This is a genomic window from Methylobacterium planeticum, from assembly GCF_008806345.1.
Taxonomy (GTDB): domain Bacteria; phylum Pseudomonadota; class Alphaproteobacteria; order Rhizobiales; family Beijerinckiaceae; genus Methylobacterium; species Methylobacterium planeticum.
Map to the genome: position 1 here is coordinate 1 of NZ_VZZJ01000014.1, position 56,421 is coordinate 56,421.

The 56,421-nt window shown below is 69.7% G+C and carries 49 protein-coding genes and 2 pseudogenes; 22 read left to right on the forward strand and 29 right to left on the reverse strand.

The window, feature by feature from the left end:
* Positions 1-469: 469 nt before the first annotated feature.
* The 5 genes from oxc to F6X51_RS16195 form a co-directional block, all read right to left on the reverse strand.
* Positions 470-2,233, reverse strand: coding sequence for an oxalyl-CoA decarboxylase (gene oxc / locus F6X51_RS16175; protein WP_150964716.1), 1,764 nt, complete (start codon positions 2,231-2,233; stop codon positions 470-472).
* A 367-nt stretch (positions 2,234-2,600) separates the two neighbouring features.
* Complete coding sequence (gene oxlT / locus F6X51_RS16180; RefSeq protein WP_407658575.1) at positions 2,601-3,917, reverse strand: oxalate/formate MFS antiporter; 1,317 nt, start codon at positions 3,915-3,917, stop codon at positions 2,601-2,603.
* 571 nt (positions 3,918-4,488) lie between these two features.
* Positions 4,489-5,175 carry an alpha/beta hydrolase gene (locus F6X51_RS16185; protein WP_150964717.1) on the reverse strand — a complete coding sequence of 229 codons (687 nt, stop codon included), beginning with the start codon at positions 5,173-5,175 and terminating at the stop codon, positions 4,489-4,491.
* A gap of 88 nt (positions 5,176-5,263) precedes the next feature.
* The gene (locus F6X51_RS16190; RefSeq protein WP_150964718.1) at positions 5,264-5,638 is read right to left on the reverse strand and encodes a Cif family virulence factor; all 375 of its coding nucleotides are present in this window, start codon (positions 5,636-5,638) and stop codon (positions 5,264-5,266) included.
* 71 nt (positions 5,639-5,709) lie between these two features.
* Entirely contained in the window at positions 5,710-6,153 is a 444-nt protein-coding gene (locus F6X51_RS16195; RefSeq protein WP_150964719.1) for an OsmC family protein, read from the reverse strand.
* Between the two features lie 480 nt (positions 6,154-6,633).
* Between F6X51_RS16195 and F6X51_RS16200 the strand changes: the two genes are divergently transcribed.
* Positions 6,634-7,083 (forward strand): PAS domain-containing protein, encoded by a 450-nt coding sequence (locus F6X51_RS16200; protein WP_150964720.1) that lies wholly within the window; start codon positions 6,634-6,636, stop codon positions 7,081-7,083.
* A gap of 134 nt (positions 7,084-7,217) precedes the next feature.
* Positions 7,218-8,468 carry a formyl-CoA transferase gene (gene frc / locus F6X51_RS16205; RefSeq protein WP_150964721.1) on the forward strand — a complete coding sequence of 417 codons (1,251 nt, stop codon included), beginning with the start codon at positions 7,218-7,220 and terminating at the stop codon, positions 8,466-8,468.
* A 126-nt stretch (positions 8,469-8,594) separates the two neighbouring features.
* Here the strand turns inward: frc and F6X51_RS16210 are convergent.
* The 6 genes and pseudogenes from F6X51_RS16210 to F6X51_RS16235 all read right to left on the reverse strand — a co-directional run.
* Positions 8,595-9,155 (reverse strand): annotated as a pseudogene (locus F6X51_RS16210) (TonB-dependent siderophore receptor); the annotation flags it as partial.
* A gap of 4 nt (positions 9,156-9,159) precedes the next feature.
* The gene (locus tag F6X51_RS28980; RefSeq protein WP_191970142.1) at positions 9,160-10,359 is read right to left on the reverse strand and encodes a glycosyltransferase family 61 protein; all 1,200 of its coding nucleotides are present in this window, start codon (positions 10,357-10,359) and stop codon (positions 9,160-9,162) included.
* Positions 10,360-10,705: 346 nt separating this feature from the next.
* A complete protein-coding gene (locus F6X51_RS16220) occupies positions 10,706-12,034 on the reverse strand; it encodes a leucine-rich repeat-containing protein kinase family protein (RefSeq protein ID WP_150964723.1) in 1,329 nt (442 codons plus the stop codon).
* A gap of 140 nt (positions 12,035-12,174) precedes the next feature.
* Positions 12,175-13,413, reverse strand: coding sequence for an extracellular catalytic domain type 1 short-chain-length polyhydroxyalkanoate depolymerase (locus F6X51_RS16225; RefSeq protein WP_150964817.1), 1,239 nt, complete (start codon positions 13,411-13,413; stop codon positions 12,175-12,177).
* Positions 13,414-13,508: 95 nt separating this feature from the next.
* On the reverse strand, positions 13,509-13,928 hold the full coding sequence (locus tag F6X51_RS16230; RefSeq protein WP_150964724.1) for a CopG family transcriptional regulator: 420 nt from the start codon (positions 13,926-13,928) through the stop codon (positions 13,509-13,511).
* Positions 13,929-14,035: 107 nt separating this feature from the next.
* Positions 14,036-14,899, reverse strand: a complete 864-nt coding sequence (locus tag F6X51_RS16235) for a transglutaminase family protein (protein ID WP_150964725.1) — start codon at positions 14,897-14,899, stop codon at positions 14,036-14,038.
* 416 nt (positions 14,900-15,315) lie between these two features.
* Between F6X51_RS16235 and F6X51_RS16240 the strand changes: the two genes are divergently transcribed.
* Positions 15,316-15,675, forward strand: coding sequence for a hypothetical protein (locus tag F6X51_RS16240; RefSeq protein WP_150964726.1), 360 nt, complete (start codon positions 15,316-15,318; stop codon positions 15,673-15,675).
* A 65-nt stretch (positions 15,676-15,740) separates the two neighbouring features.
* Here F6X51_RS16240 and F6X51_RS16245 read toward each other — a convergent pair whose 3' ends face one another.
* On the reverse strand, positions 15,741-15,983 hold the full coding sequence (locus tag F6X51_RS16245) for a hypothetical protein (RefSeq protein WP_150964727.1): 243 nt from the start codon (positions 15,981-15,983) through the stop codon (positions 15,741-15,743).
* Positions 15,984-16,347: 364 nt separating this feature from the next.
* On the opposite strand from F6X51_RS16245, the gene F6X51_RS16250 reads away from it, so the two are divergent.
* Positions 16,348-16,527, forward strand: a complete 180-nt coding sequence (locus tag F6X51_RS16250) for a hypothetical protein (RefSeq protein WP_150964728.1) — start codon at positions 16,348-16,350, stop codon at positions 16,525-16,527.
* A 251-nt stretch (positions 16,528-16,778) separates the two neighbouring features.
* The gene (locus F6X51_RS29050) at positions 16,779-17,033 is read left to right on the forward strand and encodes a DUF6894 family protein (protein ID WP_407658576.1); all 255 of its coding nucleotides are present in this window, start codon (positions 16,779-16,781) and stop codon (positions 17,031-17,033) included.
* 143 nt (positions 17,034-17,176) lie between these two features.
* Here F6X51_RS29050 and F6X51_RS29175 read toward each other — a convergent pair.
* The 4 genes and pseudogenes from F6X51_RS29175 to F6X51_RS16265 form a co-directional block, all read right to left on the reverse strand.
* Positions 17,177-17,278 (reverse strand): annotated as a pseudogene (locus F6X51_RS29175) (CsbD family protein); the annotation flags it as partial.
* Between the two features lie 75 nt (positions 17,279-17,353).
* Positions 17,354-17,506, reverse strand: a complete 153-nt coding sequence (locus F6X51_RS16255; protein WP_150964729.1) for a CsbD family protein — start codon at positions 17,504-17,506, stop codon at positions 17,354-17,356.
* A gap of 95 nt (positions 17,507-17,601) precedes the next feature.
* Positions 17,602-19,062, reverse strand: a complete 1,461-nt coding sequence (locus tag F6X51_RS16260; protein WP_150964730.1) for a helix-turn-helix transcriptional regulator — start codon at positions 19,060-19,062, stop codon at positions 17,602-17,604.
* Between the two features lie 203 nt (positions 19,063-19,265).
* Positions 19,266-19,736: a YidB family protein gene (locus F6X51_RS16265; protein ID WP_150964731.1), complete on the reverse strand. Its 471-nt coding sequence runs from the start codon at positions 19,734-19,736 to the stop codon at positions 19,266-19,268.
* A 287-nt stretch (positions 19,737-20,023) separates the two neighbouring features.
* Between F6X51_RS16265 and F6X51_RS16270 the strand changes: the two genes are divergently transcribed.
* The 4 genes from F6X51_RS16270 (at position 20,024) to putA (ending at position 27,490) form a co-directional block, all read left to right on the forward strand.
* The gene (locus F6X51_RS16270; RefSeq protein WP_150964732.1) at positions 20,024-21,316 is read left to right on the forward strand and encodes an ArgE/DapE family deacylase; all 1,293 of its coding nucleotides are present in this window, start codon (positions 20,024-20,026) and stop codon (positions 21,314-21,316) included.
* Positions 21,317-21,378: 62 nt separating this feature from the next.
* On the forward strand, positions 21,379-22,737 hold the full coding sequence (locus F6X51_RS16275; protein ID WP_150964733.1) for an MFS transporter: 1,359 nt from the start codon (positions 21,379-21,381) through the stop codon (positions 22,735-22,737).
* Positions 22,738-22,752: 15 nt separating this feature from the next.
* Positions 22,753-23,556: an IclR family transcriptional regulator gene (locus F6X51_RS16280; RefSeq protein WP_150964734.1), complete on the forward strand. Its 804-nt coding sequence runs from the start codon at positions 22,753-22,755 to the stop codon at positions 23,554-23,556.
* A gap of 241 nt (positions 23,557-23,797) precedes the next feature.
* Complete coding sequence (gene putA, locus F6X51_RS16285; protein ID WP_210250314.1) at positions 23,798-27,490, forward strand: trifunctional transcriptional regulator/proline dehydrogenase/L-glutamate gamma-semialdehyde dehydrogenase; 3,693 nt, start codon at positions 23,798-23,800, stop codon at positions 27,488-27,490.
* 40 nt (positions 27,491-27,530) lie between these two features.
* On the opposite strand, the gene F6X51_RS16290 is transcribed toward putA, so the two are convergent.
* Entirely contained in the window at positions 27,531-27,761 is a 231-nt protein-coding gene (locus F6X51_RS16290) for a hypothetical protein (protein ID WP_150964736.1), read from the reverse strand.
* Between the two features lie 267 nt (positions 27,762-28,028).
* On the opposite strand from F6X51_RS16290, the gene F6X51_RS16295 reads away from it, so the two are divergent.
* Positions 28,029-28,439, forward strand: coding sequence for a hypothetical protein (locus F6X51_RS16295; RefSeq protein ID WP_150964737.1), 411 nt, complete (start codon positions 28,029-28,031; stop codon positions 28,437-28,439).
* A 24-nt stretch (positions 28,440-28,463) separates the two neighbouring features.
* Here F6X51_RS16295 and F6X51_RS16300 read toward each other — a convergent pair whose 3' ends face one another.
* Positions 28,464-29,318 carry a GNAT family N-acetyltransferase gene (locus tag F6X51_RS16300; protein WP_210250315.1) on the reverse strand — a complete coding sequence of 285 codons (855 nt, stop codon included), beginning with the start codon at positions 29,316-29,318 and terminating at the stop codon, positions 28,464-28,466.
* A gap of 252 nt (positions 29,319-29,570) precedes the next feature.
* Positions 29,571-29,852: a hypothetical protein gene (locus tag F6X51_RS16305; protein ID WP_150964738.1), complete on the reverse strand. Its 282-nt coding sequence runs from the start codon at positions 29,850-29,852 to the stop codon at positions 29,571-29,573.
* Positions 29,853-29,874: 22 nt separating this feature from the next.
* Here F6X51_RS16305 and F6X51_RS29055 point away from each other — a divergent pair, with 22 nt between their 5' ends.
* Entirely contained in the window at positions 29,875-30,210 is a 336-nt protein-coding gene (locus F6X51_RS29055) for a DUF1127 domain-containing protein (protein ID WP_407658582.1), read from the forward strand.
* A gap of 4 nt (positions 30,211-30,214) precedes the next feature.
* On the opposite strand, the gene F6X51_RS16315 is transcribed toward F6X51_RS29055, so the two are convergent.
* On the reverse strand, positions 30,215-31,960 hold the full coding sequence (locus F6X51_RS16315; protein ID WP_150964740.1) for an adenylate/guanylate cyclase domain-containing protein: 1,746 nt from the start codon (positions 31,958-31,960) through the stop codon (positions 30,215-30,217).
* 277 nt (positions 31,961-32,237) lie between these two features.
* On the opposite strand from F6X51_RS16315, the gene F6X51_RS16320 reads away from it, so the two are divergent.
* The gene (locus F6X51_RS16320; RefSeq protein ID WP_150964741.1) at positions 32,238-33,827 is read left to right on the forward strand and encodes an alkaline phosphatase D family protein; all 1,590 of its coding nucleotides are present in this window, start codon (positions 32,238-32,240) and stop codon (positions 33,825-33,827) included.
* Between the two features lie 288 nt (positions 33,828-34,115).
* Entirely contained in the window at positions 34,116-35,057 is a 942-nt protein-coding gene (gene ppk2 / locus F6X51_RS16325) for a polyphosphate kinase 2 (RefSeq protein ID WP_246696840.1), read from the forward strand.
* A gap of 356 nt (positions 35,058-35,413) precedes the next feature.
* Here the strand turns inward: ppk2 and F6X51_RS16330 are convergent, their stop codons facing one another.
* A complete protein-coding gene (locus tag F6X51_RS16330; RefSeq protein ID WP_150964742.1) occupies positions 35,414-35,743 on the reverse strand; it encodes a hypothetical protein in 330 nt (109 codons plus the stop codon).
* Positions 35,744-35,996: 253 nt separating this feature from the next.
* Between F6X51_RS16330 and F6X51_RS16335 the strand changes: the two genes are divergently transcribed.
* The gene (locus F6X51_RS16335; protein WP_150964743.1) at positions 35,997-36,446 is read left to right on the forward strand and encodes a MarR family winged helix-turn-helix transcriptional regulator; all 450 of its coding nucleotides are present in this window, start codon (positions 35,997-35,999) and stop codon (positions 36,444-36,446) included.
* 78 nt (positions 36,447-36,524) lie between these two features.
* On the opposite strand, the gene msrA is transcribed toward F6X51_RS16335, so the two are convergent.
* The 4 genes from msrA to F6X51_RS16355 form a co-directional block, all read right to left on the reverse strand.
* Positions 36,525-37,040 carry a peptide-methionine (S)-S-oxide reductase MsrA gene (gene msrA / locus F6X51_RS16340; protein ID WP_150964744.1) on the reverse strand — a complete coding sequence of 172 codons (516 nt, stop codon included), beginning with the start codon at positions 37,038-37,040 and terminating at the stop codon, positions 36,525-36,527.
* A 173-nt stretch (positions 37,041-37,213) separates the two neighbouring features.
* Positions 37,214-37,762, reverse strand: a complete 549-nt coding sequence (locus F6X51_RS16345; RefSeq protein ID WP_150964745.1) for a TetR/AcrR family transcriptional regulator — start codon at positions 37,760-37,762, stop codon at positions 37,214-37,216.
* A gap of 93 nt (positions 37,763-37,855) precedes the next feature.
* Positions 37,856-40,960 (reverse strand): efflux RND transporter permease subunit, encoded by a 3,105-nt coding sequence (locus F6X51_RS16350; RefSeq protein ID WP_150964746.1) that lies wholly within the window; start codon positions 40,958-40,960, stop codon positions 37,856-37,858.
* The gene (locus tag F6X51_RS16355) at positions 40,957-42,057 is read right to left on the reverse strand and encodes an efflux RND transporter periplasmic adaptor subunit (RefSeq protein WP_150964747.1); all 1,101 of its coding nucleotides are present in this window, start codon (positions 42,055-42,057) and stop codon (positions 40,957-40,959) included. The genes F6X51_RS16350 and F6X51_RS16355 overlap by 4 nt, the downstream gene beginning before the upstream one ends.
* Before the next feature lie 395 nt (positions 42,058-42,452).
* Here F6X51_RS16355 and F6X51_RS16360 point away from each other — a divergent pair, with 395 nt between their 5' ends.
* The gene (locus tag F6X51_RS16360) at positions 42,453-44,774 is read left to right on the forward strand and encodes a TonB-dependent siderophore receptor (RefSeq protein WP_150964748.1); all 2,322 of its coding nucleotides are present in this window, start codon (positions 42,453-42,455) and stop codon (positions 44,772-44,774) included.
* 82 nt (positions 44,775-44,856) lie between these two features.
* Positions 44,857-46,452 (forward strand): PepSY-associated TM helix domain-containing protein, encoded by a 1,596-nt coding sequence (locus F6X51_RS16365; protein WP_150964749.1) that lies wholly within the window; start codon positions 44,857-44,859, stop codon positions 46,450-46,452.
* An 8-nt stretch (positions 46,453-46,460) separates the two neighbouring features.
* Here the strand turns inward: F6X51_RS16365 and F6X51_RS16370 are convergent, their stop codons facing one another.
* On the reverse strand, positions 46,461-47,642 hold the full coding sequence (locus F6X51_RS16370; RefSeq protein WP_150964750.1) for an adenylate/guanylate cyclase domain-containing protein: 1,182 nt from the start codon (positions 47,640-47,642) through the stop codon (positions 46,461-46,463).
* Positions 47,643-47,682: 40 nt separating this feature from the next.
* Positions 47,683-48,105, reverse strand: coding sequence for a winged helix-turn-helix transcriptional regulator (locus F6X51_RS16375; protein WP_150964751.1), 423 nt, complete (start codon positions 48,103-48,105; stop codon positions 47,683-47,685).
* Between the two features lie 102 nt (positions 48,106-48,207).
* On the opposite strand from F6X51_RS16375, the gene F6X51_RS16380 reads away from it, so the two are divergent.
* Both F6X51_RS16380 and F6X51_RS16385 read left to right on the forward strand, forming a co-directional pair.
* Positions 48,208-48,960, forward strand: coding sequence for an SDR family oxidoreductase (locus F6X51_RS16380; protein ID WP_150964752.1), 753 nt, complete (start codon positions 48,208-48,210; stop codon positions 48,958-48,960).
* Positions 48,961-49,216: 256 nt separating this feature from the next.
* Complete coding sequence (locus F6X51_RS16385; RefSeq protein WP_150964753.1) at positions 49,217-49,984, forward strand: alpha/beta fold hydrolase; 768 nt, start codon at positions 49,217-49,219, stop codon at positions 49,982-49,984.
* A gap of 173 nt (positions 49,985-50,157) precedes the next feature.
* On the opposite strand, the gene F6X51_RS27970 is transcribed toward F6X51_RS16385, so the two are convergent.
* On the reverse strand, positions 50,158-50,304 hold the full coding sequence (locus F6X51_RS27970; RefSeq protein ID WP_191970144.1) for a hypothetical protein: 147 nt from the start codon (positions 50,302-50,304) through the stop codon (positions 50,158-50,160).
* A gap of 252 nt (positions 50,305-50,556) precedes the next feature.
* A complete protein-coding gene (locus F6X51_RS16390; RefSeq protein WP_150964754.1) occupies positions 50,557-51,579 on the reverse strand; it encodes an aldo/keto reductase in 1,023 nt (340 codons plus the stop codon).
* A 404-nt stretch (positions 51,580-51,983) separates the two neighbouring features.
* On the opposite strand from F6X51_RS16390, the gene F6X51_RS16395 reads away from it, so the two are divergent.
* The 4 genes from F6X51_RS16395 (at position 51,984) to F6X51_RS16410 (ending at position 56,123) form a co-directional block, all read left to right on the forward strand.
* The gene (locus tag F6X51_RS16395) at positions 51,984-53,009 is read left to right on the forward strand and encodes a 2-keto-3-deoxygluconate permease (RefSeq protein ID WP_150964755.1); all 1,026 of its coding nucleotides are present in this window, start codon (positions 51,984-51,986) and stop codon (positions 53,007-53,009) included.
* 1 nt (position 53,010) lies between these two features.
* On the forward strand, positions 53,011-54,279 hold the full coding sequence (locus F6X51_RS16400) for a four-carbon acid sugar kinase family protein (RefSeq protein ID WP_150964756.1): 1,269 nt from the start codon (positions 53,011-53,013) through the stop codon (positions 54,277-54,279).
* A complete protein-coding gene (gene pdxA / locus F6X51_RS16405; RefSeq protein ID WP_150964757.1) occupies positions 54,276-55,277 on the forward strand; it encodes a 4-hydroxythreonine-4-phosphate dehydrogenase PdxA in 1,002 nt (333 codons plus the stop codon). Before F6X51_RS16400 ends, pdxA begins: the two co-directional genes overlap by 4 nt.
* A gap of 87 nt (positions 55,278-55,364) precedes the next feature.
* A complete protein-coding gene (locus tag F6X51_RS16410; protein WP_150964758.1) occupies positions 55,365-56,123 on the forward strand; it encodes a DeoR/GlpR family DNA-binding transcription regulator in 759 nt (252 codons plus the stop codon).
* Positions 56,124-56,421 lie beyond the last annotated feature (298 nt).

Below are 56,421 nucleotides of genomic sequence, written 5' to 3' on the forward strand. Positions count from 1 at the left end.
CCCCGCGACACCGGAAGCCCAAACTCCCGCAACACCGCCTTCGCCTGATATTCGTGTATGTTCATGGCACTCCCTTCCCTGGCGTTTCGTCCCCTGGCCGTCCCCGGCACCGGAGCCGCGAAAGTGTGCTCGGAGACGCTTTCGCTGGCGTTCGTCTCGTTCAAGCCGGCCGAGCGAGAGACCCGCGCGACCCGCAGCCTATAGCGGGCGCGGGCGCCGCAGTCTCTCGCCGATGCTCAGGTGTATATAAGTTTAAAATCCTATCGTCGGGCATGACGCGATGCGGCCCTCCAACGCCCGCAGAGGTCCGCCTGAAGCGTCGCGGAATCCGGTGCGCCTGCCCGCGATACGGAAACGCTGCCGGGCCCGGGGGCTCGGCAGCACGGTGACTTGAGGCTCGACTCGGAGGATCGGCGACGCTCGAGCCTTGCTCAGGCGGCCGCCGGATCCCCGATGCCGCCGAAGCGGATCACTTCTTGCGGATGGTGCTCTGCGGGTTGAGGCTGCCGATGTTGCCGCTCTCGCTGCCGGCTTCCGGGTCGATCACCGCATTGATGAGGGTGGGCCGGCCGGAATCCATCGCCGCGTTCACGGCGCGGCTCAGCTCGTCCGGGGTGGTGACGTGGACGCCGACCCCCCCGAAGGCCTCCATCATCTTGTCGTAGCGCGAGTCCTTCACGAAGACGGTCGGGGCGACGTCCTCGTGGCCCGTGGGGTTCACGTCGGTCCCCCGATAGATGCCGTTGTTGTTGAAGACCACGATGCAGACCGGCAGGTTGTAGCGGCAGATCGTCTCCACCTCCATGCCGGAGAACCCGAAGGCGCTGTCGCCCTCGACCGCGAGTACCGGCTTGCCGGTCTCGACGGCGGCGGCGACGGCGAAGCCCATGCCGATGCCCATGATGCCCCAGGTCCCGACGTCCAGGCGCTTGCGCGGCTGGTACATGTCGATGATGCCGCGGGCGAGATCGAGGGTGTTGGCGCCCTCGTTGACGAGGATCGCGTCGGGCCGCTCCTTGATGACCGTCCGCAGCGCGCCGAGGGCGCCGTGAAAGTTCATGGGCGAGGCGTTGTTCATCAGCTTCGGCGCCATCTTGGCGAGGTTGGCTTCCTTGCGCGCCTTGATGGTGTTGATCCAGTCGGCCGGCGGGGTCGGCCACTTGCCGTCCATGCCGTCGAGGAGGGCCGTGACGCAGGAGCCGATATCGCCGACGAGGGGGGCGACGATCTCGACGTTCGAGTCCATCTCCTTCGGCTCGATGTCGATCTGGATGAACTTCTTCGATCCCGGCTCACCCCAGGTCTTGCCCTTGCCGTGCGACAGGAGCCAGTTGAGGCGGGCGCCGACGAGGAGCACGACGTCGGCATCCTTCAGCACCAGCGAGCGCGCGGCGCCGGCCGATTGCGGGTGGGTGTCGGGGAGCAGGCCCTTGGCCATGCTCATCGGCACGTAGGGGATGCCGGACTTCTCGACGAGAGCGCGGACCGCGTCGTCGGCCTGCGCGTAGGCCGCGCCCTTGCCGAGGATGATCAGGGGGCGCTTGGCGCTCTTCAGCACCTCGAGGGCGCGCTGGACGGCAGCGGGGGCCGGCAGCTGCGCGGGCGCGGGGTCGATGACCTTGACGAGCGACTTGGCGCCCGCCTGCGCGTCCATGACCTGCGAGAACAGCTTGGCGGGAAGATCGAGATAGACGCCGCCCGGACGGCCCGAGACAGCGGCGCGGATCGCGCGCGCGACGCCGATGCCGATATCGGCGGCGTGCAGAACCCGGAAGGCGGCCTTGCAGAGGGGCTTGGCGATGGCGAGCTGGTCCATCTCCTCGTAATCGCCCTGTTGAAGGTCGACGATCTCGCGCTCGGACGAGCCCGAGATCAGGATCATCGGGAAGCAGTTCGTCGTGGCGTTCGCGAGGGCCGTCAGGCCGTTGAGGAAGCCGGGGGCCGACACGGTCAGGCAGATGCCGGGCTTCTTCGTCAGGAATCCCGCGATGGCGGCGGCGTTGCCGGCATGCTGCTCGTGGCGGAAGGAGATGACGCGCATGCCCTGCGCCTGCGCGAGACGACCGAGATCCGTGATCGGGATGCCGGGAACGCCGTAGATCGTGTTGATGTCGTTGAGCTTGAGCGCGTCGATGACGAGGTGGAAGCCGTCCGTCAGCTCCTGCTGGCTGTCGGCCTCGGCCGTGTTCACGTCGCCCGTGTGCGTATCGATGATCTGTGCGAGTGCGGACATTCTGCTTCCTCCCGAAGGTTTTGATTGTACGGCTCAGCGGCCCGTTCAAACGGCTCAACTCGGTGTCGCGCCCGCCGATGATGCGGCCGACCGAGGTGACGCTGCCGTCCGGACTCTGCGTGAGGACGTCCTCTGCGGGCGTTCCTCGAACGATGTCGCGGGCCTCGAAGCCAACTCGCGAACACCACTCGAAACTGGCATGCCAAATACCAGATGTCAAACTGGATTCGCGGCCACGCTCTTCACGAACTGCCGATTTCGCGAGGTCGGTCGCCGCCGATCCTACACCCGGTGGCCCATAGAAAAAGGGGCACGGACCTGAAGTCCGTGCCCCCTCTCCGGATTGTCACTCGTATCGAGGTGTGCGTCAGGCGACCGCGATGCGCGACGCCGGCGCTCCGGTCACTTCGGCCTGGCTGTTGGCCACGACGCGCTTGCGCCAGGGCTTCAGCACCGCGATGGCGAGGATCGACGCCAGGATGTTGGCGCCGGCGGCCGCGAGGAACACGCCGTTCCAGTTGCCCGAGCTCTGCTGCAGGTAGTTGGCGAAGGGCACGAGGAGCGCCGCAGTCCCCTTGGCCGTGTAGAGCAGGCCGGCATTCGTCGCGGCGAACTTGGAGCCGAACGTGTCCGTGCAGGTCGAGGGGAAGAGGGAGTAGATCTCGCCCCATGCGAAGAACACGAAGCCCGACAGAAGCACGAACCACAGCGGGTCATGGCCCCAGAGGTACAGCATGTAGATGCCGAAGCCTTCCATGGCGAAGGCGATGAACATCGTGTTCTCACGGCCGATCTTGTCCGAGACCCAGCCGAAGAAGGGCCGCGTCAGACCGTTGAGCACCCGATCGATGGTCGCCGCGAAGGTGATGGCGATCATGGTGACGCCCAGGATGGTCACCGGCACCTTGTCGACCCCGATATCGGCCGCGATCGGCTTCAGGTTCGCGGTGATCATCAGGCCGCCGGCGCCGACGATGACGAACATGAAGTACATCAGCCAGAAGATCGGCTGCCGGGCGACCTCGCCAGGGGTGTAGTTGCGCCGGGTCTGGATGATGTTGGCGTTGGCGACCACCTCCGGGACCTGCCCCTTCTTGGGCGAGGCGAGGAAGAAGGCCAGCAGGGCGACGATCAGGCCCTGGCCGATGCCGAAGTACAGGAAGGCGGCCTGGAAGCCCGCATCGGCGATGGCCCACTGGATCGGCGCGACCGTGAGGGCCGAACCGGCGCCGAAGCCCGCGGCCGTGATGCCGGCGGCGAGACCGCGCTTGTCCGGGAACCACTTGAGGGCGCTGCCCACGCAGGTGCCGTAAACGGCGCCGGCGCCGAGACCCGCGACCACCTGGCCGAGATAGAACATGTTCAGCGTGGTGGCGTAGGCGTTGATCACCCACCCGATGCCGCAGAGCACGCCGCCGAAGAGAACCACGACCTTCGGGCCGTACTTGTCGACGAACCAGCCTTCGACCGGCACGAGCCAGGTCTCGAAGAGCACGAACAGCGTGAAGGCCCACTGGATCGCGGCGCGATCGAAGCCGAATTTCTTTTGAATCTCAGGGACGAAGAACGTCCAGCCGTATTGCAGGTTGGCGATCATCACCATGCAGATGACGCCGATGACCAATTGCATCCATCGATAACCATCGCTCACCGGTTTGGTGGGCGTCACGTCCGTCGTACCCATCGGTTTCCTCCAAGTGCCCTCTACCGGAGCATCGCTGTGGTTCAGAAGAGTAGAAGCTTATCTGAGGGTGGAGGCGGCGAAGTATGTCTCGCGCCCCGTCAGTGATTCGCCAAGGCCGAGGCATCATGCCGAGCCACCGTGCGAATGAAGTGAACGTACCGCACAGCAAGCGCGACAGTTCTTGTAGCCTCGCAGACCGCACGTTGCGAGCGTTGTCGTCGCAACCACGGTATCTGCTCTGACTCGTATATTGTATACCAGCTTCTGCCTCACCGGCTCGCTCGTCAAGAGCACGGCGGGCAAGATTCGATTTTGCATTGCAACATATTTCCCTTTCAAACCCGCGAAAGGGGCTTCTCGGTCGCTTCTCCGGACCGAGCGAAACTCAGGATCGACGTCCTGACGGCATGCCCGACGCTCGCAATTCATGCTGCCTTTTCAGTATTTTGCTCAGATGCTCGTCGCCCAAAATTTCTCCGGGTCGGAAGCGACGAGCCATCGACGAGAGCCGGCACGAAAAATCAACGTGCCTCGGCCGAGCGCTTGCGGACACGGGCTGGCGCCGCAGGGCTCAGTCGCGATCGGCGAGGAAGAAATCGACGGCTTGCGCGACGATCGGTGGTTGATAGGCATGCGGGCCTTCGTATTCGACGTAGGTGACGTCGTAACCCGCCTCCTTGAGACGGGCGGAATGGACGCGGCCGCTGCGATCGATCGGGATCTGCTCGTCCTTCGTCCCGTGGGAGATGAAGATTCGCGGCGCCCCCTCCTGCCTGTGCACGGACATGAAGCCAGCCGACGAGATGATGAGGTGCGTGACGACGTTCCCGTTGGCGAGGCCGGACGACAGGGCGTAGCTGCCGCCGTCGGAATGCCCCGCGAAGGCGAGATGCGTGGGGTCCAGGAGAAAACGGGAGGAGACCGCGGCCAGCGCATGATCAAGGCGCTGACGATCCGGCCCGTGCCCCGCGATGACGATGTCCCAGGTCGGCAACAGGGATTGGGGGGCGAGGAGCAGGAAGCTCCGCGCCTCCGCATGCTGCTGCAGCATCGGCAGGATCTTGGCCGCGCTGCCGCCGCCGCCATGGAACAGGACGACGAGGGGCGTGGGACGGCGCGCATCGATGCCATGGGGCACGCAGAGGAGGGCGTCGCGCTCTTCGAAGAGCCCGAGTTCGTGCCGCCCCGGCGGCAGCGGCGCCTCGGTCGGCAGGCGATGGGCGAAGCCGAGTTGCCCCGCGAGATGGGGATCGATCATGCCGCGCACCCGGTTGCGGGATTCGAGCGCGGATCGTCGTCCTTCATGATCACCATCCTGGTCTGGCCTCTCCTTCGGCGAGAATCGCCTAATCCTTGCCGGGGGTCAGCGGGCGAAGCTTCAGCTGGTCGATGAACCAGAGCCAGGTTCCGTCGTCCTGCTGCCGCGCGGCCTCGACCGAGACGTTCCCGTTCGGCAGGCGGGCGAAGGTGAGGGCGACGGACCCGTTGCGGAGCGCGGGCGGCGCGTCCACGGCCGGGAAGTTCGATCGCTTGGCGAGAAGGTCCGTGTAGAATGTCCGGATCTCGGTGTGGCCCGTCGCGACGACTTCGCCGACCGCCACCACGGCGTCCGGCTCGTACAGGGCGACGAGTCCCTCGGCGTCGCCCGCATTCGCACGCTCGTTGAAGAGACGCGCGAGATCTTCCGGCTCGTGCGCAGCCTTGCGGTCGGTCTTGTTCATGGACGGATCCTCCTTGTTCGATTCTGAAATTGGCTCTCGGCGGGAACTCGGCTCAGCCGCCGGCCGGATCCCTATTTCAGGCGCACGCCCTGGCTGTCGCGCACCGAAACCGCCACGGGAATGCCGACCTTGACGCTCTCGGACACCGTGCAGAAGCGCTCGAACTGAGCCAGGACCTTGTCCAGCCGGTCCAGCGCGCCGGCGTCCGCGCCCAGGGAAATCGCGACGTCGATCCCTGTGATCCTGAGGCGGCCCTCCGCGTTGCGCTCGACTGCACATGTCGCCTCCGCCACGACGCCTTGAGCATCCTGCTTGTACTTGCCGAGGGCGAAGACGAGGCTGGCGCACAGGCAATTCGCCACACCGGCAACCAGCAACTGCTCGGGGAATGGCCCCTCCCCGCGTCCGATCGGGATCGCCTCGTCGACGAGCAGTTCGGGAATCAAGGAGCCGAAATCCACCGTGAATTTGTAATTGTCGACCTGCTTGATCGTGATGCTCGGGCTCGAGGCCATGTGGCTCTCCTGATGCGAGCGCCTCAGCGGGCGGCTCGATCCGTTCTGACGATGGCAGGGCTGCGATCCGCCGGGCGGATGGCGATCAGGCCATCACGATCATCGAGTGAGGCCCGGCATCACGGCACGAAGCCAATGCTAGGCATCGCTGCCGCCAGTGCCAAGGGCGGACGCTTCGAGACCGATGCCCGCGCACCGGTTCCGCCGAGACCTCACCCTTGACAACGGCAGCCCTGTTGGCATACCACATGCCAACCGCCCACGAAATGATCGCGAAAGCGACGAAGGGCGGCGGAACGGCCGAACGCTTTCGACGGGAGGAAGAGATGCGGACCGTCAAACTACTTGGCATTGCTCTGTCATGCCACCGCGCAGCGTTACAATTCCGACGCGACGTCAACGCTGATCTTTAGCTGTCCTATGCGGTGATCATTCCGGCCGCCTCTCGATGAGCCTGAGCTTCGGGCGCGATAAGACACGATGCCGCAAACTGTCAATCTCGACGCCTTGATCGCCTCAATTGGCGATGCGATTGTTGTGTCCGATGTTGAAGGCTTGATAACACTCTGGAATCCAGCCGCCGAGCGGATATTCGGCTTCTCGACAGATGAAGCCCTCGGTCAGCCACTTGATCTGATCACGCCCGAACGGCAACGGCAACGTCATTGGGACGGTTATTACAAGACGATGCGGACCGGCGAGACCCGCTACGGCACCGACGTGCTTCGGGTTCCCGCCGTCCACAAGGATGGTCGGCCCCTGTCGATCGCATTCACGGTCGGCCTTCTTCACGATGCCGACGATACGGTCACGGGTATCGCGGCGATCATCCGCGATGACACCAAGCGTTGGAATGACGAGCGGCAGTCGCGTCGGCGTTTGAACGAACTCGAATCCCAGCTCGCCTCGTTGAGTTGCGGTGTGTCCTAGACGAACTGCCCTGCTGAACCAGGCACCAAATTTTTTTCGGGCAAGCCCACAGGCCCAAGCCCACAGGCCCGAGACGTCATCGAAGACTTCGCCCCGAAAGCCCAAGCCAAACGATCCAAAGGGAGAGCACCAAGATGAGCCAACCGCTCGAAGGCATCAAGATCATCGATTTCACCCACGTCCAGGCAGGCCCCGCCTGCACGCAGCTGCTGGCCTGGTTCGGCGCCGACGTGATCAAGGTCGAGCGCCCCGGGGCCGGCGACGTGACGCGAACCCAACTCCGTCACGTGGAGGATGCGGACGCCCTCTACTTCACCATGCTGAACAGCAACAAGCGTTCGCTGACGCTGGACACGAAGACGGCCCAGGGCAAGGAAGTCCTTGAGAAGCTGATCCGCGAATCCGACGTGATGGTCGAGAATTTCGGTCCCGGCGCGCTTGATCGCATGGGCTTCTCCTGGGCGCGGATCCAGGAGCTCAACCCGGGCATGATCCTCGCCTCGGTCAAGGGCTTCTCCGACGGCCACCATTACGAGGACCTGAAGGTCTACGAGAACGTGGCGCAGTGCGCCGGCGGCGCCGCCTCGACCACGGGCTTCTGGGATGGTCCGCCCACCGTCAGCGCCGCGGCTCTCGGCGATTCCAACACCGGCATGCACCTCGCCATCGGCATCCTCACGGCGCTCCACCACAAGAGCAAGACCGGCAAGGGTCAGAAGGTCGCCGTGTCCATGCAGGATTCGGTGCTCAACCTCTGCCGTGTCAAGCTGCGCGACCAGCAGCGCCTGGATGCCCTCGGCTACCTCGAGGAGTATCCCCAGTACCCGCACGGCGAGTTCTCGGACGTCGTGCCGCGCGGCGGCAATGCCGGCGGCGGCGGTCAGCCGGGCTGGGTTCTGAAGTGCAAGGGTTGGGAGACCGATCCGAACGCCTACATCTACTTCACGATCCAGGGCCATGCCTGGGCACCGATCTGCAAGGCGCTCGGCAAGGAGGAGTGGATCGACGATCCGGCCTACAACACCGCCCGTGCCCGCCAGGACAAGATCTTCGACATCTTCAACACCATCGAGGAGTGGCTCGGCGACAAGACCAAGTTCGAGGCGGTCGACATCCTGCGCAAGTTCGACATCCCGTGCTCGCCGGTTCTGTCGATGAAGGAGATCGCGGCCGATCCGTCGCTGCGCGCCAGCGGCACCGTGGTCGAGGTTCCGCATCCGAAGCTCGGCTCGTACCTGACCGTCGGGAGCCCGATCAAGTTCTCCGACCTCAAGGTCGAGGTGAAGGCGTCTCCGCTGCTCGGCGAACACACGGACGAGGTCCTGCGCGGCCTCGGCTACACGGAGCAGCAGATCGAGCGACTGCACCAGGAGCGCGCGGTCTAAGGCCCCCTCCCTTCGCATGACGAGATGGCGGCGCGCTGGCAGGCGCGCCGCCATTCTGCGTTTGAGGCCGGCCTGCGACGCGAGGGCCTGGCGGCCTCAACCCGCATCCGCACGATGCCTGCGCCGGCCGTTCAGGGTGCCGGTGTCGAGGCAGGTGGCGAGCCGCATCTGCCAGTCGGCATCGAAGCGGTGATCGAGGCGCAGCTGCATCGCGTTCGAGATCTGCGCGGTGTTCCGGCCGGGCTTCCCGAGGAAGCGCGAGATCGGCAGGAAGCCGAGTTGCTTGTCGATGGCGATCACGCCCCGGTCGAACACGATCCGGTTGCGCACGAACTCGGTTTCGATCGTGGCCTTGGTGTCCGGCGTTGATCGGCCAGCTGACCACGGGCGCGACGAACAGCCGGTCTCCGTCGACGAAATCGCGGACGCTGTCCTGCCGCCCGGCCGCGAGGTTGAAGCGGCCGAGGAGCGTGCCCTCCTGGGTGAGCGAACCGCCCGCATCGACGGTGCCGCGGACCTGCCCGAAGCTGCGCCGGAGGCCGCCCATCTCGACGAAGCACTCTGCGGGTTGACGGCCCCGCCCGGGTCGCCGTACCCGAACAGGGCGCCCCCCGGCCCCTTGAGAACCTCGATGCGCTCGCCGTTCTGGGCATCGGCCTGCGGCGGGAAGTCGCGGTTGAGGGAGAAGTCGCTACAGGATCGCGGCCATCACTGCGTCGACGCTCATGTCGAGGTCCATGTCCTTGGCGCCGTGCCGACGCGCCTGCCCGGTGACCGGGCAGCGGACCTCCCGGTAGGTGTGCCCGTTCAAGCCGGCCAGGAACCAGTAGAAGGTATCGGCCATCGTGGTCGGAGCGAAGACCGTGATGCGGGCGCCCGGCGCCGTGAAGCTGATATTGGAGAGGCCGGCCCCCATCACGCCGACGATCCTGCGGGCATTCTTGAAGGCGGCGACCTGCTGGCGGAACGACATTCCGGCCGGGTCGATCACCCGGAAGCCCGCCCTCTGGAAGGCCTCCGCGACCGCATCCTCCTCGGCGAACGCCCGCGTGAAGCCGCGCCGGGTCACGTAGATCGCCTCGTCGGGATCGCCGGGCACCTGTGCGGCGACCTCGCGCGCCGCGTCGAAGACGAGGGGCGACATGAAGATCCCGTGATGGGTCAATTGCTCGACCAGGTACACATCCTCGCACCACATCGGTTCGCAGGCCGGGACGAGGCGCCTGCGCGGCAACCCGAGCAGCGCAGCGGAATCCCGAAGGGCGCGGCCGAGGGCACCGCTCTGCGGCGGCACGATGTAGCGCATGGTCTGCAGGCCGAGATCGCGCAGGATCGCGGCCCGGGGCATCATCTCGTTCAGCCAATGTCCGTAATTGTCGTGCCCTGGCTTGAAGCACAACGCCATCGGCTCGCGGAAGCGGTTCACTCTTCCGCGCAGCAGGGCCGCTCTGAGAACGTCGAGACCGTGGTTCAAATCGTGGTTCGTGTGCTGGGATATGCTGGACCGATAAATCCCGAGATCGTCCGCACGAACCACGAGACCTTGATTTGTCAGGTAAACGTTTTGAAACCGGCGCACGATGACGTCGCTTTCCTCGTACGCTCCGTGCGCCCAGGCACCGCGACAGGCATCGCGGACATCGGCGGGCATCAGATCTTCGTTCCGCAGGTCCGGGTAGGGTATCGCGAAGGCGGGCGAGCGCAGGCGCGTGACGATCGTCGCGTCCGTGTCTGGAAGCACGACGGCGGCGCCGGAATGGGTGTTCGCCAGGGCGATCTGCGCCCGGCGTGTCGCAGCGTCGTTGAAGCTCCTGCCGGTCCGGATCAAGTCCGTGACGGCCGAGCGGCTTCTCTGGAGAAGCCGGCGCCCCCTGCGGAGCACGCGCAGCATCACGACGCCGGACCCAAGTCGCGCGTGACGGCGGGACATCCTCTGGGCCGGCGCCGCGACGCGCGCTGCCGGAGCCTGCAGCGCGAAGCATTCGGGGAAAGGGCCGCGGCACGCCAATGCAAACTTCGAATCCTGATGCTCATGCGGCTGCGGATTGTCTCGACAGCCCGAGGGCCATGGTCTTGCGCGGGAAATCAAGCCCTCTTCGCGGCGTCGTGCCCTGATCGATCGGACAGAGACCGGAAAATCCGAAGAGCGAGGCCGTTGCGATCACACCCGCGTCCGGATTTATCCTGGGAGTTTCGCGAGCGCATCAGCGCCCTGGGACGGTAGGATGCGACCGGACTCACGTCTGAGGCGCGGAGGTCTCCGGCGCGAGGCCGGTCAGGGTGGCGAGCACCTCGGCCATGCGCGGCCGCGCCCGCGGATCGGGCTCGATGCAGGCGCCCTCCAGGGCCCGCAAGGCGACGCTTCGATCGGGCTCCGTGGTGCAATGATCGAGGAGCTCGCCGAGGAGGAGGCCCCAGGCCCGTGTCTCGATCCGCTCCAGATCGGCTGCGGCCGGCCCAGCGGGCAGCACGGAGGCGGCGCCGAAATCGCTGAGCACCGCCTCGCCCGCCCCGCCATCCCAGAGGATATTGTGGGCGTAGAGATCGCCGTGCAGGATCCGCCCGGCGTGAAGGTGAGCGGCGGCGGCCGCCGTCGCCCGCGCGATGCTGATTGCGGCGCGCGGCGCGAGGCGCAGGCCGGGATCGTAGACGTCGCGGCTGCAGCTCGCGAGGCTCGGCGGCCCCGCGAGCACGCGCCAGGTGTCCGGCAGGAGCGGCATCAGGAGCCCGTGGGCCGCCTCCGGATGCCCGGTGACCTGACCAAGCGCCCCGGTGAGGTGCGGGTGCCGGCCCGCAGCCAGGCAGGCCGCCATCTCCTGTTCGGGCAACCCGTCGCTGGTCATGGCCCCCTTGAACAGCTTCAGGGCGACGGCTTGCGCGGCGCCAGCGCCGTCTTCGCGCCAGAACGCCCGATGCACGCGGCCCGAAGCGCCCTCTCCCAGCAGCGGACCGGGTTCGAGGTGGGACCAGGGGACCTGCGGAACGGGCATCGCTGTGGGCGGGCCCTCGAGCGGGTTCCCGGCCCAGGCGATCCAGGCGAGGGCAGGCAGCTCCGTCAGCCAGGGCGGCAGGGCCTCGAAGCAGTTCGCGGACAAGCGCAGAAGCTCGAGATTCGGCGCGCCCGCGAGGGAGGCGGGCAGAACCTTGAGGCGGTTGCCCGAGAGCATCAGCTTCTGGAGATGGGGCCGCTCGCCCAGGGCCTCGGGAAGCGCTTCGATCCGGTTGTCCGTCAATGTCAGCCAGCGCAGGAACGGGGGCAGGGATTCGCCCGGCACGTCGCACAGACCGGTCCCCCGGAAGCCGATTTGGCTCAAGGCGCGGCAATCCCCGAGGCAGGGCGGCAGCCGCGCGAACCGCGTACCGGAGCAGAACAGCACGCGGAGACCGGTGAGGCGCCCCATATCGTGGGGAAGTGCGCTGAGATCGGTGCCGCTGAGATCCAGCACCTCCAGGGTCTCGGCGAGGCCGAAGATCTCGCGCGGAAAGGTGGTGAGCTCGCCTGTGAGGCGCAGGCTGCGCGCACCGGCGAGGTCCCCACGCCGAAGCGCCTGCAATGGATCCTGCATCCTCGCCGCCCTGATCCTGGCCTGCGGCCAATTCCTGTCTGGAGGGTTCGCAGATCGCGCGGGGCTTGAGAAGGGCGGGGCAGCGACGGTGCAGGTTCACCGGAGGGCACCCCGGTCGGGGCGCCCTCCGGTTGCGAGGTTCAGTGGCGCGTCTGCGCCGGCACGCGCGCCTGGCTCCGAAAGAAGCGCATCATCTCGCGGCTGGCATCGGGTCCGCGCGGATCCGTGTAGGAGCCCGCCGGGCTGCCACCGGACCAGGCATGGCCGGCCCCGTGCAGCACCCAATGCTCGAGAACCTCCCGGCCGGCCGCGTCGGACTGGACCGTGCGCGTATAGGCCATCCCGCCGGGCGTCTCGCCTCGCGTCACCTGCCGCGACAGGTCCGTCCCCGGCGTCGCCTGGGCGATGACCTGATCGCCATTGACGGGGTTCACGGTCCGGTCGCCGTCACCGTGGAAGACGATGGTCGGCACCGCAGGGCCCGCCCCGCGCGGCCGGGCCGCGCCGCCGCCGCTCATGGCCGCGAAGGCCGACGGCATGTCCCGGGCGGCCCCGCAGGCCAGTCCCGAATGCACGCCCGCCGCAGCGAACAGGTCCGGATAGGTCTGGGCCATGATGGCCGCCGCGGCGCCCCCTGCCGAGAGGCCGGCCACGTAGACCTGGCCCGCATCGGCCGAGAACTCCGCGATCACCGCCCGCGCGATGCCGGCAATCAGCGCCGGCTCGCCGCCGTCCCGCTGCTGGTCCCCGGCGTTGAACCAGTTCCAGCACTTCTGCAGGTTGGCGGATTGGGGCTGACGCGGATAGGCGACGAGGAACGTCTGTTCCTCGGCCAGCTCGTTCATCCGCGTGCCGGCGGCGAAATCGTCGGGGTTCTGGGTGCAGCCGTGCAGCATGACCACGACGGGCAGCGCCTGGCCGGTATAGCCGCTCGGGACGAAGACCTTGTAGGTCCGGCTTCCGGCCTCGGCCGTGAAGCTCCGCTCCTCGAAGCGCGCCCCATCCGGGACCGGAGGCGCCTGACGGGCCGGCCCGACGCCCTCGCCAAGGCCCCGCCCGAACCCCTCGCCGAGGCCGGGGAGCGCCCCCGGCGTGGCGAGCCGCTCGCGGAAGGTCCGCATCGTCTCGCCAAGATCCGGGAAGGCTGCGGCCTTGGCCTGCCCGGGGGATCCCGGGGCCGTCCAGGCTCCGCCCGCTTGCGCGGGGGGCACCATGTCGATGATCGACCGGAAGGCGGACGCGCGGGCGCTCCGGCCCGCCTCCTTGGGCGCCGGGCCCGGCGCTTCCTGGCCCTTGAGCAGCGCCATGGCCTCGGCGAGCTTGCCGGCCCGGGTCAGGCGGGTCACCTCGCCGATGTCGATCGTGCCGAATGCGGTCATGGTCATGATCCTTCGTTCGCCCGGACGATGGCCTGGGCGTGAGCGCCGCTTCGCGGCAGGTCGGTGGGGTGTCGTGGTTCGGTCGTGTGGTCCGGTTAGGCGGTCCGGTCGGCCAAAGCCGCCTTCACGGCGGCGCTGGCGTGGAAGGCGCCCAGCACCTGGATCGAGGCGATCGCCGCGCGGGCGAGTTCCGGCGTGACGTCCTCGGCGATGGTGGCGAGACCGAGGACCTGGATGTTGAGCGGCACGCCCGCATCCCGCGCGGCCTCGAGATCCCGCCGGGTGAAGTGCGACAGGCCGAGGCTGAGCTGGCGGCGCGTCACGGACTGGCGCACGGCCTCCTCCTGCCGCTCGAGCTGGTTGCGCACCGCGGTCCGGATGAAGTCGGCACGGTTGGCGTAGAACCCGTCCCGCACCATGAGATCGACCCGACCGAGGTCGACGAAGCCGAGATTGACCGTCACTTTCTCGCTGTCCGGCGTCTTCGGCCGCAGCTCGTGAACGTTGTCCGCCATCTCCTGAACCTCTCTAGACCATCCCGTTGGATGGTCTAGAGATGGCGTGCGCCATCCGAACCGCAAGGCCCGGTGTCGTCGAATGTTCGCCCGGGCCTGGAGAGGCGCTAGAGCGAGGCGACGCGCACGGTCACGCCCATGCCCATGAACGCGTCGGGGGAACCGAGATAGCTGCCGACGACCGGCATGGCCTGCCGGATGTCGCGCGCGACGGCGACCGGGATGAGGTTCGCGCCGCCCATGCTGCGGTTTGTCGGATCGAAGGTGATCCAGCCCGCGCCGGGCACGTAGACCTCCGCCCAGGCATGGGTCGATCCGGAATCGGCGGAGCCGACCAGGGTGCGGGTGGGGTCGTGGAGGTAGCCCGAGACGACCCGCGCGCCGAAGCCGAGGCTGCGCACGGCCTCGACGAACAGGGTCGCGAGGTCGCGGCAGGATCCCTGCGCGCGCCACAGGGTCTCGTTCGGCGGTTGCGTGCCCTCGTCCTCGCGCGCCTGGTAGGCGATGGCGTTGGCGACGCCCGCGTTCAGGTCCTGCAGGAGCGCGAGGGTGCCGGTCGGGTTGCCCGCGACGAAGCCCTGCGCCCACGCCCGCAGGCGCCCGTCGTCGGGATATTGCAGGATCGTCAGGGCGCCGAGATCGGTCCAGGCGTCATCGGCGTAGCGGAAGGGGTAGGATTGGGCGCAGGCCGCGATGTCGAAGACCGGGTAGACCTGTGCGGAGAGTTCGACCTCGGCTACGCTGTCGATCACCAGGGTGTCGGAGGGCGTGCCGAAGGTGGCGGTGGCGAGCGCGTTGCCGGCGACGTCGTTCGCCCAGTTCAGGACCGCGTCCGGCGTCAGCGCGAGGTGGCTCGAGAGGAGGCGCACGTCGCGGCTCTCGCGGGGCCGGAGCAGCAGCCTATGGGCCCCGAGGCTCACGGGCCAGCGGTAACGATACTCGGTCCGGTGATGGATCTGCAACCTGACCAAGTGACGTCCCTCCGAGACCTGTCCGGCCTGACTGACTATCCCGCACGGCCCGCCATCGGGCCAGACGCCCCGACGCAGGCGGGAGCCCCGTCGTCAGGGCGGACCGATCGACAGATTTCCCACGATGGGAGCCGGCGAAGAGCTTGTTCGAGACGTTCCGGACAGCCGAAGCCCGACGCAGGATCTCCCCATAGACTGGACGATCGGCGTCATCCGTTGTCCATGTACGGCGATCATCGTCGCACGCAAGACGAAGCCTCGGCGCAGACGCGTGCGATCGGGCAACATTCTCATGCCCCGAACGTTGAGGCGCCGCGTGGTTCTTCGCCGTCATGTGCGCGGGAGCCGGCGCATCTCTTGCCATCCCTCGATCCGCGTTGGTGCCCCCAGGGATCGGGCGCCTCTGGGAGACATGCGTGCCGGGACACCAGATCACCGCCGCCGAGGCTGCCACGGACGCGCTGCTGCAGGTCATCGAGCGGAGCGATGCTGGCCGCGCCACGTTCAGCGCCGTGTGCGACGGCGGCGTCCTCACCACGTGGCGCGAGCCCGGACGGGCCCGGCTCGGTCCGGATTTCACGGATCGCGCGAGCGACCCGGCGGGGCTGGCCTACTGGACCGAGTTGCACGGGCTCGGCGAGGCCATCCACGAGACCGGCGGCCTCGATGCCCTCGACGAGGCCATCATGCACATCGTCCAGATGGACCCGCTGCACTCGGATTGGCGCGCGATGGTGCTGGAGAGCGTGTGGTTCGACATCGGGCGCGCGGGGTAGCGCCCGGTCCGCGACGGATGGGGCAGCGAGGCCGGCAGAGCAGCGCCGCCGGGGCACGGGCGGGATCAGGTCCAATCCCCGCTGTTGATCTGGCAGGGGCCGCCCATCTGCCGCTCGATCGCGGCCATGATGGCATCGAGGGAGGCGTGGAGCCGCACGACGCCCTGCAGCGGACTGCCCTCCTCCGGGATGATCTCGTAGCCGCCGGAGGGCCCGGAACTCTCGACCTTGCCGAGGGGCCGGCCGAGCCGATCCTTCAGGCTCCAGGCCAAGCCGTCCGATCCGATCGGGTTGAGAACGACGTCCATGGCCGAAATCCTTCTGAGGACCGGGAGGGTAGCGTAATATCGACGGCGCGTCCGGCCTAACCGGAACCCGAGGGGGCTCCGCGACGCCGCAAGCCGGGACGGAAGACCCGGACATCGTTTCGATGGACGAGTCGCGAGCGGGCGCGGTAAGCTCGTCTCGACCGGGAACTCCGGCGGGCTCTCGGTCCTCCGCATCCCCACGCGGCCGGCGCGGCAGCGCGGTGGGGGCGCCGGCTCGGCGGAGGGGGCGTCCGGGCCCCGGCATCCGGCCGTTCCACGATGGGGCCCGGTCGGGATGCCGGCCGCTGGAGCACGAGACCGCCGCCATCCTGGCTCACCCACTCCCCTGATCCGACGGTTACCCATGACTGAACCGAAGAAGCTGGTCCGCGTGCTGACGACGGAGGTTCCCGGTGGCTATGAACTCGTGATCGAGGCGGATGACGGCCGCGTGATCAGGGTCGTGGCGACCTCCCGTCAGATCGAGGCCCTAGCACGCCAATTCACGAAGCTCGTCGACGATGAGGAGCAGGCGGGCGGCTGAGACGTCCACACTGCGGGATCGACGGGCCGATAACCCGGCACCGCCCGATCCGGCGCGGTTTCCTGCGGACGGCAGGAGACCATCCCGTGTCCGCAGGCCGCGGCTCAGACCGCGCTGCTGAACCACAAATTACTAGTATGATTTGACTAATTGATACGTTCATTTATTTGATGCAAAAGCATTCTGGCAGAACCGCGCCAAATTGCGCGGCTATCATAGCCATCTATGATGCCAAAATAAGCCTGAGGTTAATGTCCAGGTATTTCTTCGACATCGATGACGGTGAAGTAACGCACGATGATCGAGGCGTCGAGCTGATCAACCTGAATGTTGTCCGCCATTACGCAGTGCGTGTGGCGCAGGACTGTGCCAGTCGCCACCTTGGTGAGGGACGAAGCCGTTCCGTGGCCGTCAGCGTCCGCGATCCCACGGGCCGGCGCATCCTCAGGATCTCCCTGAACTGCGTGATCGAGGGTGAGGCATCCCGGGATCCTCCCCCGCGCTGAACTCCGGTTCGGCACGCGGACCGAGTGGTCCCTTGAAGCGCGAAAGCTCCGGCAGACTCCAGCCGGGGCGCCGTTGCGGATGTGGCGTGATCAGACCCGGCACGCGGCGCCGTAGCCCGGCGTCGTTGGATTCACCGCCCGGGTTCGACCGAGTCGCCGTGCGACCGCACGATGTCTCCGACGGCGCCCTGCACCTTGCCGCCGAGTTCCCTGGCGACGCCCGTCAGGCGATCGAGATCAACCATCTTCGTCTCCTTGCGTCTGCGTTCGTTGCCGGCGCAACGTTCGCGGGTGCTTCGGTGCCCCGTCGGGTCTCAGCCTCAGGTCTTCGGCGGCGTCCGCTCCGGCTTGGTCCGGCGCTTCTCACCCTTGCCCTCGGTCTCGACGCGAACGTCGCCGGTCAGCTTGCCGATCGCGTCCTTGACCGAACTCTTGAGCCTGTCGGCGGAGGGCTGCTTCTTGTCCTTGCTCATGAGCTCTGCAACTCCTGCGCGTGAAATCGCTCGTTCGAGCAAGCGGACCCGACTGGCCGCAAGCCGATGATGCGAAATTACCAGTCACGTCGATCCTATTGACCAGTCGCGGTGGTCGGGAAGCCGTTCTCGCGGCCCCAGATGATCACCTCGGTCCGCTTGTGGACGCCGAGCTTGCGGTAGAGCGCGGCACTGTGGTTGCGGACCGTGTTGCGGGACAGGTTCAGGCGCTTGGCGATCGCGTCGTCGCTCTGTCCGGAGCAGATCAGGTTGAGGATCTGGCGCTCGCGGACCGTGAGGCTCAGGGCTGGTTCCTCGGGGCTTTCCTGCCCCGGGTGGCGCAGGTTGGCGAGCTTCTCGATCAAGCCGCGGCTGAACCAGGAGGTGTCGCTCATCACCGCCTCGATCGCCGCGAACAGGTCGCGCTCCGAGCGCTTGCGCTCCGTGATGTCCTGCAGGACGGCGAGGATGTAGTCCTCGTCACCGATCGCGACGCGCTCGGCCGAGATCAGGCAGTCGAGTTCGGCACCGTCCTCGTGGCGCAGGCAGGTCTCCAGGCCGATCACGTAGCCGGTGCGCGTCACGGCGGATTCGAAGCGGATGCGCGCCGTATCGGTGATCCAGAGCCCGATCTCGCCCGGCGCCCGCCCGACGATCCTGTCCTCGCCGTAGCCGAAGACCCGGGAGAAGGCCTCGTTGATCCCCGTGATGGTGAAGCCCTCGGCCCGGGCGAGCAGCGTCGGGACGGGGGTGAGGCGGAAAGCTTTGGCGAAGCGCTCCTCGCTCTGGCGCAAGGCCGACTCGGCCTTTCGGCGCAGCTCGAGATCCGCGAAGGTGAAGAGCATGCAGGGCTCCTCGCCCATCTCCATCGGCTGACCCGCCACGATGACGAAGCGCGTGCCGCCATCGGGCAGGGTCAGGCAAGCCTCCATCTGCGGGATGGTGCCGCCCTCGTTCAGCCGCGAGATCGCCAGGTCGCGGTTCCGGGCCCCTGCCAGGACGTCCACCTCGTATACGCTGCGCCCGATCACGGCGTCGCGGGTGTAGCCGGTCATCTCCAAGAAGCCGGCATTGACCTTGACGTGACGCAGGTCCGCGAGCCTGCAGATCACGGCCGGCGCCGGATTGGCGTTGAACGTGGTCTCGAAGCGCTCCTCCGCCTCGAATTGCGGCGTCACGTTCTGCAGGATCAGAGCAAGGCAGCTCGGGTTGCCGTCCCGGTCGGTGGCGACGAGGCTGCGGAGGGAATGCACGAAATCGACGTCGGGCCGATCGGTGCGGGTGACCTCGACGATGACGTCGTGGAAGGTCTCGCCGGCAACGACGCGCTCGATCGGGTACTGGTCGGGGGCGCGGTTGTTGCGGTAGCGGAGCGAGAAGCGGGCCCGGTAGGCATCGACGGTCTCGCCCAGTTCCTCCAGGGTCGCCGCCCCGTGCATGGCGAGGGCCGCCTCGTTCGCCCAGGTGATGGACTGGTCGGGCTCGACCAGAATGATCCCCTCGGTCAGGCCGGCGATGATCTGCCGAAGTTCTGATCTGTCGACGCCCTGCGTCACCAGCTCGGCCCTGCTTCCCTGTCGACGCGGATCGGTCGAGCGCTCAACAAGGGGACGGTCCGGCAGTTCCGGACCGCTTAGCCGGATCGGTGGTATAACAGCACTAATGCCGTGATCGTGAAGCGTAGTGCTTCGCGATGCTGAGCTCCGTTGCGGCGGTGCCCCTCGCGGGGGCGGGGGCGGTCAGTTCGAGAGATCCGGGGTCAGGCCGGGACGCGGCCATCCGGCGTGTAGCGGTCGATGGCACCCGGCAGGTCCCGCGAGAGACGGGACAGAAGTTCCTCGCGCGAGAGGCCCGTCTGCTGGGCGAGGGTGGAGAGGATGTCGGGGCCGATCGCCTTCTCAAGATCGGACGAGGGCAGGTCCCGGTTCGGGCCCTGGTCCACCCAGGATTTCGCGGTCTCGCCATGCCCGTTTCGGGTGAAGTGATCGACGAGTTCGCTCAAGCCGCTGGCGAGCAGTCCGCCGACGCCACCCGCACCCGCACCGCCGAGCAGGTTGCCGAGGCCCGAGGGCGCCGTGCTCTGGCCCGTTGCCGGTCCGGCCTGCCCCGGCGCCCGGTTCGGCTCCTTGCCGAGGTCTCCCAGCAGCTCGGCGATCTTGTCCCGGTTCTGATAGCCCGCGACGGCGAGCAACCCGAGCAACGCCGTCATCGACGGATATCCGCGGCTCATCGCAAGTCCTCCCTGATCTGTTCGGATTCAAGAGGGCCGAACTTGGCTTGGTTCCGGCAGCGGACCAGCCGCGTGCGCGATCGAACCGCGGCCGAGCCCGGTTCGCCGGCGCGCGGTGCCCGTCAGTCGGCGGATCGCGCGTCTACGACAGACATATCGTGTCATCAGATGACATCGAATTCACAGATTGACACTTGATGGCAACATGCTGACCTTGGGACCACGCGAACGATGATCTTCCGCCTCGGTCCGTCCTTCGGCAGCGAGGCATCCGCAGAGGTCGCCCCATGACGCCGATCGACGACACGCTCCGCGCCGCCATCCAAGACTCGGTCGAGCGCGGGTTCGACGAGCAGGTCGCCTTCACGCAGGACATGATCCGCTTTCCCTCCCTGCGCGGGGCGGAGCACGCCATCCAGGACCATGTCTTCCGCGCCCTGAGGAGCCGCGGCTACGCGATGGACCGGTTCCCGATGGACCCGGCCGCTCTCGCGGCGCATCCGGGCGGGGCGGCCGTCACGCCCGAGCACTCGGACGCGCCGATCGTCGTCGGCATCCACCGGCCGCGCCGCGAGGCCGGGCGGTCCCTGATCCTGCAGGCGCACGTGGACGTGGTGCCTCCGGGGCCGGCCGAGATGTGGACGCACGGCCCCTTCGAGCCCGTCATCGCGGGGGACTGGCTCTACGGCCGCGGCGGCGCCGACATGAAGGCCGGGCACGCGGCCAACCTGTTCGCCCTCGACGCCCTGCGCCGGATCGGGATGCAGCCGGCCGCGACGGTCTACGTGCAGTCGGTGGTCGAGGAGGAATCGACCGGCAACGGCGCCCTGATGACCCACCTGCGCGGGTTCAGGGCCGACGCCGTGCTGATCCCGGAGCCCGAGGACGAGAAGCTGGTGCGGGCGAATACCGGGGTGCTGTGGTTCCGCGTCGAGGTCCGCGGCATGCCCGTCCACGTGCGCGAGATGACGTCCGGCTCCAATGCCATCGACGCCACCTACCGGGTGATCGCGGAGCTGCGCGCCCTTGAGGCGGAATGGAACGCGCGCAAGGGCGCGCATCCGCATTTCGCGGACGAGGCGCATCCGATCAACCTGAACATCGGCAAGATCGAGGGGGGCGACTGGGCCTCCTCGGTGCCGGGCTGGTGCCGGATCGATTGCCGGATCGCATTCTACCCGGGCGAGACGGCGGCGGATGCCGCGCGGGCGATCTCCGAGCGCCTCGCCGCCTTCGCGCGCACCGACAGCTTCCTGTCGAACAACCCGCCTCAGGTGACCTTCAACGGCTTCCACGCGGAGGGCTACGTTCTGGAACCGGGCTCCGAGGCCGAGGCGGTGCTGGAACAAATCCATCGCGTCGTGACGGGCCGTCCGCTCGAATCGTTCATGACGGCGGGCTACCTCGATACCCGCGTCTACGCCCTCTACGACCGGATCCCGGCCCTCTGCTACGGGCCGATCTCGCAGAACATCCACGGCTTCGACGAGCGCGTCAGCCTCGCCTCCCTCAAGCGCGTCACCACGACGATCGCCCTGTTCGTCGCGCAATGGTGCGGGCTCGAGCCGATCGAGGCTTGAGCGGCGGGTGAACGATCACGGCGCTGTCGGCCCAGGGTCCGACGCGAGAGGGGGCCAGCACCATGACCACGCAATCCGCCGCGACGACGACCGGGCCGCGAAACCAGTCCAGGCGCGCCGCGATCGCCTCCTTCGTCGGCACCACGATCGAGTGGTATGACTTCTTCATCTACGGGACGGCCGCCGCCCTGGTGTTCGGGCCCCTGTTCTTCGCCGAATCGACGCCCTTCATCGCGACTCTGTCGGCCTTCGGCACCTTCGCGGTGGGCTTCCTGGCCCGCCCGGTCGGCGGCCTGATCTTCGGTCATTTCGGGGATCGCTTCGGCCGCAAGCGGGCGCTCGTGGTCACCCTCGTGATGATGGGCCTGGCGACCACCGGCATCGGCCTTTTGCCGACCTACGCCTCGATCGGCTTCTGGGCGCCCACGCTCCTCGTCGTCCTGCGCCTGATCCAGGGCATCGCGGTCGGTGGCGAGTGGGGGGGCGCCGTCCTGCTCGCGGCGGAGCACGCGCCCAAGGGCCGGAGCGTATTCTACGCGTCCTTCGCGCAGCTCGGCAGCCCCGCCGGACAGATCCTGTCGCTGCTGGCGTTCCGCCTCGCCAGCCTCCTCGACAAGCAGGCCTTCCTGGACTGGGGCTGGCGGCTGCCCTTCCTCGTCAGCGCGGTCCTGCTCCTCGTCGGCCTCGCGATCCGTCTCGGCGTCGAGGAATCCCCCGACTTCGAGCGCTCTCAGCGCGAGGTCGGCGCGGCGCAGGCGCCGATCCGCGAGGTGCTGCGTACCAGCCTGACGCCGCTGATGCTGGCGGCGGGCGCCAACACCATGGGCATCGCCTCGGTCTACCTCTTCAACACCTTCATGATCGCCTACACGACGCAGTATCTCGGCATCGAGCGGGCGACGATCCTCGACGCACTCCTGGTCGGCGCCTTCGTGCAGCTCGTGATGACGCCGGTCGGCGCTCGCATCGCGGAAGCGATCCGCAACGAGCGCCTGTTCCTGCAGATCGCCCTGATCTGGGCGATGCTGGCGCCCTACCCGCTCTTCCTGCTCGTCGACACCCGTGCGGTCTGGGCGATCATCCTCGGCCTGTGTATCAACATCATCGGCGTCGCGACCTTCTACGCCGTGATCGCCGGCTACGTGGCGAACGCCTTCCCGACGCGGGTCCGGTACACCGCGATCTCGATCGCCTACCAGTTCTGCGGGGCCATCGCGGGGGGCCTCACGCCGGTCATCGGCACCATCCTGGCGGAGCAGTTCCGCGGGCATTGGTGGCCGATCGCCGCCTTCGCCACGACGCTGGCGGTGATCTCCTTCGTCTGCGTGACGCTCCTGGCCGGACATCAGCGCCGGGCCGCCGCCTTGGCCGTCGCGGCCGAGACAAGGCAAGCTAGGGCATTCCCCCGGCCGACACGTTGAAGAGACAGGGACGGGATGGGAGGCGTCGAGATCAGGCCGGTCGAGATCATCGCCCCGAAACCCGGGGTGCCGCTCGTTCGAGCGCTCGACCGTGGGGTGGCCCTGCTGAAGGCATTCACGGCGGAGAAGCCGCGACGGACGCTGACCGAGCTTGCCGTCGCGACGAGCCTCGACAAGGGCACGGCGCGCCGTCTTCTGCACACCCTGGCGCTCTGCGGCCTCGTCGCCCACGACGAGCGGACGGGGCTCTACGCGCTGACGATCGGGGTGCTCGAACTCGGGGCCGCCGTGGAGACGGGGCGCGATCTCCATGAAGTCGCAGCTCCCTACCTCGCGGAGATCGCCGCGAAGACCCGGGCCACGGCCTTCCTGTGGGTTCACCACGAGGGATCGGCCCTCTGCGTCGGCCGCGTCCGGGCTCCGGGACCCAGCGTCGAGGTCGCATGGTCAACGATCGGCACGCGCATCCCGCTGAATTGCGGCGCCGGTCCCCGCACACTCCTGGCATTCCTCCCCGCGGAGGAGCGCGAGGCGGCCCTGTCGCGTCCGCTGACCGCCCGGACGCCCGCGAGCCAGACTGAGCCTGATCAACTTCGGTCGGAGACCGCGCGGATCCGGGTACAGGGTTGGGAATTCGCCGTCGACGACTTCGTCGTGGGTCTCTGCGCCCTCGGCGCGCCGATCTTCGAGCCGAGCGGGACCTTGGCGGGCTCCCTCAGCATCACGACGCTCACGGGCCAGATCGCGGCCGATTCCTGCGGGGACCAGCTCGGGCCGATCCTTCGGGCCGCCGCCGAGATCGGCGCGAACCTGGCCTGACGGCTTGTGCCAGGACACATGCGACGGGCCGCGCGCGCCCTGTGGCCGCGATCCGACCGGATTCCGGAACGCGTCTGGGCTCCTGATGCGTTCACGTCGAGCAGCCCCGCGCTCGACCGAGGGAATAGGGCGAGCGCGCCGCCCCCGCAGGGCGAGAAGCTTGCTTGCGCAAGGTGAGGACAGGCGCGCCGCCCCTCTCCGCTTGAGCGCCGCGACGGCCGAGGCAACGGACAGGACAGCCATGGACGACCCGCTTGACCATCCGGTCCATCAGCCCTCCGGAACGCTCGATGCGCCGGAGCTGTTCGCGGCCTTCGCGGACGGTCTCGATCCGCAGGGCCCGCTCCGGGCGGAGATCACGGCGGCCTATCGGCGGCCGGAGCCGGATTGCCTGCCGCCGCTGATCGCCGCCGCGACCCTATCGCCTGCTCGGGCCGAGGCCGCGGGCCGGCTGGTGCGCAGGCTCGTCGGCACCCTGCGCGCCAAGGGCCACCGGAGCGGCGTCGACGGTCTCGTGCGCGAGTACGACCTGTCGAGCCAGGAGGGGATCGCGCTGATGTGCCTTGCCGAGGCGTTGCTGCGCATTCCCGATGCGGAGACGAGGGACGCGCTGATCCGCGACAAGATCGGCCGCGGCGACTGGCTTGCCCATCTCGGCCACAGCCCTTCGCTCTTCGTCAACGCGGCGACCTGGGGCCTCTTCGTCACCGGCCGGCTCACCGGGGCCGTCAGCGAGAGCGGCCTGACCGCCGCGATGACGCGCTTGATTGCGCGGGGTGGCGAACCCCTGATCCGGCACGGCGTCGACCTCGCCATGCGGATGATGGGCGAGCAGTACGTCACCGGCGAGACCATCGAGCGCGCGTTGGAGAACAGCCTTCGGATGGAGGCGCACGGCTTTCGCTACTCCTTCGACATGCTCGGCGAGGCCGCCCTGACGGCGGCGGACGCCACCCGCTACCACGCCGAGTACGAGCGGGCGATCCACGCCATTGGCCGGGCGGCGGTGGGACGCGGGCTCTACGGGGGGCCCGGCATCTCGATCAAGCTCTCGGCGCTCCACCCGCGGTATATCCGTGCCCAGAGGGCCCGGGTCCTGGCCGAATTGCTGCCACGCGTCGCCACCCTCACGGCGCTGGCCCGGCGCTACGACATCGGCCTCAACATCGACGCCGAGGAATCCGACCGGCTCGACCTCTCCCTCGACATCCTGGAAGCCCTCTGCGGCGATCCGGCCCTCGCCGGCTGGAACGGCGTCGGCTTCGTGGTCCAGGCCTACCAGAAGCGCGCGCCCTTCGTGCTCGACTTCATCATCGACCTCGCGCGCCGCACCGGCCGCCGGATCATGGTCCGCCTCGTCAAGGGCGCCTACTGGGACAGCGAGATCAAACGGGCCCAGGTCGACGGCCTGGAAGACTTCCCGGTCTTCACCCGCAAGGTGCACACCGACGTGTCCTACCTCGCCTGCGCAGCCAAGCTGCTCGCCGCGCCGGACGCGGTGTTCCCACAATTCGCCACTCACAATGCCCAGACCCTGGCGAGCATCTACACCATGGCGGGCGAGGGCTTTCAGATCGGCGATTACGAGTTCCAATGTCTGCACGGGATGGGCGAGGCCCTCTACGAGGAGGTGGTGGGCCACAACAAGCTCGATCGGCCCTGCCGCATTTACGCGCCGGTCGGGACCCATGAGACGCTGCTCGCCTACCTCGTGCGGCGGCTCCTCGAGAACGGCGCCAATTCCTCCTTCGTCCACCGCATCGCCGATCCGGCGGTAGCGGTCGCTGAGCTCGCCCGCGATCCGGTGGCCGAGGCGCTGGCGATCGAGCCCCTCGGCCTGCCACACCGCGCGATCAAACGCCCGCGCGATCTTTACCCTGATCGGGCGAATTCCGCGGGCCTCGACCTCTCGAACGAGGGCACCCTTGCCGAACTCGCAAACGCGCTCCGGTCCAGCGCGACGACATCCTGGCATGCCGCCCCTATTGTGACCGGGCGAACCGCAACGACCGCGCCACAGGACGCCGCGGAGCCGGTCATCAACCCGGCGGACCGGCGTGACCGCGTCGGCACGGTCATGGTGGCCGAGGCCGCGGATGTCGAGACGGCGCTCGCCGCGGCGGAGGCCTCGCACGCGGATTGGGCCCGCGTTCCGCCGCGTGAGCGCGCCGCCTGCCTGAGGCGCGCGGCGGACCGTCTAGAGGCGCGCCAAGCCGAACTCATCGGCCTCCTCGTGCGGGAGGCCGGCAAGTCCGTCGCGAACGCAGTCTCGGAGATCCGCGAGGCGGTGGATTTCCTGCGCTACTACGCGGGCGAGGCCAGCGCGTTCATGGAGGAGACCCACCGTCCCCTCGGGCCCGTGCTCTGCATCAGCCCATGGAATTTTCCGCTGGCGATCTTCACCGGTCAGGTCGCGGCCGCCCTCGCCGCCGGGAACGCGGTGCTGGCCAAGCCCGCCGAGGAGACGCCGCTGATCGCGGCGGAGGCGGTCCGCCTGCTTCACGAGGCCGGCGTGCCGGTCTCCGCCCTGCAGTTCCTGCCCGGTCGCGGCGATGTCGGCGCCCGCCTCGTCGGCGATGAGCGGGTGCGCGGCGTGATGTTCACCGGCTCGACCGAGGTCGCCCGGCTGATTCAGATGCGTCTCGCGGAGCGGCTGAACCCGGATGGACGGCCCGTCCCGCTGATCGCCGAGACCGGGGGGCAGAACGCCCTCGTGGTCGATTCCTCGGCATTGACCGAACAGGTCGTGGTGGACGTGCTCGCCTCCGCCTTCGACTCGGCCGGGCAGCGCTGTTCGGCGCTGCGCCTGCTCTGCCTGCAGGACGATGTGGCCGAGCGGACGCTCGCCATGCTGAAGGGGGCGATGGCCGAGCTCACCATCGGCAACCCGGACCGGCTCGCGATCGATGTCAGCCCGGTGATCAGCGCGGAGGCGCAGGGTGGGATCCTCGAGCACATCGCGGCCATGCGGGCGGCGGGGCGGCGGGTGCACCAATCCGCCCTGCCGGTCGCCTGCGCCGCGGGCAGCTTCGTGCCCCCGACCGTCATCGAGCTGTCCGGTGTCCCCGAACTGACCCGTGAGGTGTTCGGCCCGGTGCTGCACGTAGTGCGCTTTCCCCGCGGAGGACTCGACCGGCTGATGGCGCAGATCAACGCCACCGGCTACGCCCTGACCTTCGGCATTCACACGCGCATCGACGAGACGATCGCCCGGGCACGGCAGCTGAGCCGGGCAGGCAACGTCTACGTCAACCGCAACCTCGTGGGCGCGGTGGTCGGCGTCCAGCCCTTCGGCGGGCACGGGCTCTCGGGTACGGGTCCGAAGGCCGGGGGCCCGCTCTACCTGCGACGCCTGCTCGCCTCGTATCAGGCCGAGACAGGTCTGCCGCCGGGGCGGGTCCCGGCCGCAGCGTTGGAGTGGGCGAACTGGGTGCGAAACCGGGGCTTCTCCGTGACGACTCCGGCCAATCCCCTCGGCCGGGAAGTCACCCTGCCGGGCCCTGTCGGCGAGACAAACCTGTACGGCCTCCAGCCGCGTGGGCCCATCCTCTGCGCGGCAGAGGAGGAGGCCGCCCTCATTGCCCAAGTCTCCGCGGCGCTAACCTGCGGCAATCGTGCCGTGGTCCGGGCACCTGCCGCGGCGCGCACTGTGCTGGAGGGCCTGCCGTCCGGGCTGCGGCCTTGGATCTCCGTCGAGACGGCAGGCAATCTCGACGCGGTCTCGGCTGTGCTGTGGCAGGGCCCCGCGCCCGCCCTGATCGCACTCGCCAAGGCCCTCGCCGAACGGCCTGGCCCGATCGTGCCGATCCATGCGGCGCGGCCCGACCCGGAGAGCGACGCGCCCTATCCCGTCGAATGGCTGCTGATCGAGCGCTCGACCAGCATCAACACCACCGCGGCCGGCGGCAATGCCAGCCTGATGTCGCTGGCCTGAGCCGAGACTGCGAGCCCCCCGATCGGACCAATCGACAAAGTCACCTCGCCGCGTCGAAATCTGCGAGCACAGTGATGAGGGCCTCGGGCCCGACCCGCACAGAGCCCGCGGCCGGGTGGTCGATCACGTTGATGACGAGGAGCCCGAAGAGGATCAGGACCGACAGCATTTCGGTCATGATCGTCTGCACGAACGGGTTCTCAGCCCCGAAGAAGGTGAAACCCGACGTCAGCACGTCGGACAGCCAGAGGGGAAGGGTCGTCAGGATCATCCAGCCCGGTCCGGCGTGCCCGTCCCCGCATCACCGCGGCGTCGGCGTGCGGACGCATGCGCAGCCTTGAGCTTGGCCGGAGCCCAGCACCCTGACGGATGCCGATCAGCCCTCGGTCGCCGATCGGGCCATGAGCGCGTCGGCCGCAGCCGGCGAGCCGAGCCGTACCATTTCCGACGGAGTTCTGCGCTGCCACCCTCCTGCCTTGAAGCAACGCGCAGGCTTGATCTTCCGGAATTTCACGGAAATGTCGCGTTGGAGCGTAACATGATGCAGCACTCTCAGGAAGCTTTCGCAACAATACTGCAGACTGCCTGGGAGCAGACCCAGCTTGTCAGGGATGAGACCGGTATCGCGGTCGAGCTGCGGCTGACCACCTTGGGCCTGACGGCCCTGTCCGGCGACTTCATCTGCAGTCGCATGGCCACCGTCTCCTGGCGCGAACTCGCGCAAGAGGCCGACCTCCCGGCCCGGCTCAGCCGCGCCATTCGCGACGTTGCGGACCGGCCGCGGCCCAATCTCATGTCCATCGGGCGGGATCGACCGGCGCCCGAGGTGATCGGTGTCCCGCGCGATGCGCCCCGGGCCCCGGCCCGTATGCGCCAAGCGGCCGGCGGGCGGCCCGGGACGGGACGCGCGAAGGCTGCCAAGCGCAACCGCAAGCAATCGCAGATGTAGGGGGCGGCGACCGCGGAGCGCTGGTCAGCCGAGTTCGAAGGTCGTGACACCGTAGGTCTCGGAGAGGGGCAGGTCCGGTCGCGGCCCGCGATACATCCGGGCCGTCTCGAAGCTCGGGGCGAAGCCGAGGGAATCCGCGAGCCGCACGGCCGCGCGGTTCGGCTCTGGCAGGTCGAGCACCACCGGTCCCGCGACGCCGTGGGTCAACTCGGCGAGGAGCGCGCCCGCGACGGCGGCATCGCGCGCGAACAAGGGGCCGACCTTGTGGCCGACCCGGCAGGGGCGGACGGCGCCGTAGCCCGCGACCGCGCCGTCAACGACGAAGGCCCTCGCGCTTCGGCCCTCGCCCCGCAGCCAGCAGCGCAGGAACGTCGTGCGCCCTGCAGGGGAGAAGCGCCGGTCGAAAGCGAGCACGGCCGGCAGGAGCGCGTCATCGACGGGCATGATCCGCGGATCGCCCGGCGCCGGAGAGCAGGGCGGGCCGGTGTACCGGATGTTGCGGTAGGCCGTGACGAAGCCGGCCCGCGCGTAATCGGGCTGCCGTTCGACCACACCGTCGAGGCCGACAGTGCAACCCGCGAGGTGGTCGAGGCCCGCGGCCCAGAGGCGGCGACCCAGTCCTCGCCCGCGCCAGCCCGGCCGCACGATGTAGAGGCCGAGGAAACCGAAATCGTCGGAGTAGCGCACGACCGAGATCGACCCGGCCGGCTCGTCGTCCACGCACAGCATCAGGAAGCCGTCGGGGTCGGCGGCCTGGAAGCAGGCGGCGTCGTAGAGACCTGGATTCCAACCTTCCGTTGCGGCCCAATCGAGGGCCGTTCCAAGTTCGGAGAGCGACATCGTCCGGATCGCGATCCGGCCATCGAGAGCGCCCGTCATGGCGTCGTCTCCTCGTCCGCCGTCCTGACGGCTCAGGGGCGGTACGCGGACAGCGTATGCCTCCGTCAGCAACCCTACCGTGACCGCAGTTCCCAACACCGCACCCCAGGGCAGCGATCCGTCCCGGAGACCTGCTCGAAGCTGTTTCGGCCATTCCATCGCAGGGAGCGGGGCGGGGCGGGGCGGCGCTCAGCCGAACAATGAGAGCCGTCCCGCAAGTTCAGGGACCTCGGCGGCGCGCCGAGGTGGCGCTCAGTAACTATAGCTGCGGCGCGGGTTGGGTTGCGCCGGACCGTAGCCGGTGCCCCGCGGCTGGACGCGCGAGCCGTAATCGATCTCCCGCTGAGCTCGGCGGTTGGCCAAGTATCGGCCGCCGAGACAACCTGCAACCGCGCCGACGACGCCGCGCTCGGCCAGATAATGACCCGCGATGCCGCCGATGATGGCGCCCTTGATGCAGCCCTTCGCGTCGGCTGTGGTGGTGCTCAGGAGCGTTGCGATGACGAGGGCCGACGCGCTTGTGACGATCCGCATGTGGGTTCTCCAGGCAGGGCAAATGCCCGGGTTCAACAGCCCGGCCGCGGCGGGCGTTCCGCTGCCCCGCCACGGGATCTGGCGTGATCCGCCTCACAGACGACGGCGCGCTTCTGGAAAAGAAGGAGGTTTGGCAAGGGTTTGGTTGGAGGATGTTGTGTTGGTCAAGCTTGTGAGCCTGTCGCGCGCGGCGATCAGGGCGTATGATCTCAAGCGCAAGTCGCGGGCGGAACTGGCGCGATTCACCGCCCGGGACCTCGCCGACATCGGGCTCCCGTCTGGAACAAGTCATGAACGAAGCGGTGCCCGCAGGCCCGGGCAGGGCGCGATGACGAGGCGGTCGGGACAGGGGCGCTGAGGCCCTAGACGACGGCCGGCATCCCGGCCGGGTCGCGGCGCCCCCGGCCGACCCGGTGCACCCTGAGCGTCTCCGAGCGCCCGTCGAGGATCACCTCCTGCAGGGACTGGGCCGGCATCCCGGCGGCGGCGTAGACCGCCTCCGACACGAGGGCGATGCAGCCGAGGGACTTCGTCAGGCTCTGCAGCCGGGAGGCGACGTTGACCGTGTCGCCGAGCGCGGTGAAGCGCGCGTCCGTGTGGTCCCCCATCTCGCCGACGATCGCCATCCCGGCATGGACCCCGACGCCGTAGCGCAGGGTCTGCCCGAGATCGGCGGCGAGCAGCCGGTTCAGGCCCGCCATCTGGCCCGCGATCGCGTCGACGGCGCGCAAGGCCGCCCGCGCGCCGGTCGCCGGGTCGCTCTGCAGCCCGAACAGGGCCAGCATGCCGTCGCCCAGGAGCTGGTTGACGGAGCCGCCCGCCTCCCGCACCGCGTCCCCGACCGCGCCGAGGAAGCGGTTGATGATGAACACGGTGTCGTAGGGCAGGCGCTCCTCGGCGAGCCGCGTCGAGCCGCGCAGGTCGATGAACATCGCCACGATGAAGCGCTCCTCGCCCGATTGCGCCCGCTCGCGCTCCGGCGCCTGGCGCAGCTGCGGACGCGGCTGGAACAGCGGCGTCACCGCGAGATCGCGGCTCGGCAGCAGCTGGCAGGCCAGCCGGATGTTGGGCGCCGCGCCGATGCGCTCGAGCACCGCCCGCTCGGCCTTGCTGGGGACCGGAAGGCCGGGCGCCTCCGCGCCCTCGGAGATCCGCACCCGGCAGGTCGAGCAGCGCCCGCGCCCGCCGCAGACGCTGGCATGCGGGATGTTGTGGCGCCGGCTCGCCTCCAGCACGCTCGTCCCCCTCGGCACGCGCACGATCCGTCCGTCGGGGTAGCGGATGCGGACCGTCCCCTGCCGCACCTCCGTGACGGTGCGCAGGCCCCGCGCCGCGAGGACGAGGGCGAGGGCCGCCGCGTAGGCGGCGAGCAGGCTGCCGCGGATCGCCTGGAGCCGGGCGCCCTGCTCCGGCAGGCCGAGATGCACCGGGCTGAGCGCCTGCGCCCGCCACGCGGGATCCTGGGCCAGGACCGCGACGCTGCGTCCCCCCTGCACGAAGCCGAGCAGCGCCAGGACCGGGACCAGCACGGCGCCGGCCAGGAGCCACGGGCTCGCCGCCGGGAATCCGGGCTTCAGCCGCAGCCAGAAATAGAGGCCGACACAGCCGTGCAGCCAGGCGACGACGAGGACCACGGCCTGCATCACCCCGTTTCCCGGCGCGGCGACCCAGAAGGCGTAGAGTTCCTGGGCGTAGCCCCGCTCCAGCCCCTCGGTGGTGAACGCGATGCGCGTCGCGACGACGTGGCTGACGAGGAGCGGCGGGATCGCGAGGCCCAGGAGCAATTGCACGGCCTCCCAGAGCCGCACCCGGAAGAACCTGCGCTCGTAGAGCGCGTAGAGCCCGAGCAGCAGGTGGCCGACAAGCGCCGCGTAGAGGACGAGGAGGCCGGGCGGGCCGAGCCAGATCGCGGCCGCCACGGTCAGGCCGGACTCCATCGCGTCGAGGGAGGCGTTGCCGAGGGCGTGGTTGACGAGATGGGTCAGAACGTAGGCGAACAGGACGAGGCCCGTCCCGAGGCGGACCTGCCGCAGGGTGAGGCGTCTCAGGGCCGCGAGCGGCGCGGATGCGCGGGCACGGGTGTCCGGATGGGCGAGGCTTCGGCGCATATCGGCGTGATGGTCCGCAACTCCCGACCTTCGGCTGCTATAGCATAAGGCATGCAAGTCCCGGTTGCCGGCCCGGGGCGCGGGAGCGATTGTGCGCAGGCCCCCCTGGCCGGCGACGCGTCCGGCGCCTCGCGGTCCGGGTTGCAAGGTGCGCTTCGGCGCGCGCTTCGGCGCGCTCTCCGGCCCGCGCTTCGGCGCGCCCTGGGCGAGCCGGCGTCGTCACCCTGTCAGAGAGCGCTGGCAGGGTGAGGACCGACGATGCGACGAGGTGCCGCCCATGTCCCGCTCCCCGCGTTCGGGCCTGACCCGTCGCCCCTTCCTGACCGGGGCGGCAGCCGGCATCCTGGGTTCCGGGTCCGGCCTGTTCCGCCCGGCGATCAGCCGGGCGGCCGACCGGCCCGTGCTGACGCACGGCCTGCAATCGGGCGATGTCGACACCGATTCGGCCATCGTCTGGGCCCGGGCCGACCGGCCCTGCCGCGCGGTGATCGAGTGGGCGACGACGGAGAGCTTCGCCGAGATCCGCGGCGGCGTCTTCGCCGACGCCCTGCCCGAGACCGACGGCACCGTGAAGGTCGCCCTGACGGGGCTGCCTCCGGGCCAGGATGTGTTCTACCGCGTCCGGCTCCAGGACCTGTCCGAGCCGACGATCCGCGCCGAGGCCCGGACCGGCCGCTTCCGCACCGCGCCGGCCGACCGGCGCTCGGTGTCCTTCTGCTGGTCCGGCGACACCGCGGGCCAGGGCTGGGGCATCGACGAGGCCCGCGGCGGCATGACGATCTACGCCGCGATGCTCCGGAACCGGCCGGATTTCTTCCTGCATTCCGGCGACACGATCTACGCGGACGGGCCGATCCCGGCCGAGATCCGGCTGCCGGACGGCACGCTCTGGCGCAACCGCGTCACCCAGGAGGTGTCCAAGCCCGCGGAGACGCTCGCCGAGTTTCGCGGCCGGTATCGCTACAACCTCACGGACGCGAACGTCCTGGCCATGAACGCGCAGGTGCCGATCCTGGCGCAGTGGGACGACCACGAGGTGACGAACAACTGGTGGCCCGGCGAGCCCCTGACCCGGGCCGAGCACCTGAGGAAGGCCTATACCGATCCGAACGCGCTCGCGCTCCAGGTCCGGGCCTCGCGCGCCTTCCACGAATACATGCCGATGCGGTTCGAGCCGGCCGAGCCGGGCCGCGTCTACCGCAGGATCGCCTACGGGCCCCTCGTGGACGTGTTCCTGCTCGACATGCGCTCCTATCGCGGACCGAACGGCGAGAACCGCCAGACCGCCTACGGCCCGGAGGCGCACTTCCTCGGGCCGACCCAGCTCGCCTGGCTCAAGCGCGGCCTGCTCGACTCGCGCGCGACCTGGAAGATCATCGCGGCCGACATGCCGCTCGGCCTCGTCGTCCCCTACGATTCCGACCGCGCGTTCGGGTCCGAGGCGGTGGCGCAGGGGGATGGCCCGCCGCTCGGGCGCGAGCTCGAGATCGCCGACCTCCTGCGCTTCATCCGGGCGGCCGGCATCCGCAACACGGTCTGGCTCACGGCCGACGTCCACTACGCCGCCGCGCATTACTACGACCCGAACCGGGCCCGCTTCCAGGATTTCGAGCCGTTCTGGGAATTCGTGGCCGGCCCGCTGCACGCGGGCACCTTCGGCCCGAACGCCCTCGACGACACCTTCGGCCCGCAATTGCGCTTCGTGAAGGCGCCCCCGCCCGGACAGGCGAACCTCTCGCCGGCGGCGGGGCTGCAGTTCTTCGGCCACGTCGCGGTCGATGGCCGCACCGAGCAGATGACCGTGACCCTCAAGGACGCGGCCGATGCCGACCTCTGGCACGTGACGCTCGACCCGGTCCGGGCCTGAGCGCGACCCGGCGCGAGGCCGGCGCGGCGGGCTCCCGGCCCCGGTGCGGCGGAGCCGGAAGCGCGGATGTCCCGGCGGCTCGGAGGTCGCGCCGGACGCGGAGGCGGCCCAGGCGCCGTCCGTGGCGCTGACGGTGCGGGTCGGAACGCCTGGACCGTCGCGCGCGCCATCTCGGCCCGATCCGTCGGTACGCGGACGGCCACCCGTGCTCCGGACACGACGCATTCTTCCGGACGTCATACAGCCATGGTTCAAGCCCCTGTTGTCCCCGGAGGCCGGAGCCAGACCATGAACGACGCATCGGATCACACGACCGCGATGGCGACCGACGCGATCCGTCGCGAGATCATGGACAGCTTCGACGAGGAGCTGGAGATGGAGTTCGAGGAGGAGCGCCTCGCGCGCCTCGCGGACGACCTCGTGAGCGAGGGGGCCGCCGACCCCTCCGGCTCCGCGGGGCTCGACCGCCGCGTCTACTTCCGCGAATTGTTCCGTCTCCAGCACGAGCTCGTGCGCCTGCAGGACTGGGTGCAGAGCCAGAAGCTGCGCGTCGTGGTGATCTTCGAGGGCCGGGATTCCGCCGGCAAGGGGGGCGTCATCAAGCGCATCACCCAGCGCCTGAATCCCCGCGTCTGCCGCGTCGCGGCGCTTCCCGCCCCGAACGAGCGCGAGCGCACGCAATGGTACTTCCAGCGCTACGTCGCCCACCTGCCGGCGGCGGGCGAGATCGTGCTGTTCGACCGCTCCTGGTACAACCGCGCCGGCGTCGAGCGCGTCATGGGCTTCTGCTCGGAGGCGGAGGTCGAGGAGTTCTTCCGCTCCGTGCCCGAGTTCGAGCGCATGCTCGTGCGCTCCGGCATCGTCCTGCTGAAATACTGGTTCTCGATCACCGATGCGGAGCAGGCGCTCCGCTTCCAGATGCGCATCCACGACCCGCTGAAGCAGTGGAAGCTCTCGCCGATGGACATCGAGTCCCGCAGCCGCTGGGAAGACTACACCCGAGCCAAGGAGGCGATGCTGCAGCGGACCCACATCGCCGAGGCGCCCTGGTGGGTGGTGGAGGCCGTGGACAAGAAGCGCGCGCGGCTCAACTGCATCAGCCACTTCCTGGCGCAGATCCCCTACGGCGACGTCGCCCATCCCTCCGTGAACCTGCCGGCCCGGGTCCGGCACGACGATTACGTCCGCGCCCCGGTCCCCCCGGAAATGTTCGTCCCGGCCCTCTACTGAGCGCCGAGGCCGACCGCGATCTCGACCCGGAGGGGATGAAGCGCGTCGCCTCGTCGAGGCGCTTCCCGTCGGCGTCGACGCTCGTCCCGGAGCCATCGAGGGTGCCGAACTCGGGCTGCGGCAGCTCGCTCCGCGGGTCCGTCACCAGGAAACGGATCGCCTCGGAAGCGGGTCCATGTCGTCGCAAGGCTTCCGCGGATGCGCCTCGCGGGCGAGCCGCCGAGGCCGCAGGGGCCCGGCGGCATCCGCCGGCTCGATCCGGTTCGGGCGGCGTGGCGCCATCGCACCCCGCGCCCCTGCCGGCCCGAGGGCCGGCGCCCCGTCCGGGACGCCGGGTCGATCCCCCTGCCCCATGCTCAGCGGGCCGGCGCGTCGATGCGTGCGCCCCAGACGTTGAGGGTGCGACGGGCCTCGACCGGGGCAGAGGCGGCCGCGGACCCGCCCGAGGTATAGCCGCTCGGCACGGCGACCGACCCCGTCGATCCGACATCACGGCTCGGCGTCGCGGAGCGGGCGAGACCGCGCTGCGTGCCGGGAACCTGGAACCTGTGGCCCCAAGCATCGAACGTAGAGGCATCGACAGTGGAGGCATCGAAGGTGTTGGCCTCGCCGGCCCGGGCGGGCGCCGCGAGGGCTCCGAGGCTCAGGGCGACGAGGGCGGCGGCGGAAGCGGAACGAACGTGCATCGGGTTTCTCCGTCATCGGTGAGCGGCCCTCCCGGACGGGTCCGGATCCCCACGGGGCGGGTGTCCGGGCCGCTCTTTGCGATAACGTTGATATAAACCTTTCTCATCGGCACGACGTGCGGTGGCGCACTTAGGTTGATATGCTCGGTTTTTCGTTCACGTCCGGCCCGGCGCCGCGGGCGATGCCGGGACGCTACCCGGCCGGGATCCCGGTCCCTATATGGTTGATATCAACTATCCAACCGGTCCGCCCATGAACGCTCCGCTCGCCCTCACCCCCGACACGGCCCTGACCATCGACCGGACCTGCCTCTGCCTCAACGTCCAGCGGGCGGCCCGGGCGATCGGGCGGCGATACGACGCCGCCCTGCGTCCCGTGGGATTGTCGAACTGGCAGTTCACGCTGCTGGTGATGCTGTCCCGCGAGGAGCCCCCGACGATCTCCACGCTCGCCCACGATCTCGCGATGGATCGCACGACCGTGACCGCCAACCTCAAGCCTCTGGAGCGGCGCGGCCTGCTGGCGATCGCGGTGGATGCGCAGGACCGGCGCGTGCGGCGCGCGGCCCTGACGGGGACGGGGCGCGCCCTCCTGGACGATGCGCTGCCGCTCTGGCAGGCGGCCCAGGCCGCCGCCTCGGAACGCCTGGGCGAGAATGAGCGCACCGCGCTCCTCGCGGCCATGAAGGCCGTGTCGGCCTGACGGGCCGTGTCGGCCTGACGGGCCGGACGGGCGCAAGGGCCCGCCCGGTGCCCCGGATCGGACGCGGCGGTGCCGGCTTCAGCCCTCCTGGAGCGCCCGCGCGCGGACCGGGAGCGTCCAGTTGGGCCGGATGAAGTGGCAGGTATAGCCGTCGGGACGGCGCTCGAGATAATCCTGGTGCTCGGGCTCGGCCTCCCAGAACGGACCGGCCGGGGTCACCTCGGTCACGACCTTGCCGGGCCAGAGACCGGAGGCGTTCACGTCGGCGATCGTGTCCTCGGCGGTCTGCCTCTGGGTGTCGTCGAGGGTGAAGATCGCCGAGCGATAGCTCAGGCCGCGGTCGTTGCCCTGGCGGTTCGGTGTCGTCGGGTCGTGGATCTGGAAGAAGAATTCCAGGATCCGGCGATAGCTGGTCCGCGCCGGATCGAAGGTGATCTCGATCGCCTCCGCATGCGTCCCGTGGTTGCGGTAGGTGGCGTTCGGAACGTCGCCGCCCGTGTAGCCGACGCGGGTCGCCACGACGCCCTCCTGGCGCCGGATCAGGTCCTGCATGCCCCAGAAGCAACCGCCCGCCAAAATCGCCGTCTCGCTCATCGCTGATCTCCTGTCGCGCGATCGGTCCCGCCACCTTCGGCGATCCTTCGCCGGGCCGGTGTCGCGCCCCGCCGCCTCATATCGGGGCCCGGGGCGCGCCTTGCCAGGCGGCGAAGCGCCCCGCTCCCGCCGGCGCGGCGGTGGCGGCTCCCGTCCCGTCCGGCCGCCGCCCCTCAGCGCGGCGGCGCGAGGGCGGAGCGGGCGGCCTCCAGCAACGCGGCCCGCAGCGCCGCGTCGTTGACCGCCCGCGCGAGGACGAGGGCGCCGACCATCGTCGACAGGCTCGCGAGCGCCCGCCTGCGCCGCCGCTCGGCGGAGGCCTTCGGCAGCAAGCTCCCGATCAGGTCGGCGAAGCGGCGCACGCCCTGCGTCAGCCGCTCGCGGACCGGGCTGTCCGGCGCCTCGCGGGAGACGTCGTTCACGAGGGCCGCGATGGGGCAGCCCTTGCCGGGCGCCGCCACATGCGCATCCGCCAGATAGGCGGAGACGAGGGTTTCGAGGTCGCCGCGATGGTGCTGGGCGAGCGCGCAGTCGAAGGCCTCGACCGCGAGCGCGTCCTTGCTGGCGAACTGGCCGTAGAAGCCCCCGTGCGTCAGCCCCGCCGAGGCCATGATGTCCGCCACGCCGACCCCGTGCAGGCCGCGCTCGCGGAACAGCTCGGCGGCGACGGCCACCACCCTCCGGCGGTTCAGCCTGGCCTGCTCCTGTGAAACCCGCGGCATCGCCTGACCCCCTTGCCTCATCCACGCGATCGAGAGCGTGCGACCATCATCTCAAACGCGGCGGCGCGAATCCCAACCCGGCCCGCATCCCCGTCACGAGGCCGGGGCCGGCTCGGCGCGAGCGGGCGTTCCCGAGGCCGCCCGCCGCGGCGCCCGCCTCACCCGGAACCACAGGGCGTAGAGGGCGGGCAGGAACAGCAGGGTCAGCAGCGTGCCCACGCCGACGCCGCCGATCAGCACGTAGGCGAGCGCGCCCCAGAACACCGAGTGGGTCAGCGGGATGAAGGCGAGCATCGCCGCCACCGCGGTCAGGATCACCGGCCGGGCCCGCCGCACGGTGGATTCCACGATGGCGTCGTAATCCGACAGGCCCGCCTCGCGATCGTGATGGATCTGGTCGACGAGGATCAGGGTGTTCCGCATCAGGATGCCCGACAGCCCGATCAGGCCCAGGATGGCGTTGAAGCCGAAGGGCTGCTGGAAGGCGAGGAGCGTCGGCACGGCCCCGACCACGCCGAGGGGCGCCGTCGCGAACACCATGAACATGGTCGAGAACGATCGGACCTGCAGCATGATCACCGTGAGGGTCACGATCAGCATCAGGGGGAAGATCGAGACCAGCGCGCTCATCGCCTTGGCGCTCTCCTCCACGGCGCCCGCCGTGTCGATGCGGTAGCCCGGGGGCAGCGCCGCCTTGATCGCGTCGAGCCGCGGCAGGATCTGCTTCGTGACGTCCGGCGGCTGCCGGCCGTCGAGCACGTCGCCCTGCACCCGGATGTAGCTCTCGCGGTCGTAGCGCTTCAGCACCGCATCCTCGTTGCGGCTCTCCAGATGCGCGACCTGGGAGACCGGCACCGCCCGCCCGTCCCGGGTGGCGAGCGTCAGGTCGCCGATCTCGCCGAGGGAGCGGCGCTCGGGGCCGGGAGAGCGCAGGAGAACGTCGACGCTGCGCAGGGTCTCGCGCACCTGCGTGGCGGGCGTCCCGTTGAGGAGGCTCTGCAGCTGGAGGCCGGCCTCCTTCGGCGTCAGGCCGATCAGGCGCAGGCGCTCCTGGTCGAGGACGAGGTGCAGGCTCGGGGTCTTGTTGCCCCAATCGAGGTGGACGAGGCGCATGTCGGGGTTGGCCAGCATCACGTCCCGCACCGCGGCGGCGATGGTCCGGATCACGTCGATGTCGGGCCCGAGCACCCGGAAGGCGACGGGAAACCGGATCGGCGGCCCGAACACGATCTGCATCACCCGCACGCGGGCCTCGGGGAAGCGGCCGGAATCCACGAGCGTGCGGACCTTCGCCCGCAGCGCGTCGCGCGCGGCGCTGGTCTCGGTCTGCACGACGATCTGGGCGAAGGCCGGATCGGGCAGCTCGGGATCGAAGGAGAGGACGAAGCGCGGCATGCCCTGGCCGACATAGCTCGTGATCGCGCGTGCCTCGGGCTGCTCGCGGATCGCGGCCTCGATCCTCCGCACGCTCGCCGCCGTGGCGCTGAAGGCGGAGCCCGTCGGCAGGGTGACCTCGACGATGAGCTCGGCGCGCTCCGAATTCGGGAAGAATTGCTGCTCGAGCTTGCCCATGCCCGCGACCGCGAGGGCGAACAACCCGATCGTGATGCCGGCGGCGAACCACTTGTGATCGACGGACAGCCGCACCAGCCGGCGCAGGCGCTGGTAGTTCGGGGTGGCGTAGATCGCCGCGTGGCCGCCGGACGTCCGCCTGATCGCGGGCAGGAGCTTCACCCCGAGATAGGGCGTGAAGGTCACGGCCACGATCCAGGACACGATCAGCGAGAAGCCGACCACCCAGAAGATGTTGCCCGCATACTCGCCGGCCGAGGACGGCGCGAAGCCGATCGGTAGGAAGCCCGCGATGGTGACGAGGGTGCCGGTGAGCATCGGCGCGGCGGTGGCGCTCCAGGCATGGGTGGCCGCCGCGATCCGATCGGCGCCCTCCTCCATGCGCACCACCATCATCTCGATGGCGATGATGGCGTCGTCGACGAGGAGCCCGAGCGAGAGGATCAGCGCGCCGAGGGTGATCCGGTCGAAGTCGCGGCCGGTGAGCATCATCACCACGAACACCGCCGAGAGGGTGAGGGGCACGGCGAGCGCCACCACGATCCCGACCCGGAACCCGAGCGTCAGCAGGCTGACGACGATCACGACCGAGAGGGCCGTAAAGAACTTGACCATGAACTCGTGGATGGCCTCGTCGATGACCTTGGCCTGGTCGGTGATCTTGGCGAGGCTCAGCCCGGTCGGCATATCCTGGTGGATCCGCACCTCCTCGGCGTTGAGCGCCTCGCCGAGGGAGAGCCCGTTATAGCCGGGCTTCATCACGAGGCCGAGCATCAGGGCCGGCTCGCCGTCGTTGCGGATCTCGAACACCTTCGGATCCTCGTAGCCGCGCCGCACCTCCGCGATGTCGCCGAGCTTGAGGCTGCGGTCGCCGGCCGCGACCGGCAGGTTCCTGACCGCGTCGAGGCTGTCGATGGCGCCGTCGAGGCGCAGGTAGACGCGGGGGCCCGTGGTCTCGACGAAGCCGGCCGGGGTGACGTCGTTCTGGTTGGCGAGCGCCGCCAGGAGCTGCTGGCCGGAGATGCCGAGCGTCGCGAGGCGCTGATAGGAGACCTCGACGTAGATCTTCTGGGCCTGCTCGCCCAGGATGTTGATCTTCTCGACGCCCGGCACCCGCAGCAGGCGCTGGCGCAGGTCCTCGGCGCGCAGCACGAGCTGCCGGTGCGGCAGGTCGCGGGCCTGGAGCGCGTAGAGGGCGAAGTAGACGTCCGAGAACTCGTCGTTGAAGAGCGGCCCCATCACCCCGCGCGGCAGGGTCGCGGCCTGGTCGGACAGCTTCTTGCGGGCCTGGTAGAACGCCTCCTGCAGCTTGGCGGGCGGCATCTGGTCCTTCAGGAAGAGCTTCATCAGCAGGAGGCCGGGCCGCACCGTCGTCTCGACGCGGTCGTAATAGACGAGCTCCTGCAGGCGCTTCTCGAGCGGGTCCGCGACCTGGCGCTGGATTTCGGCGGTGGTCGCGCCCGGCCAGGCGGCCGAGATGGACATCACCTTCACGGTGAAGGTCGGGTCCTCGGCCCGGCCGAGCCGCTCGAAGGCGAAGAGGCCGGCGACCGCCACGGCGATCAGCAGGTAGACGGTGACCGCCCGCTCCCGGACGGCGAGGGCCGAGAGGTTGAAGCCGCTCACCGGACCACCCCCGTCAGGCTGATGGGCGCCGCCCGGACCTTCTGGCCGGCCTTGAGGAGATGCGCGCCGAGCGACACGATCCGGTCGCCGGGACTCAGCCCCGCGACGATGTCGGCGCTCTCCTCGGCCATGCGCGCGACGGTGACGGGCTGCGGCACCACGGTCTCGGTCCCGGCGTCGAGGCGCCAGACGGAGGTGCCGTGGCCGTCGTCGAACAGGGCGGCGAGCGGCACCGCGAGCATCGTCGCGCGCCGCGCGTCGTTCCGGAGCTGGAGCGTCACCGTCGCGCCGAGCGGCGCCGCCTCCCCGCCGCCCGACAGGATGTAGCGGGCCCGGTAGGTGCGCGTGGCCGGGTCGGCGATGGCGGAGAGCTCGCGCAGGGCCGCCGGATAGGTCGTCCGGTCCGCATCCGCGTAGAGCGTCGCCGTCGCCTCCGAGCGGGCGTTGCGCTCGGCCCCTTCGGGCAGGAAGATCTCGGCCTCCCGGGACCCGTCGCGGGCCAACCGAACGACGGTCTGGCCGGCGGCGACGACCTGGCCGGGCTCGGCTGGGACCTCCATCACGACGCCGTCCGCGTCGGCCTGGAGTTCCGCGTAGCCCGCCTGGTTCTCGATCTGGCTCGCCTGCGCCTCGGCCGCGGCCAGCTGGGCGGCGGCCGCGTCGGCGGCGGCCTTGTTCTGGTCGTAGGTCTGCCGCGAGGTCCAGCCCTCGCCGACGAGCTTGCGGCTGCGCTCCTCGTCGGCGCGGGTCTTGACCGTCTGGGCGCGGGCGGCCTCCACGGCGGCCCTGGCGGAGTTCAGCGCCAGCGCGAAGTCGGTGCGGTCGAGGCGCATCAGCGGCTGACCGCGCCTGGCACGGTCCCCCGGGTCGACCAGTCGCTCGAAGATCTTGCCGCCGACGCGAAAGCCGAGATTGCTCTCGGTGCGGGCGCGGATCACGCCGGTGTAGCGGGAATGCGCCCCGGCGCCGGTCCGGACGTCGACGATCTGCACGAGGGGTGGGGCGGGCGGCGCGGCCGTCTCGGCGGGCGTGCAGGCCGCCGGACCGAGGATCGCGAGGCCCAGGGAGGCGAGCACCGCAGGCAACGTCCGCTTCATCGTGGCACTCCTCACGCGCCGCTCCGACGCGCCGTATATAGATGACGTTTGAAATCTATTTTGGCACGGGGAATCCGTCAACCGCCGTCTCGGCGACGTGAGCCGCCGTGGGCCGCCGCCCCGTGTGAGACCGCACGCGGACCCGCTGCGGGCTTCCGAAGGTTCGGCGGCTCGGGGGCCGAAGCGACCGGGTCGCCGGCACGAACGAGGCGCCAACTTAATTCATGTCGAAATCATTCTAAGATAACTTAGAACATTTCTATAACATAGACCTTGGCAGGGCAGATAAACTTGATCACAAAACGATCACGCCGCCGTGAGGCGCGAATGAACGCAGCACTATCGCGCTCTATCGCACCATATTGAGGTCGGCAGTTCAGCAGTACCGGCAAGATATGACACAGCGCGTCTTTGGTCAGGCCCTGAATGGGCCACTCTATGCTGCATTTCTCTCGACCACCTGTGGTCTTCTTGCATCAGGTCCGGCCCTGGCTCAGACCAGTCCCGCGACCGATGTCGAGCTGTCCGAGCTGAGCGTGGCGGGCGAAGGGCGCGGGCGAAGCCTCGGGGGGGCCCTGTACGGCCCCGGCGGCGCGACCGGTCCCGTCCCGGGCTACGTCGCCAGCCGCAGCACTGTCGGCACCAAGACGGACACGCCGATCGTGGAGACGGCGCAATCGGTCTCGGTCATCGGCCGCAAGCAGATCGAGGACCAGAACGCGCTCACCATCAACCAGGCCCTGCGCTACACGCCGAGCGTCACCACCGAGCAGCGCGGCGGCGCCGGCTCGACGCGGCTGGAGCAGTTCTACATCCGCGGCTTCACCGCGCCGCTGTTCTTGGACGGCCTGCCCCTGCCCGGCAGCCGCGACGCCTTCCCGAGCGTCGATCCCTTCCGGCTCGAGCGCGTCGACATCATCAAGGGGCCGGCCTCGGTCCTGTACGGCCAGTCCGGCCCGGGCGGCATCGTCAACCTCGTGTCGAAGGTGCCGCAATTCGTCCGTCACGGCGAGATCTTCGTGCAGGGCGGCGGCTTCAACGAGGTGCGCGGCGGCATCGATGTCGGCGGGCCGATCGCGGCCGAGGCCGGCCCCCTGGCCGACCAGTTCGCCTACCGGGTGATCGCCGGGGGCTGGAACGGCGACGGTCCGGCGGTGACCACCAAGGTCGAGCGGGTCTTCTTCAACCCGAGCCTCACCTGGCGGCCATCGGCCGATACCTCGCTCACCGTCATCGGCAATTACCAGCGTGATCCGTTCTCCGGCTTCTACGGCGGGTTCCCGTCGGTCGGCACCGTCTTCCCCCGCAATTTCGGCAACGGCGTCATCGGGCGCCTGCCGGTCGATTTCTACGACGGCGACCGCAATTTCGAGCGCTCGGACCGGACGCAGGGCTCGATCAGCTACCTGTTCGACCACCGCATCAACGACAACCTGCGCTTCCACTCGGCGGGGCGCTACCTCCACACCGAGGGCGATTACCGCAGCGTCTTCACGGCGTTCAGCGATCTCAACGGCCCCGGCTCCAGCGGCCCGGTGATCAGCCGCTCGCGCGGCGGCACCAGGGTCGAGATCGACGCCTTCACGATCGACAACAATGTCGTGGCGAACTTCGACACCGGCTTCATCGCGCACACCGCGCTGCTCGGCGTCGATCATCGGACCTTCCGCACCGGAACCCTCGCGGGGCCGTTCCCGGCCGCTCCCAGCCTGAACGCGCTGGCGCCGAACTACGACATGAACATCCCGTTCCCGGATTTCACGTCGCAGTCCCGGATCACCGCCGAGCAGACCGGCGTGTACTTCCAGGACCAGGCCAAGTTCGATCGCCTCGTGCTGACGCTGGGCGGGCGCTACGACACCGCCCGGCAGACCGGGCCGACCCGGACCCTCGCCACCGGGGCCGTCGCCTACCAGGACGTGCCCTCGGACGCGTTCACGGGCCGTGCCAGCCTGCTCTACCTGTTCGACAGCGGCGTCGCGCCCTACGTCTCCTACAGCGAGGCCTTCGAGCCCATCGTCACCGGACGCATCTTCGACCCGGCCTTCGGCAGCGCGGGGCGCATCCCCGACCCCGTCTCCAGCAACCAGTACGAGGCCGGCATCAAGTACCAGCCGCCCGGCACCGACATCCTGCTGACGACCGCGTTCTTCGACATCCGGCGCAAGAACGCCACCAACACCGATCCGGTGAACCCCAACTTCGTGCTGCAGACCGGCGAGGTCGGCGTTCAGGGCGTCGAGTTCGAGGCGAAGGCCAATCTCGCCGAAGGCCTCAACCTCGTCGGCGGCTTCTCGTTCCTCGACATCCGGAACGTGCGCGACATCGGCTTCACCCTGAACGACCTGACCCGGCAACAGGTCCCGCTCGTCGGGCGGCGCCCGGTCCAGGTGCCGGACACGACGGCCTCGCTCTTCGTCGATTACCGCTTCACGGACGGGCCGCTGCTCGGCCTCGGGATCGGAGGCGGCGTGCGCTATCTCGGGCCGTCCTGGGGCGACCCGGCCAACACCTTCAAGGTGCCGGCGAGCGTCCTCCTCGACGCGGTCCTCTCCTACGACCTGAAGCACCTCGACGCGACGCTGCAAGGCTTCACCATGCAGCTCAACGCCCAGAACCTCCTCGACGAGCGTTACGTCACGGGCTGCTTCAGCTATTCGGGCTGCTATTACGGCCTGCCGCGCACGGTCTACGCAACCCTGCGCTATCGCTGGTAGCGGGATCGGATCTGCCGGGACACGCATCCCGGGCCGGCCGCCCTTGGGGCGAGCCCGGGCCGGGGCCCCGATCGGAGGGTGCATGGGGAAGACGTTTCGCCAATCGATGGCCTGGCTGCACGCGTGGTCGGGCCTCGTGGTCGGCTGGGTGCTGTTCGCCGTCTTCGTCACCGGCACCGCGAGCTACTACCGCGCCGAGATCTCGCTCTGGATGCGGCCCGAGCTGCGCAGCGGCGCGACGCTCGGTCCCGACGCGATGGCGACGGCGGCGGAGCGCGCCGTCGCGCATTTGCAGGCGCACGCGGCCGGTGCGCGCGCCTGGTTCATCACGCTGCCGCGCGCCGAGAACCCGGTGGTTGAGGTCTTCTGGCGCACCGGCCCGGGCCGCCCGCCGGAACATGCAGAGCTCGATCCCGAGACCGGCGCGCCGGCCTCCGTGCGGGCGACGCGGGGCGGCGACTTCCTCTACCGCTTCCATTTCGAGCTCAACATGCCGCCCCTCTGGGGACGCTGGATCGTCGGCCTCTGCGCCATGATCATGCTGGTGGCGCTGGTCTCGGGGATCGTCACGCACCGGCGCATCTTCGTGGACTTCTTCACCTTCCGGCGGCACAAGTCCCTCCAGCGCGGCTGGCTCGACGCCCACAACGTCACGGGCGTCCTCGCCCTGCCGTTCCACCTGATGATCACCTACACGGGCATCGTCACCCTCGCCCTGATGTACATGCCCTGGGGCGTCACGACCGCCTACAAGGGCGACGCGCCGCGCTTCTTCGCCGAAGCCGGCCAGATCACCGCCCCGCGCCAGCCCGCGGGCCAGCCCGGCACCCTCGCCCCGGTCGGACCGATGGTGCGGCAGGCGATGGCCACGATCCCGGGGCCGCTGGAACGGCTCTCGATCCTCAATCCGAAGGACGCGAACGCCTCGGTCGTCGCCGTGTTCGAGGAGCCGCACGGCCTCTCCCACGAGCATCCCCAGGTCGCCTTCGACGGCACGACGGGCGCGGTCGCGGAAATCCGGGCCGGCGGGCTGCAGCCCGGGGCCAAGACCTTCACCACGATGGTCGGCCTGCACGAGGCGCATTTCGCCGGCCCCGTCCTGCGGATCCTGTTCTTCCTCTGCGGCCTGGCCGGCTGCGCCATGGTGGCGACCGGGCTGCTGCTCTGGTCGGTCGCGCGGCTGCCGAAGCCCGGCGCGCGGCCGGGCTTCGGCCTGCGGCTCGTCCAGGGCCTCAACGTCGCGACCGTGGCGGGGCTGCCGGCGGCCGTCGCGGCGTATTTCCTGGCCAACCGCCTCCTGCCCGTCGGGCTGCCCGACCGGGCCGCCTGGGAGGTCGGCGGCTTCTTCGCGATCTGGCTCCTCGTCGGCCTGATCGCCCTCCTGCGCCCGCAGCGCCGGGCCTGGACCGAGATGCTGACGGCGGCCGCGATCCTGTACGCGGCCGTCTGCGGCGCCGACGGCCTGCGGATCCTCCGCGAGGGCCTCGCGGGCGGCCGGCCCGCCGATCCCCTCTTCCTGACCTTCGACGGCGCGATGCTGGCGCTCGCCGGCCTCCTGCTCCTCGCGGCCCGGAAGGCGGCCCGGTACGACGGCGCGCCCCGCCCGAAGGCCGCCCGGACGGTCGGGATCCCGGAGCCGGACCGGGGCCGCGCCGCGCTGCTGGAGGCGGGCGAGTAGCGCTCGGATCAGGGCGCCCAGACCTTCTGGACCTGACCGACGCCCCGGAGGCTGAAGGCGCCCGCGGGCCGGAGGCGCGCCGCGCATCGGCGCGCGAAGGCGTCGGACACCAGCACGGGCTCGCCCCGCTCCTCGCAGAGCCGCTCGATCCGGCTCGCCTCGTTCACGGCCCGGCCGACCACCGTGAAGTCGAGCCGGCGGCCGGTGCCGACATTGCCGTAGACCACGGGGCCGTAATGCAGCACGACATCGGCCGGCAGGGCCGGGAGCCCGGCGGCGCGGCGCGCGGCGTTCAGGGCGTCGTTGCGCGCGAGGCCGTCCCGGGCCGCCGAGAGGGCGCCCGCGCAGGCCCGGCAGGGGTCGGCGTCGGGATCGTCCACCGGGAAGATCGCCAGGAAGCCGTCGCCGAGGAATTTCAGGACTTCGCCGCCATGGCGCGCGACGGGCTCGCCGAGCGCGTCGAAATGCTCGTCGAGCCAGCTCACCACGCGCAAGGGATCGTCGCGGTCGGTCAGCGCCGTGAAGCCGCGCAGGTCCGCGAGCAGGATCGCGGCCGAGACCACCTCCCCCTCCCCGCGCCGGATGCGGCCGGCGAGCACCTGCGCGCCGGTGCGGGACCCCAGATAGGTGCCCAGCGCCTCGCGCATCGTGCGCGCGAGGCAGAGCTTGGCCGTCGCCAGAGCCGTCACCGGCACGAGGGCGGCGAGGGTGTCGAGATCGTCGGCCGAGAAGCCCTCCGGGTGATCCGACGCGAAGGAGATCGCGACGCCGGTGATCGCGGTGCTCGGTGCGAAGGCCGCGAGGTGCATCACGTAATCCGAGCCGCCCTCGGCCCGAAGTTCGGCGAGGAGCGGCATCCCCGTCCCCTCCCCGTCCGAGAGGCGCCAGCGGCCGAAGCGCCGGCCCTGCCCGAGCAGAGCCGTCATCGGACTGCGCGCCACGAGGGCCGCGCCCTCCGGTCCGTGCTCCGTCGCGGCCAGGCAGACGCCCCGGCCTCGCGTCCAGATCAGGTTCACGCCGCGAAACAATGGGTCGAGGATCGGCAGCGAGAGGGCGGCGCGCCACAGCGGCAGCCCCGCGGCGACGAGCGCCTCGCAGAAGGCCGAGACGATCGCATCCGCGTCGTCCGAAGCCGTCGCCCGCGCCATCATTTCGCGCTCGATCCGCGCGACATCGTGCCTGTCAGCCATGCAGCCTCCCCGCGGCTTGACGTTCGCTGCGCCGGCCGAGCTACGCCCCGCCGCCCCGCAGCGTGAAAGCCTGCCGGGCGGCCTGCACCTCGGCGTAGTGGGTCTCCGCCCAGATCCAGACACCGCAGAAGGCGGCGCTCAGGCTCTCACCGAGGCCCGTCAGCGTATAGTCGACGTGCGGCGGGATGACGGGGTGGACCGTTCGGGTCACCAGACCGTCCCGTTCCATCTGGCGCAGCGTCTGCGTCAGCATCTTCTGGCTGATGCCGAAGACAGCCTTGCCGATCTGCGTGAACCGGAGCGTGCCCCGTTCCTCCAGGGTTTCGAGGATCAGCATCGTCCACTTGTCGGCGACCTGCCCGATCACGTCGTGGACGAGCGCCTCCACGGCCGGGTCCACGACGTCCGGGACCGGTCCTCCGCGCGCCGCCTCGATCGTTCCCTCCGGCCCTGACTTCGGCATCGAGCACTCTCTTTTCGGTGCGTATAGAACTTTATCGTGCCTACTTCGCAATGGAGAGTGTCGCTCCTATCCTCTGCCGATGCAACGTGGAGGGACACGGACATGAAGATCAACCACAACACCATCCTGATCACGGGCGGTGGTTCGGGCATCGGACGCGCGCTCGCCGAAGCATTCCACGCGCTCGGCAACCACGTGATCGTTTCGGGACGCCGGCAAAGTGCCCTCGATGCGGTCACGGCCGCCAATCCCGGCATGGCCTCCCTGCCGCTCGACATCACCGACGCGGCGAGCATCAGGGCCTTCGCGGAGCGGGTTGTCCGCGATCATCCGGCCCTGAACGTGGTCATCCACAACGCGGGCATCATGCGGAATGAAGATGTGACGGCGGCGCCGGCATTCCTGGAGGATGCCGAGGCGACCGTCGTCACCAATCTCCTCGGGCCCATCCGCCTGAGTGCGGCGCTCCTGCCCCACCTGCAACGGCAACCGGCCAGCACGATCCTGACCGTCTCCTCGGGTCTCGCCTTCGTGCCGCTCGCGGCGACGCCGACCTACTGCGCCACCAAGGCGGCGATCCACGCCTATTCGATTGCCCTGCGGCTCCAGCTCCAGGCCACCTCCGTCGAGGTGATCGAGATCGTGCCCCCTTACGTGCGCACCGGGCTGCAGGGCGAGCATCAGGCCTCCGATCCGCGGGCGATGCCCCTCGACGCCTTCATCGGCGAGGTCATGAGCCTGCTGGGTCAGCCGGGGCCGGAGATCGTCGTCGAACGGTGCAAGCCCCTCCGCTTCGCCGCCGAGAGCGGGCGCATGGCCGAGATGGTCGCCCTGCTCAACGCGACCGAGCACTAGGGACGCCCCGGCCCGGATCGACGAGCCGCATCCCTGAGTATGATTTGCCCACGCGTCGCGTGACGAGTACGTCCCATGTGCTTCGGACGCGCAGCACTCGATATCGTTCGAGAGATGTGCGCTCCTCAGCCCAAGCCCGATTCGGCTCAAGTCCAACTCGGCCCAAGTCCAACTCGGCCCAAGTCCAACCCGACCCAAGTCCAACCCGGCCCAAGTCCAACCCGGCTCAGGTCCGACGACAGTTGAAAGGCGCGCCATGCTCGATCGCCGGACCTTCACGAGCGTCCTCCTGGCCGGAATCGGCGGCGCCCTGCTGCCCCGCGCGGTGCGGGCCCAGACCGCGGCGGCGCGCAACGTCATCCTCGTGCACGGCCTGTTCGCGGACGGCTCGTGCTGGTCCGAGGTCATCGCGCGGCTGCAGGCGGCCGGGCTCAACGCCACCGCGGTTCAGAACCCCCTGACAACCCTCGAGGAGGCCGTGGCCGCGACCCGGCGGGTCCTGGCCCGGCAGGAGGGCGCGACCGTGCTGGTCGGCCATTCCTTCGCGGGGATGATCGTGTCGGAGGCCGGCATCGATCCCAAGGTGTCGGCGCTCGTCTACGTGGCGGCGCGCGCACCGGATGCCGGGGAGGATTACACGGCGTTGGCCAAGACCTACCCCGCCCCTCCGGCCTCGGCCGGCATCGTCTTCGACGGCGACGAGGGCCGCCTGACCGAGGCCGCGTTCCTGCGTGACTTCGCGGGCGACCTGCCGGAGGCGAGGGCGCGCGTGCTCTACGCCGTCCAGGAACCGTTCCGGAAGGCCCTGCTCGCGGGCAAGACCACCCAGGCGGCCTGGCGCGCGAAGCCGAGCTTCTACGCGGTGTCCACCGAGGACCGAACCATCAACCCCGATCTGCAGCGCTTCATGGCCAAGCGCATGAATGCGCGGACGATCGAGGTGGCGTCGAGCCACCTGTCCCTGATCTCGCACCCGGAGGAGGTCACGGGGCTGATCCTCGAGGCGGCCCGGGGCAGCGCCTGAGCACCCGAGGCTCGCCGCGCCGCTGCATGCCCGGCCTCCACGGCGGGTCCGCGCGTCCGAAGGCTCCGTCGGAATCGCGGCGTCCGATCCTGAGGCAGGGTCTCGACGCTTCGACCTGCGCAGCCGCGCCTCGACGGACCGATCGGCTAGAAACCGGATGCGGATTCCTGCGCCTACCCCTGTGCGCCGGGCTCCACCCATCGGAGCACCGCCGCGAGCCGCTCCGCCTGGGCGCGGGTGAGGCCGGAGGAGACGGCGCTTCCGTTCTGATAGATCGTGAACGTGCCGTCGCCGGTGACGCGGATCTTGATCGAAGCCATGATCGAATGCCTGCGACCGCCAGGGCCGGTACGGCTAAGCTTAACCGTTCCTGAATGACTCACAAGCCCAAGCTTGACCATTGATCCGCGAGGGTCGGATTTCCGCCACCGGCAAGGGCCTGCCCAGCCGCCGCGAGCGGACGCGCCGCCCGCGCCGCTTGACGTCGACGCGCACGCGAATGCGGCCGACGACGCGCCCGGTGGCCGCGCCGAAGCGAATCGTCACGACTGCGGGATCGGCACGCTAGGACGTCACGATCCGCGGCTGTCCGTGCGCGGCAGGCGCCCCTCGATCGGGTAAGCCGGATCGTTGTAGCCGGGGGTCGAGGGATGCCCCGTCGCCACGAGCGAATCGACCAGGGCCTCGTCCTCGGCCGTGAAGGCGTAGGAGAGTGCCCCGAGGTAATCCGCCCATTGTGCCTCGGTGCGCGGGCCGGCGATCACCGAGGAGATGAGGGCGTTGTTCAGGACCCAGGCCGCCGCGAACTGGCCGGCCGTGATCCCCCGCGCCTCGGCATGGGCCTGAAGGGTCCGGGCGATGCGCAGGGATTCCGGACGCCACTCCGTCTGCATCATGCGGGCGTCCTGCCGCCCGGCACGGGTCTCGGCGGGGGGTGGGGCATCCGGGTCGTACTTCGCGGTGAGCACCCCCCGCGCCAGGGGCGAGTAGGGTGCGACCCCCAGGCCGAAATACGCGCAGGCCGGCAGATGCTCCGACTCGGGCATCCGGTTGAGCGCGTTGTAGTAGGGCTGGCTCACGACCGGCCGGTCGATCCCGAGGTCGTCGCACAGGCGGCAGATCTCGGCGACCCGCCAGGAGCGGTGGTTGGAAACCCCGAAATACCGGATCTTGCCCTGCCGGACGAGGTCGCCCATCGCCCGCACGGTCTCGGCAAGCGACGTCCCGTGGTCCTCCTTGTGCAGGTAGTAGATGTCGATGAAGTCCGTGCCGAGGCGGCGCAGGCTCTCCTCCGCGGCCGCCATGATCCGGGCCCGCGACAAGCCCCCGTCATTGGGGCCCGGCCCCATCGGATTGGCGACCTTGGTCGCGAGCACCCAGGCCTGGCGCTCGGCAGCGATGGCCCGGCCGGTGATCTCCTCGGACCGGCCCTCGTTGTACACGTCCGCCGTGTCGATGAAGGTGACGCCCGCGGCCTTGGCGGACTGGACGATGCGGTTCGCCGTCGCCTCGTCGGTCTGGCCGCCGAACATCATCGTGCCGAGGCAGATCGGCGAGACCTTCAGGCCGGAACGGCCGAGATTGCGGTACTGCATGCAAGTCATCCGACGTTGATGTGGGCCGATCCCCACCCGGGATGGGTGTCCGACCGTTCCTGGGCAGGCGGCGCCGCCTCGAAGCGGGGGCCGTACGGGACGCGTCGATGCGGTCAGCCGAAACGGATAGCCGCCGCGATCCGGGGCGCCCACCCGCGGTGCAACCTAGGGCGCGCGATGCCGAGCGGTAAGTCCTGCGGCACGCGGATGCAACGTTCTGCCTGCGCGCCGAGGACGTGGGCGGATTCGGATGCCCGACCGTCATCATCTGCGCAAATCGCGCAAATCGATTGACTGAACGCGCATTTTGCGCAGATTGTGCCGAAACGCTCGCCCTCGCTCTTCCAGCGAGGGCGCTTCAACGTCAAAAAAGATTGCGCACAACGCGCAGGGAGGAAGCCGGCATGCAGGTCCCAATCAAGCGATTCATCGAATCCGTGCCCGGCGGCATGATGGTCGTCCCGTTGCTGGCCGGCGCCCTGATCGCGACGTTCTTTCCCGGCACCCCGAAATTCTTCGGGTCCTTCACCGGCGCGCTGTTCTCCGGGGCGCTGACGATCCTCGCCGTCTTCTACGTCTGCATGGGCGCGAGCATCGACTTCCGAGCCACCCCCTACATCGTCAAGAAGGGCGGCACGCTCCTCGCGGTGAAGGTCGGGATCGCGATCGTCCTGGGCCTGATCTTCGGCCGCGTGCTCGGCGAGGCGCCGGTGGCGGCCGGCATGTTCGCGGGCCTCTCCACCCTGGCGGTCGTCGCCAGCATGAACGACACCAATGGCGGGCTCTACATGGCGCTGATGGGCCAGTACGGCCGACCGCGCGACGTCGGCGCCTACACCATCATGTCGTTGGAGAGCGGGCCCTTCCTGACCATGGTGACGCTCGGCGTCGCGGGACTCTCGGCCTTCCCCTGGCAGACCCTGGTGGGCGCGATCCTGCCGCTCCTCGTCGGGATGATCATCGGGAACCTCGACCGCGAGATGCGCGACTTCCTGAGCCGCGCGATCCCGGTGATGATCCCGTTCTTCGCCTTCGCGCTGGGAGCCGGCCTCGATCTGTCGAAGGTCTGGCAGGCGGGCCTGCTCGGCCTCGCCATGGGCGTGGCGGTCGTGATCGTCACGGGCATCCCGCTGTTCTTCGCCGACCGCCTGACCGGAGGGACGGGCGTCGCGGGCGTGGCCGCCGCCTCGACCGCCGGCAACGCCGCGGCAGTGCCCGCCATCGTCGCCTCCGCCAACCCGGCCTATGCCGATGCGGCGGGTCCCGCCACGATCCTGGTCGCGGCCTGCGTCGTGGTGACGGCGATCCTCGTCCCGATCGCGACGGCCTGGACCGCCAGGGTCATCGGACGCACCGAGGAGACGGACGCGGAGGCCGAGCCGTCGGGAGCGTCGGACGCCGTCCCGGCGCAACGGGCCGGAAGCCGCTGAGATGGCGGGTCGTTGGCTGATCCTCGCCGATGACCTGACCGGCGCCGCCGATTGCGCGATCGCGTTCGGCCGACGGGGCCGCGAGGCGGCGGTGACCTGGGGCGAGGCGCCCGCGGCTCGGGGCGAGGCGGCGAACCTCGCGGCGGATCAGCCGGAGGTCCTCTCCTACGACGCGGACAGCCGAGGATTGTCCGCGCAGGACGCGACGCGGCGCCACGCGGGGCTTCTGAGCCGCCTGCTCGACCCGGATCGGACGCTCTTCAAGAAGATCGACTCGACCCTGAGAGGGCAGCCGGCCGCCGAGACGGTTGCGGCGATCGCGGCCCTGAAGGCGCGGGCGGGCTCGGCCTTCGGGGTCTGCGCGCCCGCCTTCCCGGCGACGGGCCGCACGACGATCGGCGGGCGCGTCCACGTCAACGGCCGCCCGCTGGAGGAGGCGGAGGTCTGGCGCCGCGATCACACCTATGCCAGCGCCGACCTTGCGGCGATCCTCGCCTCGGCCGGTATCCGGGCCGAGACGATTGCGCTCTCGGGCGTGCGCGGTGACCTCGCGGGCACGCTCGCGCGGGTGGCCGCCCTCGGCGACGTCGTGGCGGTCTGCGATGCCGAGACGGAGGCGGATCTCGACCGCATCGCGCGAGCGAGCCTGCCGGGCGCGCCCTCGACCTTCTTCATCGGCAGCGCCGGCCTCGCCCACGCCCTCGCGGCCATCGACACGGCGCGGCCCGCCGAGGCGCTCCGCCTCACGCCGAACCGGTGCGGCGCCCTGATCGTCGTCGGGTCGCTCGCGGCGGCCTCGCGCGCGGCCGCCCGCACGCTCGCCGCGAGCGGCCGCGTGACCCATCTGCCGGTCACCCCGGAGGCGCTCCTGGGCGCGCCCGCCGGCAGGGCGGCGCTCGCCGCCGGCATCGCCGCGGTGACCGCCGCCGGCGGGGACGCGCTGGTCGAGATCGCGATGGACGCAACGCCGGACATGGCGCTCGGCCCGCGTCTCGTCCAGAGCCTCGCGGACGCCCTGGAGCCGGTCGCGTCGCGGATCGGCGCCTTCGCGGCGACCGGGGGCGAGACCGCCGCGGCCCTGCTCACGCGCTTCGGCGTCAGCGGCATCCGCCTCGTCGACGAGATCGAGCCGGGCGTCTCGCTCGGCCTGAGCCTCGGCCGATTCTCCATCCCGGTCGCCACGAAGGCGGGCGCCTTCGGCGACGCGGACAGCCTCCTGCGCATCGCCGCGCGCCTGCGCGCCGTCAGAACTGAGGGAAGTTTCACATGACCCGTCCGACTCTCGCGATCACGATGGGCGATCCGGCCGGCATCGGACCCGAGATCATCATGAAGGCGCTCGCCCGTCCGGACGTGCACGCCCTCTGCAGGCCCCTGGTGATCGGGGACGCGGCGCGCCTCCGCCAGGCGGGCCGCATGGTCGGTGCCGAGACCGGCGTCGATGCGCTGAGCGATGCCGGCGCGGCGGATTTCGAGACCGCGGCGGTGCAGTGCGTCGATCTGAGGATCGTGCCCGAGGACCTGCCCTTCGGCAAGGTTTCGGCGACGGCGGGCGAGGCGGCCTACCGCTACATCGAGAAGGCCGTGCAGGTCGTGCAGGCGGGGCAGGCGCAGGGCATCTGCACCGCGCCGCTGTCCAAGGAGGCCCTGCACGCCGCCGGCCACAAATTCCCCGGCCACACCGAACTCCTCGCCCATCTCACGGGCACGCCGGAAGTCTCGATGATGCTCGTCTCGCCGAAGCTCAGGGTGATCCACGTGACCACCCATATCGGGCTGCTCGATGCCATCGCGAAGATCGAGCCCGGCCTCGTCGAGCGGGTCATCGTGCGCGGGCACGACGTGCTGGTGAAGGCCGGGATCGCGAACCCCAAGATCGGCGTCTGCGCCATCAACCCGCATGCGGGCGAGAGCGGCCTCTTCGGCCGCGGCGAGGAGGCCGAGAAGATCACGCCGGCCGTCGAGGCCTGCCAGGCCAGGGGCTGGGACGTGCGCGGCCCGTTGCCGGCCGACACGCTGTTCTTCCTCGCCGGCCGCGGCGACTACGACATGGTGGTCGCCATGTACCACGATCAGGGTCACGGCCCGATCAAGGTCCTGGGGCTCGAATCCGGCGTGAACATCACCGTGGGCCTGCCGGTGATCCGCACCTCCGTCGATCACGGCACGGCCTTCGACATCGCCGGCAAGGGGATCGCGGACGAGCGGAGCCTGGTCGAGGCTTTGCGTCAGGCGGTCGACCTCGCCCCGAAGCCGGCGGCCGCCTGACGGCCGCTCGCCCGGCCGGCGATCGCTCCTCGCCAGCGGGGGCGCCCTCCGGCATGAGGGAGCGGACGAGTCCCGGGGGAGTGAGGCATGCGCAGCAAGGAGCGTCGGGCGCTGCTCTTGGAGGCGCTGGGCGGCGGCGAGATCGACGTGGACGATTTCGCCCGGCGCTTCGGCGTGTCCGCCTCGACGGTCCGGCGCGACCTTCAGCACCTGTCCGCGACGAGCGCCGTGCGCCGGACCTATGGCGGCGCGATCCTCGCCAGGCATCCGCCGGAGACCACCCTCGCCGAGCGGCATGCCCTGAACGGCCCCGAGAAGCGGGCCATCGCGCATGCGGCGGTCGCGCTTATCGAGGACGGGGACACCCTGATCCTCGATGCGGGTTCCACGGTGGCCGCCTTCGGGCACCTGCTGCTCAGGCGCCGCCTCCGGATCATCACCAACAACCTCGCGCTGGTGCCCTTCCTCGCCAAGGCACCGGGCCTTGAGCTCGTGGTCCTCGGCGGCGGCTTCCGGGCGACCAGCATGAGCACGGTCGGTCCGCTCGCCGTCGAGGCGCTGCGCCTGATGACGGCGGACCGCGCCATCATGAGCGCCGACGGCGTGGTGGCCGAGCGCGGCCTCTGCGAAGCGAGCCTGGATCAGATCGCGCTCAAATCGCTGATGATGCGGCAGTCGCGCGAGGTGATCGTGCTGGCCGATGCGAGCAAGCTCGGCCGCGCCGAGCAGAACGCCTGGGCTCCCCTTCCGCGGAACTGGACTCTGGTGACGGACCTGACCGCACCGGCCGAGCAGCAGCGGCGCCTCGCCGAAGCGGGCGCGCGGGTTCTCGTGGCGGAACGCTGAGGGACCTCGGCGGTCCGGTCCCGTTCCGGCGCGCGCCCCGGGGCCACCGCGACGAATTGCGGCGCCGGTCCGGGCGTCGCGAGCATGCGCAGGCACGGCACCGTCCTCGGCCCCCCATCGCAGGGCGGCCGTACGATCGCCCTCCGGGCGATGGGGCCGGGTGACGCCGGCGCGCCACGAGGCGCCATCCGTTCGCACCAAGGGTGCTGAAAGGTTTTATCAAGACAGTTGCGCAGTATTGCTTGAAATAAGAATGGATGTCAGTCTCGCTAGGGTGAATTCAGTACTTTTGTATCGA

Coding starts and splice junctions, on each gene's coding strand:
- F6X51_RS16200 (WP_150964720.1), top strand. CDS start 6,634: ATGCCGCAAACTGTCAATCTCGACGCCTTGATCGCCTCAATTGGCGAT.
- F6X51_RS16375 (WP_150964751.1), bottom strand. CDS start 48,105: ATGCCGAAGTCAGGGCCGGAGGGAACGATCGAGGCGGCGCGCGGAGGA.
- F6X51_RS16230 (WP_150964724.1), bottom strand. CDS start 13,928: ATGGCGGACAACGTTCACGAGCTGCGGCCGAAGACGCCGGACAGCGAG.
- F6X51_RS16355 (WP_150964747.1), bottom strand. CDS start 42,057: ATGAAGCGGACGTTGCCTGCGGTGCTCGCCTCCCTGGGCCTCGCGATC.
- F6X51_RS16345 (WP_150964745.1), bottom strand. CDS start 37,762: ATGCCGCGGGTTTCACAGGAGCAGGCCAGGCTGAACCGCCGGAGGGTG.
- F6X51_RS16245 (WP_150964727.1), bottom strand. CDS start 15,983: ATGGACGTCGTTCTCAACCCGATCGGATCGGACGGCTTGGCCTGGAGC.
- F6X51_RS16380 (WP_150964752.1), top strand. CDS start 48,208: ATGAAGATCAACCACAACACCATCCTGATCACGGGCGGTGGTTCGGGC.
- F6X51_RS16320 (WP_150964741.1), top strand. CDS start 32,238: ATGTCCCGCTCCCCGCGTTCGGGCCTGACCCGTCGCCCCTTCCTGACC.
- F6X51_RS16275 (WP_150964733.1), top strand. CDS start 21,379: ATGACCACGCAATCCGCCGCGACGACGACCGGGCCGCGAAACCAGTCC.
- F6X51_RS16265 (WP_150964731.1), bottom strand. CDS start 19,736: ATGAGCCGCGGATATCCGTCGATGACGGCGTTGCTCGGGTTGCTCGCC.
- F6X51_RS16280 (WP_150964734.1), top strand. CDS start 22,753: ATGGGAGGCGTCGAGATCAGGCCGGTCGAGATCATCGCCCCGAAACCC.
- F6X51_RS29055 (WP_407658582.1), top strand. CDS start 29,875: ATGCCCGGGTTCAACAGCCCGGCCGCGGCGGGCGTTCCGCTGCCCCGC.
- F6X51_RS16185 (WP_150964717.1), bottom strand. CDS start 5,175: ATGATCGATCCCCATCTCGCGGGGCAACTCGGCTTCGCCCATCGCCTG.
- F6X51_RS16300 (WP_210250315.1), bottom strand. CDS start 29,318: ATGACGGGCGCTCTCGATGGCCGGATCGCGATCCGGACGATGTCGCTC.
- msrA (WP_150964744.1), bottom strand. CDS start 37,040: ATGAGCGAGACGGCGATTTTGGCGGGCGGTTGCTTCTGGGGCATGCAG.
- pdxA (WP_150964757.1), top strand. CDS start 54,276: ATGACCCGTCCGACTCTCGCGATCACGATGGGCGATCCGGCCGGCATC.
- F6X51_RS16330 (WP_150964742.1), bottom strand. CDS start 35,743: ATGCACGTTCGTTCCGCTTCCGCCGCCGCCCTCGTCGCCCTGAGCCTC.
- F6X51_RS16315 (WP_150964740.1), bottom strand. CDS start 31,960: ATGCGCCGAAGCCTCGCCCATCCGGACACCCGTGCCCGCGCATCCGCG.
- F6X51_RS16370 (WP_150964750.1), bottom strand. CDS start 47,642: ATGGCTGACAGGCACGATGTCGCGCGGATCGAGCGCGAAATGATGGCG.
- F6X51_RS16385 (WP_150964753.1), top strand. CDS start 49,217: ATGCTCGATCGCCGGACCTTCACGAGCGTCCTCCTGGCCGGAATCGGC.
- F6X51_RS16255 (WP_150964729.1), bottom strand. CDS start 17,506: ATGAGCAAGGACAAGAAGCAGCCCTCCGCCGACAGGCTCAAGAGTTCG.
- F6X51_RS27970 (WP_191970144.1), bottom strand. CDS start 50,304: ATGGCTTCGATCAAGATCCGCGTCACCGGCGACGGCACGTTCACGATC.
- F6X51_RS16225 (WP_150964817.1), bottom strand. CDS start 13,413: ATGACCGCATTCGGCACGATCGACATCGGCGAGGTGACCCGCCTGACC.
- F6X51_RS16295 (WP_150964737.1), top strand. CDS start 28,029: ATGATGCAGCACTCTCAGGAAGCTTTCGCAACAATACTGCAGACTGCC.
- F6X51_RS16365 (WP_150964749.1), top strand. CDS start 44,857: ATGGGGAAGACGTTTCGCCAATCGATGGCCTGGCTGCACGCGTGGTCG.
- frc (WP_150964721.1), top strand. CDS start 7,218: ATGAGCCAACCGCTCGAAGGCATCAAGATCATCGATTTCACCCACGTC.
- F6X51_RS16400 (WP_150964756.1), top strand. CDS start 53,011: ATGGCGGGTCGTTGGCTGATCCTCGCCGATGACCTGACCGGCGCCGCC.
- F6X51_RS16250 (WP_150964728.1), top strand. CDS start 16,348: ATGACTGAACCGAAGAAGCTGGTCCGCGTGCTGACGACGGAGGTTCCC.
- F6X51_RS16220 (WP_150964723.1), bottom strand. CDS start 12,034: ATGCAGGATCCATTGCAGGCGCTTCGGCGTGGGGACCTCGCCGGTGCG.
- F6X51_RS16390 (WP_150964754.1), bottom strand. CDS start 51,579: ATGCAGTACCGCAATCTCGGCCGTTCCGGCCTGAAGGTCTCGCCGATC.
- ppk2 (WP_246696840.1), top strand. CDS start 34,116: ATGAACGACGCATCGGATCACACGACCGCGATGGCGACCGACGCGATC.
- oxc (WP_150964716.1), bottom strand. CDS start 2,233: ATGTCCGCACTCGCACAGATCATCGATACGCACACGGGCGACGTGAAC.
- F6X51_RS16305 (WP_150964738.1), bottom strand. CDS start 29,852: ATGCGGATCGTCACAAGCGCGTCGGCCCTCGTCATCGCAACGCTCCTG.
- oxlT (WP_407658575.1), bottom strand. CDS start 3,917: ATGGGTACGACGGACGTGACGCCCACCAAACCGGTGAGCGATGGTTAT.
- F6X51_RS28980 (WP_191970142.1), bottom strand. CDS start 10,359: ATGCTGCGCGTGCTCCGCAGGGGGCGCCGGCTTCTCCAGAGAAGCCGC.
- F6X51_RS16335 (WP_150964743.1), top strand. CDS start 35,997: ATGAACGCTCCGCTCGCCCTCACCCCCGACACGGCCCTGACCATCGAC.
- F6X51_RS16270 (WP_150964732.1), top strand. CDS start 20,024: ATGACGCCGATCGACGACACGCTCCGCGCCGCCATCCAAGACTCGGTC.
- F6X51_RS16360 (WP_150964748.1), top strand. CDS start 42,453: ATGACACAGCGCGTCTTTGGTCAGGCCCTGAATGGGCCACTCTATGCT.
- F6X51_RS16410 (WP_150964758.1), top strand. CDS start 55,365: ATGCGCAGCAAGGAGCGTCGGGCGCTGCTCTTGGAGGCGCTGGGCGGC.
- F6X51_RS29050 (WP_407658576.1), top strand. CDS start 16,779: ATGTCCAGGTATTTCTTCGACATCGATGACGGTGAAGTAACGCACGAT.
- F6X51_RS16290 (WP_150964736.1), bottom strand. CDS start 27,761: ATGATCCTGACGACCCTTCCCCTCTGGCTGTCCGACGTGCTGACGTCG.
- F6X51_RS16395 (WP_150964755.1), top strand. CDS start 51,984: ATGCAGGTCCCAATCAAGCGATTCATCGAATCCGTGCCCGGCGGCATG.
- putA (WP_210250314.1), top strand. CDS start 23,798: ATGGACGACCCGCTTGACCATCCGGTCCATCAGCCCTCCGGAACGCTC.
- F6X51_RS16195 (WP_150964719.1), bottom strand. CDS start 6,153: ATGGCCTCGAGCCCGAGCATCACGATCAAGCAGGTCGACAATTACAAA.
- F6X51_RS16190 (WP_150964718.1), bottom strand. CDS start 5,638: ATGAACAAGACCGACCGCAAGGCTGCGCACGAGCCGGAAGATCTCGCG.